This window comes from Buttiauxella cochleicola (genome assembly GCF_021283185.1).
In the GTDB taxonomy this organism is placed as follows: Bacteria; Pseudomonadota; Gammaproteobacteria; order Enterobacterales; family Enterobacteriaceae; genus Buttiauxella; species Buttiauxella massiliensis.
The window spans coordinates 114260-171071 of record NZ_JAJSOS010000007.1 but is presented as its reverse complement, the minus strand read 5'-3'; the positions used below and the strand labels follow the sequence as shown (position 1 = coordinate 171071).

The 56812-nt window shown below is 51.2% G+C and carries 55 protein-coding genes, 1 pseudogene and 1 riboswitch (1 of these 57 only partly in view); of the genes and pseudogenes, 24 read left to right on the top strand and 32 right to left on the bottom strand.

Translation table 11 applies throughout. The features are described from left to right. Nucleotides 1-53: 53 nt before the first annotated feature. The 3 genes from selB to LVQ76_RS12740 all read right to left on the bottom strand — a co-directional run bounded on the left by selB (nucleotide 54) and on the right by LVQ76_RS12740 (nucleotide 3965). Complete coding sequence (selB, locus tag LVQ76_RS12750) at nucleotides 54-1901, bottom strand: selenocysteine-specific translation elongation factor (protein WP_232921793.1); 1848 nt, start codon at nucleotides 1899-1901, stop codon at nucleotides 54-56. Beyond that, entirely contained in the window at nucleotides 1898-3286 is a 1389-nt protein-coding gene (gene selA, locus LVQ76_RS12745) for an L-seryl-tRNA(Sec) selenium transferase (protein ID WP_232921792.1), read from the bottom strand. Before selA ends, selB begins: the two co-directional genes overlap by 4 nt. 70 nt (nucleotides 3287-3356) lie before the next feature. Beyond that, nucleotides 3357-3965, bottom strand: coding sequence for a glutathione S-transferase (locus tag LVQ76_RS12740; protein ID WP_232863867.1), 609 nt, complete (start codon nucleotides 3963-3965; stop codon nucleotides 3357-3359). Nucleotides 3966-4454: 489 nt separating this feature from the next. On the opposite strand from LVQ76_RS12740, the gene LVQ76_RS12735 reads away from it, so the two are divergent. From LVQ76_RS12735 to LVQ76_RS12715, 5 genes and pseudogenes are all read left to right on the top strand, one after another. Continuing rightward, on the top strand, nucleotides 4455-6374 hold the full coding sequence (locus LVQ76_RS12735; RefSeq protein WP_232921791.1) for a PTS mannitol transporter subunit IICBA: 1920 nt from the start codon (nucleotides 4455-4457) through the stop codon (nucleotides 6372-6374). A gap of 111 nt (nucleotides 6375-6485) precedes the next feature. Further along, a complete protein-coding gene (mtlD, locus tag LVQ76_RS12730; protein WP_151993750.1) occupies nucleotides 6486-7631 on the top strand; it encodes a mannitol-1-phosphate 5-dehydrogenase in 1146 nt (381 codons plus the stop codon). A 13-nt stretch (nucleotides 7632-7644) separates the two neighbouring features. Next, nucleotides 7645-8224: pseudogene (gene mtlR, locus LVQ76_RS12725) on the top strand (mannitol operon repressor MtlR). Nucleotides 8225-8287: 63 nt separating this feature from the next. Beyond that, nucleotides 8288-8650, top strand: coding sequence for a YibL family ribosome-associated protein (locus LVQ76_RS12720; RefSeq protein WP_232863864.1), 363 nt, complete (start codon nucleotides 8288-8290; stop codon nucleotides 8648-8650). A gap of 193 nt (nucleotides 8651-8843) precedes the next feature. Further along, nucleotides 8844-9212 (top strand): HigA family addiction module antitoxin, encoded by a 369-nt coding sequence (locus LVQ76_RS12715; RefSeq protein WP_232863863.1) that lies wholly within the window; start codon nucleotides 8844-8846, stop codon nucleotides 9210-9212. A gap of 53 nt (nucleotides 9213-9265) precedes the next feature. On the opposite strand, the gene ghrB is transcribed toward LVQ76_RS12715, so the two are convergent. From ghrB to LVQ76_RS12690, 5 genes are all read right to left on the bottom strand, one after another. Then, entirely contained in the window at nucleotides 9266-10240 is a 975-nt protein-coding gene (gene ghrB, locus LVQ76_RS12710) for a glyoxylate/hydroxypyruvate reductase GhrB (RefSeq protein ID WP_151993746.1), read from the bottom strand. Nucleotides 10241-10301: 61 nt separating this feature from the next. After that, entirely contained in the window at nucleotides 10302-11600 is a 1299-nt protein-coding gene (locus LVQ76_RS12705) for an MFS transporter (RefSeq protein WP_232863861.1), read from the bottom strand. A gap of 68 nt (nucleotides 11601-11668) precedes the next feature. Beyond that, entirely contained in the window at nucleotides 11669-12607 is a 939-nt protein-coding gene (locus LVQ76_RS12700) for a sugar kinase (RefSeq protein WP_232921790.1), read from the bottom strand. 3 nt (nucleotides 12608-12610) lie between these two features. Then, on the bottom strand, nucleotides 12611-13360 hold the full coding sequence (locus LVQ76_RS12695) for a sugar phosphate isomerase/epimerase family protein (RefSeq protein ID WP_232921789.1): 750 nt from the start codon (nucleotides 13358-13360) through the stop codon (nucleotides 12611-12613). 110 nt (nucleotides 13361-13470) lie between these two features. Then, entirely contained in the window at nucleotides 13471-14490 is a 1020-nt protein-coding gene (locus LVQ76_RS12690; RefSeq protein WP_232921788.1) for a LacI family DNA-binding transcriptional regulator, read from the bottom strand. 246 nt (nucleotides 14491-14736) lie between these two features. Between LVQ76_RS12690 and LVQ76_RS12685 the strand changes: the two genes are divergently transcribed. Continuing rightward, the gene (locus tag LVQ76_RS12685) at nucleotides 14737-15276 is read left to right on the top strand and encodes an isochorismatase family protein (protein WP_232921787.1); all 540 of its coding nucleotides are present in this window, start codon (nucleotides 14737-14739) and stop codon (nucleotides 15274-15276) included. Then, entirely contained in the window at nucleotides 15276-16193 is a 918-nt protein-coding gene (locus LVQ76_RS12680) for a GlxA family transcriptional regulator (RefSeq protein ID WP_232921786.1), read from the top strand. The genes LVQ76_RS12685 and LVQ76_RS12680 overlap by 1 nt, the downstream gene beginning before the upstream one ends. On the opposite strand, the gene LVQ76_RS12675 is transcribed toward LVQ76_RS12680, so the two are convergent. After that, on the bottom strand, nucleotides 16190-17185 hold the full coding sequence (locus LVQ76_RS12675) for an acyltransferase (RefSeq protein WP_232921785.1): 996 nt from the start codon (nucleotides 17183-17185) through the stop codon (nucleotides 16190-16192). The genes LVQ76_RS12680 and LVQ76_RS12675 overlap by 4 nt on opposite strands. A 137-nt stretch (nucleotides 17186-17322) precedes the next feature. On the opposite strand from LVQ76_RS12675, the gene LVQ76_RS12670 reads away from it, so the two are divergent. From LVQ76_RS12670 to glyS, 3 genes are all read left to right on the top strand, one after another. Next, the gene (locus LVQ76_RS12670) at nucleotides 17323-17640 is read left to right on the top strand and encodes a YsaB family lipoprotein (RefSeq protein ID WP_226812018.1); all 318 of its coding nucleotides are present in this window, start codon (nucleotides 17323-17325) and stop codon (nucleotides 17638-17640) included. A gap of 243 nt (nucleotides 17641-17883) precedes the next feature. Next, nucleotides 17884-18795 carry a glycine--tRNA ligase subunit alpha gene (glyQ, locus tag LVQ76_RS12665; protein WP_034460421.1) on the top strand — a complete coding sequence of 304 codons (912 nt, stop codon included), beginning with the start codon at nucleotides 17884-17886 and terminating at the stop codon, nucleotides 18793-18795. A gap of 9 nt (nucleotides 18796-18804) precedes the next feature. After that, complete coding sequence (gene glyS / locus LVQ76_RS12660) at nucleotides 18805-20874, top strand: glycine--tRNA ligase subunit beta (RefSeq protein WP_232921784.1); 2070 nt, start codon at nucleotides 18805-18807, stop codon at nucleotides 20872-20874. Between the two features lie 171 nt (nucleotides 20875-21045). On the opposite strand, the gene uspF is transcribed toward glyS, so the two are convergent. The 9 genes from uspF to LVQ76_RS12615 form a co-directional block, all read right to left on the bottom strand. Beyond that, on the bottom strand, nucleotides 21046-21480 hold the full coding sequence (gene uspF, locus LVQ76_RS12655; RefSeq protein ID WP_151993735.1) for a universal stress protein UspF: 435 nt from the start codon (nucleotides 21478-21480) through the stop codon (nucleotides 21046-21048). Between the two features lie 204 nt (nucleotides 21481-21684). Then, nucleotides 21685-21975, bottom strand: coding sequence for an HTH-type transcriptional regulator (locus LVQ76_RS12650; RefSeq protein ID WP_151993734.1), 291 nt, complete (start codon nucleotides 21973-21975; stop codon nucleotides 21685-21687). 258 nt (nucleotides 21976-22233) lie between these two features. After that, entirely contained in the window at nucleotides 22234-23616 is a 1383-nt protein-coding gene (locus LVQ76_RS12645; RefSeq protein WP_232921783.1) for an MFS transporter, read from the bottom strand. 255 nt (nucleotides 23617-23871) lie between these two features. Beyond that, nucleotides 23872-27396, bottom strand: coding sequence for a 5-oxoprolinase/urea amidolyase family protein (locus LVQ76_RS12640; protein WP_232921782.1), 3525 nt, complete (start codon nucleotides 27394-27396; stop codon nucleotides 23872-23874). A 78-nt stretch (nucleotides 27397-27474) separates the two neighbouring features. Beyond that, nucleotides 27475-28110 (bottom strand): urea amidolyase associated protein UAAP2, encoded by a 636-nt coding sequence (locus LVQ76_RS12635; protein WP_232863851.1) that lies wholly within the window; start codon nucleotides 28108-28110, stop codon nucleotides 27475-27477. Then, nucleotides 28104-28817 carry an urea amidolyase associated protein UAAP1 gene (locus LVQ76_RS12630; RefSeq protein ID WP_232921781.1) on the bottom strand — a complete coding sequence of 238 codons (714 nt, stop codon included), beginning with the start codon at nucleotides 28815-28817 and terminating at the stop codon, nucleotides 28104-28106. Before LVQ76_RS12630 ends, LVQ76_RS12635 begins: the two co-directional genes overlap by 7 nt. A gap of 15 nt (nucleotides 28818-28832) precedes the next feature. Then, nucleotides 28833-29597 carry an ABC transporter ATP-binding protein gene (locus LVQ76_RS12625; protein ID WP_232921780.1) on the bottom strand — a complete coding sequence of 255 codons (765 nt, stop codon included), beginning with the start codon at nucleotides 29595-29597 and terminating at the stop codon, nucleotides 28833-28835. 9 nt (nucleotides 29598-29606) lie between these two features. Further along, complete coding sequence (locus LVQ76_RS12620; RefSeq protein WP_232921779.1) at nucleotides 29607-30419, bottom strand: ABC transporter permease; 813 nt, start codon at nucleotides 30417-30419, stop codon at nucleotides 29607-29609. 14 nt (nucleotides 30420-30433) lie between these two features. Beyond that, nucleotides 30434-31489, bottom strand: a complete 1056-nt coding sequence (locus tag LVQ76_RS12615) for a putative urea ABC transporter substrate-binding protein (RefSeq protein WP_232904862.1) — start codon at nucleotides 31487-31489, stop codon at nucleotides 30434-30436. Between the two features lie 60 nt (nucleotides 31490-31549). Next, nucleotides 31550-31644, bottom strand: a riboswitch (guanidine-I (ykkC/yxkD leader). A 315-nt stretch (nucleotides 31645-31959) separates the two neighbouring features. Here LVQ76_RS12615 and LVQ76_RS12610 point away from each other — a divergent pair. The 4 genes from LVQ76_RS12610 to cspE all read left to right on the top strand — a co-directional run bounded on the left by LVQ76_RS12610 (nucleotide 31960) and on the right by cspE (nucleotide 33932). Beyond that, nucleotides 31960-32670 carry a DUF3053 domain-containing protein gene (locus LVQ76_RS12610; protein WP_232904860.1) on the top strand — a complete coding sequence of 237 codons (711 nt, stop codon included), beginning with the start codon at nucleotides 31960-31962 and terminating at the stop codon, nucleotides 32668-32670. Between the two features lie 157 nt (nucleotides 32671-32827). Next, entirely contained in the window at nucleotides 32828-33097 is a 270-nt protein-coding gene (locus tag LVQ76_RS12605; protein WP_232921778.1) for a hypothetical protein, read from the top strand. Nucleotides 33098-33111: 14 nt separating this feature from the next. Then, the gene (locus LVQ76_RS12600) at nucleotides 33112-33450 is read left to right on the top strand and encodes a hypothetical protein (RefSeq protein WP_232863844.1); all 339 of its coding nucleotides are present in this window, start codon (nucleotides 33112-33114) and stop codon (nucleotides 33448-33450) included. Nucleotides 33451-33719: 269 nt separating this feature from the next. Next, nucleotides 33720-33932, top strand: a complete 213-nt coding sequence (gene cspE, locus LVQ76_RS12595) for a transcription antiterminator/RNA stability regulator CspE (protein ID WP_232904856.1) — start codon at nucleotides 33720-33722, stop codon at nucleotides 33930-33932. Nucleotides 33933-33996: 64 nt separating this feature from the next. Here cspE and yiiM read toward each other — a convergent pair whose 3' ends face one another. Both yiiM and sodA read right to left on the bottom strand, forming a co-directional pair. Further along, entirely contained in the window at nucleotides 33997-34671 is a 675-nt protein-coding gene (gene yiiM, locus LVQ76_RS12590) for a 6-hydroxyaminopurine reductase (protein ID WP_232921777.1), read from the bottom strand. A 70-nt stretch (nucleotides 34672-34741) separates the two neighbouring features. Next, nucleotides 34742-35362 (bottom strand): superoxide dismutase [Mn], encoded by a 621-nt coding sequence (gene sodA, locus LVQ76_RS12585; protein WP_120065883.1) that lies wholly within the window; start codon nucleotides 35360-35362, stop codon nucleotides 34742-34744. Nucleotides 35363-35760: 398 nt separating this feature from the next. On the opposite strand from sodA, the gene LVQ76_RS12580 reads away from it, so the two are divergent. After that, nucleotides 35761-37182, top strand: coding sequence for an L-fucose/L-arabinose isomerase family protein (locus LVQ76_RS12580; RefSeq protein ID WP_232904852.1), 1422 nt, complete (start codon nucleotides 35761-35763; stop codon nucleotides 37180-37182). 227 nt (nucleotides 37183-37409) lie between these two features. Next, nucleotides 37410-38444, top strand: coding sequence for an L-rhamnose/proton symporter RhaT (gene rhaT, locus LVQ76_RS12575; RefSeq protein WP_151993721.1), 1035 nt, complete (start codon nucleotides 37410-37412; stop codon nucleotides 38442-38444). A gap of 95 nt (nucleotides 38445-38539) precedes the next feature. On the opposite strand, the gene rhaR is transcribed toward rhaT, so the two are convergent. Together rhaR and rhaS are read right to left on the bottom strand one after the other, a co-directional pair. Further along, nucleotides 38540-39415 carry an HTH-type transcriptional activator RhaR gene (gene rhaR, locus LVQ76_RS12570; RefSeq protein ID WP_232863840.1) on the bottom strand — a complete coding sequence of 292 codons (876 nt, stop codon included), beginning with the start codon at nucleotides 39413-39415 and terminating at the stop codon, nucleotides 38540-38542. Nucleotides 39416-39489: 74 nt separating this feature from the next. After that, on the bottom strand, nucleotides 39490-40326 hold the full coding sequence (rhaS, locus tag LVQ76_RS12565) for an HTH-type transcriptional activator RhaS (protein WP_232864023.1): 837 nt from the start codon (nucleotides 40324-40326) through the stop codon (nucleotides 39490-39492). Nucleotides 40327-40626: 300 nt separating this feature from the next. Between rhaS and rhaB the strand changes: the two genes are divergently transcribed. From rhaB to rhaM, 5 genes are all read left to right on the top strand, one after another. Further along, complete coding sequence (rhaB, locus tag LVQ76_RS12560; protein WP_232921776.1) at nucleotides 40627-42099, top strand: rhamnulokinase; 1473 nt, start codon at nucleotides 40627-40629, stop codon at nucleotides 42097-42099. Continuing rightward, the gene (gene rhaA / locus LVQ76_RS12555; RefSeq protein WP_232921775.1) at nucleotides 42096-43355 is read left to right on the top strand and encodes an L-rhamnose isomerase; all 1260 of its coding nucleotides are present in this window, start codon (nucleotides 42096-42098) and stop codon (nucleotides 43353-43355) included. Before rhaB ends, rhaA begins: the two co-directional genes overlap by 4 nt. Before the next feature lie 99 nt (nucleotides 43356-43454). Continuing rightward, entirely contained in the window at nucleotides 43455-44279 is an 825-nt protein-coding gene (gene rhaD, locus LVQ76_RS12550) for a rhamnulose-1-phosphate aldolase (RefSeq protein ID WP_151993716.1), read from the top strand. Between the two features lie 11 nt (nucleotides 44280-44290). Then, nucleotides 44291-45439 (top strand): lactaldehyde reductase, encoded by a 1149-nt coding sequence (gene fucO / locus LVQ76_RS12545; RefSeq protein ID WP_232863837.1) that lies wholly within the window; start codon nucleotides 44291-44293, stop codon nucleotides 45437-45439. Next, a complete protein-coding gene (gene rhaM / locus LVQ76_RS12540) occupies nucleotides 45436-45750 on the top strand; it encodes an L-rhamnose mutarotase (RefSeq protein WP_232921774.1) in 315 nt (104 codons plus the stop codon). Before fucO ends, rhaM begins: the two co-directional genes overlap by 4 nt. Nucleotides 45751-45803: 53 nt before the next feature. Here rhaM and LVQ76_RS12535 read toward each other — a convergent pair whose 3' ends face one another. Next, nucleotides 45804-46769, bottom strand: coding sequence for a chemotaxis protein (locus LVQ76_RS12535; protein WP_232921773.1), 966 nt, complete (start codon nucleotides 46767-46769; stop codon nucleotides 45804-45806). Nucleotides 46770-46934: 165 nt separating this feature from the next. Here LVQ76_RS12535 and LVQ76_RS12530 point away from each other — a divergent pair, with 165 nt between their 5' ends. The 3 genes from LVQ76_RS12530 (at nucleotide 46935) to LVQ76_RS12520 (ending at nucleotide 50658) form a co-directional block, all read left to right on the top strand. Beyond that, nucleotides 46935-47981, top strand: a complete 1047-nt coding sequence (locus tag LVQ76_RS12530; protein ID WP_232921772.1) for a LacI family DNA-binding transcriptional regulator — start codon at nucleotides 46935-46937, stop codon at nucleotides 47979-47981. Nucleotides 47982-48142: 161 nt separating this feature from the next. After that, on the top strand, nucleotides 48143-49213 hold the full coding sequence (locus LVQ76_RS12525) for an SIS domain-containing protein (RefSeq protein ID WP_232921771.1): 1071 nt from the start codon (nucleotides 48143-48145) through the stop codon (nucleotides 49211-49213). 83 nt (nucleotides 49214-49296) lie between these two features. After that, on the top strand, nucleotides 49297-50658 hold the full coding sequence (locus LVQ76_RS12520; RefSeq protein ID WP_232921770.1) for a PTS transporter subunit EIIC: 1362 nt from the start codon (nucleotides 49297-49299) through the stop codon (nucleotides 50656-50658). Nucleotides 50659-50719: 61 nt separating this feature from the next. Here the strand turns inward: LVQ76_RS12520 and LVQ76_RS12515 are convergent, their stop codons facing one another. From LVQ76_RS12515 to fdhD, 9 genes are all read right to left on the bottom strand, one after another. Beyond that, nucleotides 50720-51277 (bottom strand): P-loop nucleotide/nucleoside kinase family protein, encoded by a 558-nt coding sequence (locus LVQ76_RS12515; protein WP_232921769.1) that lies wholly within the window; start codon nucleotides 51275-51277, stop codon nucleotides 50720-50722. After that, nucleotides 51274-51711, bottom strand: coding sequence for a PTS sugar transporter subunit IIA (locus LVQ76_RS12510; RefSeq protein WP_232863831.1), 438 nt, complete (start codon nucleotides 51709-51711; stop codon nucleotides 51274-51276). Before LVQ76_RS12510 ends, LVQ76_RS12515 begins: the two co-directional genes overlap by 4 nt. Before the next feature lie 9 nt (nucleotides 51712-51720). After that, complete coding sequence (locus LVQ76_RS12505; RefSeq protein ID WP_034499301.1) at nucleotides 51721-51990, bottom strand: hypothetical protein; 270 nt, start codon at nucleotides 51988-51990, stop codon at nucleotides 51721-51723. 68 nt (nucleotides 51991-52058) lie between these two features. Then, nucleotides 52059-52901, bottom strand: a complete 843-nt coding sequence (locus LVQ76_RS12500; RefSeq protein ID WP_232904828.1) for a class II fructose-bisphosphate aldolase — start codon at nucleotides 52899-52901, stop codon at nucleotides 52059-52061. Further along, nucleotides 52888-54255 carry a PTS sugar transporter subunit IIC gene (locus tag LVQ76_RS12495; protein ID WP_064561195.1) on the bottom strand — a complete coding sequence of 456 codons (1368 nt, stop codon included), beginning with the start codon at nucleotides 54253-54255 and terminating at the stop codon, nucleotides 52888-52890. The genes LVQ76_RS12500 and LVQ76_RS12495 overlap by 14 nt, the downstream gene beginning before the upstream one ends. Continuing rightward, a complete protein-coding gene (locus tag LVQ76_RS12490; protein ID WP_034499295.1) occupies nucleotides 54248-54562 on the bottom strand; it encodes a PTS sugar transporter subunit IIB in 315 nt (104 codons plus the stop codon). Before LVQ76_RS12490 ends, LVQ76_RS12495 begins: the two co-directional genes overlap by 8 nt. 11 nt (nucleotides 54563-54573) lie before the next feature. Continuing rightward, on the bottom strand, nucleotides 54574-55554 hold the full coding sequence (locus LVQ76_RS12485; RefSeq protein ID WP_232921768.1) for a 6-phosphofructokinase: 981 nt from the start codon (nucleotides 55552-55554) through the stop codon (nucleotides 54574-54576). Nucleotides 55555-56169: 615 nt separating this feature from the next. Then, entirely contained in the window at nucleotides 56170-56538 is a 369-nt protein-coding gene (gene asr, locus LVQ76_RS12480; RefSeq protein ID WP_064514407.1) for an acid resistance repetitive basic protein Asr, read from the bottom strand. 119 nt (nucleotides 56539-56657) lie between these two features. Next, nucleotides 56658-56812, bottom strand: partial view of a formate dehydrogenase accessory sulfurtransferase FdhD gene (gene fdhD, locus LVQ76_RS12475; protein WP_232921767.1) — the end only. It continues 670 nt past the right edge of the window; 155 of the gene's 825 nt are visible here — the last part of the coding sequence; the start codon falls outside the window, past its right edge; its stop codon occupies nucleotides 56658-56660.

The window sequence follows — 56812 nt, the reverse complement described above, 5'->3', positions numbered from 1 at the left end:
GAAAAAGACACGTCTCACTCTGGCATTGGGCCAGGTGAGATGTGTTTATTACGCTATTTCTCGGCCAGGAATAGCGCCTTATCACGCAGTAAATGGTCATTGCCACGGCGGCGGGTAAAACCAATTCGGTCAAAGTATTCGAGAATTTGCACCGCTAGTTTGCGACCCACGCCGAGGCTGTCTCGGAAATCCGCAGCGCTGGTGGCTCCTTGCGTTTGATCCAGCTCGCGGATCAAATTAGCAAAGGTTTGAATCCGATCGTTACGGTAATAACGATCTTTTAAGATCGCAGTCACTAACCCAAGTTGCGCGGCAAAACGCAGTAGCTGACGTACTACTTGTTCATCTTGTTGTGTTTCCCGAGCCAGATCGCGAACCCACCAAGGGTCATCACCAAATAGAGCGTCAATTTTCTCCCAAACTGCCAACTGCTCTGCGGAAAAGCCCGGTTTGTGATGGGGCAGATGTAGCCAGCCTTGTCGGCTCGCGAGTAATCCTTCCTGGCGCATTTTTTCAATCAATGCCAAAACCAGTGGCTCATCTTCGCTTGGTAAAGCCATGCGACGCAGACGCTCACGGCCAGGGCCGGGCTGGTCGTCATGCTGTTGGTGATAACGCTCCAGGGTATCGAGTAGTTTTTGCTTCCAGCGTGCGGCCATTTCCTCGCTAAGCAGGCTATTACCCGCGCGCAGAAAATCGGTTCTGTTTAGCAAATCTTGCAAGCCCTGAGAGATCAGCTGCCGCGCCCAGGCGAAATCAGTCAGCGTAACGGCGCTTCGTTGTAGATGGATATCGAGCGCCTGCGGGTCATTTTCTGCATGTTTAAGCTGTTGTAACCACGCGAGGAAGGCGGGCTGGCGTTTACCGCGGCGTGGGGCGTGCAGAAGAATGGCGCGCGCTCCTGCAAGTGTGACGCGAGCGGATATATCACGCAGAACCAGGCGGTCATTGTCTGCAAGCCATAACGGCGTATCCAGAACCAGTTCGGCGAGGTCATCTTCTAGCAGAGAAATGCGCCCGGTGACATGACTTGCTGCATGGTGGATATGCAGCGGCTGCCATTGTTGCAGCTGTGCATGGCTTTGCAGTTGAACGATCACTCGCTCAACTGGCTGAAGGGGTTGTTCCGCCAGCAGCCAGTCGCCACGTTTGATATCCAGTTTTTCCGCATCGCCGCTAATGTTGACTGCTATGCGTTGCCCGGCAAAAGCGGTGTCGGTTTTACTATTTTGGGCATGCAAACCGCGGACACGCATCGGTTTATCAGCACCGGTTAACCATAGTGTGTCACCAATTTTTACCTCGCCACTTAATGCGGTTCCGGTCACGACCAGACCGGCACCTTTGACGGTAAAAGCACGATCAATAGCGAGACGGAAACGATGCTGGCGAGGGTGTGCACGTTCCGGTAGAGCGAGTAGATGTGTGCGTAGCTCGTCAATTCCTGTGCCGCTGGTGGCTGCTGTGACAAACAAAGCCGCCTCTTGCCAGCCAAATTCACTGAGTGTTTCCAGCACCGCTTCGCGGACTTCATCGATTCGCGCATCACTCACCCGATCGGCTTTGGTCAAGGCCACGGTTAGTGACGGTTTGCCGGTTAATTGCAAGATAGCGAGATGTTCGCGAGTTTGCGCCATCACGCCATCATCGCAGGCGACAACTAACAGCGCGTGGTCGATACCCCCCACGCCTGCCAGCATATTGGCGAGGAATTTTTCATGGCCTGGCACATCAATAAAACCAGGGATGCGGCCATCGGGTTGTGGCCAGTATGCATAGCCCAGGTCGATAGTCATGCCGCGCTTTTTCTCTTCGGGCAGACGGTCAGCATTCACGCCAGTTAAGGCTTGCAGCAGGGTGGTTTTGCCGTGGTCAACATGCCCGGCGGTAGCAATAATCATGGGTTCAGGTTCTCCATGAAACCAGCTTCATCTTCAAGGCAGCGTAAATCCAGCCATAAACGCCCATCGCTGATGCGGCCAATAATCGGTTTTGGTCGTTCCCGTAGGGCTTGTGTGAGCGCGGCAAGTGTTGCGCCACGCCCATCTTTTGGTGTGAAAGTCACAGCTGCACTGGGTAGCCTATCCACCGGCAACGAGCCGCTGCCAATTTGCGATAAACATGGTTCTACGCAAACGGTAAATTGCTCGCCATATTTGCCTTCAAGGGATGGCAACAGGCGTTGTGCAAGCTGTGTGATTTCACTGGCGTTACGGGTTAGCAAACGCAGCGTCGGCAATCGTTCGACCAATGTTTCCGGGTGTTGATACAGGCGCAACGTCGCTTCGAGTGCAGCCAGCGTCATTTTATCGGCGCGTAATGCGCGTTTAAGCGGGTGGCTTTGAATGCGGGCGATAAGATCTTTTTTGCCGACGATAATGCCCGCTTGCGGGCCGCCGAGCAGTTTATCACCAGAGAAACTCACAAGGCTTACGCCTGCAGCGATCAACTGTTGCGGCATAGGCTCTTCTGGCAATCCCCACTGAGTTAAGTCGACCAGCGAACCGCTGCCTAAATCAGTCACAACAGGGATATTTAGCTCATTACCGAGTGCTACCAGTTCTGCTTCATCGACCGCTTTAGTAAAGCCCGCAACCTGGTAATTGCTGGTGTGGACTTTCATCAATAGCGCCGTATTTTCATTCGCCGCCTGGCGGTAATCTTTCAAATGCGTGCGGTTTGTCGTGCCAACTTCCACAAGTTGGCAACCCGCCTGGCGCATCACATCAGGAATACGGAATGCACCACCAATTTCGACCAGCTCGCCACGTGAAACTACAACCTCTTCGCCGCTGGCACATGCCGCCAGCATCAGCAATACGGCTGCCGCATTGTTATTAACGATACAGGCGTCTTCCGCACCGGTCAGTTCGCAAAGCAGGCCCGCCAATGCTCTGTCACGGTGCCCGCGCTCTGCACCATGTAAATCATATTCCAGTGTTACGGGGTAGCGCATTGCCTGAGTCACAGCCTCAATTGCGGCTTCTGCCTGCAATGCGCGACCCAGGTTGGTATGCAGTACCGTGCCGGTCAGGTTAAATACTGGTAATAGGGCGCTGCGCTGGCCTGACTCAAGCTGAAGCTGCGCATGAGCTGCCCAATCGCTGTTCCAGGGCGGCAGGATCTCCTGAGTACGAATGTGTTCCCGTGCCACCTCCAGCATCTCTCGTAAGGTGTTCACCACCTGAGTGTGGCCGAAATGGTGCAGCAAAGTACTGAATGAGGCGTCACGTAACAGTTTATCGATTGCTGGAAGTTGGCTGTACAAGGTGCGATGGGTAGTCATAGCAAGCCGCAGAATGGTGAAATATTGCGATAGTTTACAGGGGGAGTTGCCCCCCTGTCATGGCGGGAGATCATGCTGTTGGCGGTTCAGTACGTGCAAAACTTTCACGTTCGAAAAGTTTCTCCACCAGTTTGACTAAATGTGGGCGATCGACACACCAGCCTGGCGAAACGCGACGGAAATTGAGGTAGCCCACAGCGCATGCCACCGCAATGGTCGCGACGCTTAGGTTTTCCGCATCCAGTTTTTTATCTGCGACGTACTGTTCGAGCAGTGTCAGGCTGCGGCTTATTTTTTCACGTTGGCGTAGTAGTTCCGTTTCAGATTGCTGCTCCGGCGGGCGCTGGCGTTCGCGTACTGAAACCAGAGCCGCGTCCATAATGCCATCGGCCAGCGCTTCTATCTGGCGCATCTGCAGTGCAGCTAATGGATCGCGTGGGATGAGGGCTGGGGCGATATCCAACAGCTCAAGATATTCGGCAATTACCGGTGAATCGAACCAGTATTGCCCATCGCCGGTGACCAGCGCCGGGACTTTGCCCAGCGGGTTGTATTGCGGCGTGGTGCTTTCTGAAGTCCAGGGGTTATCGTTTACAAACTCAAACGTGATGCCCTTTTCCAGCAGGATCACTGAGATTTTGCGCACATACGGGCTGGTGTAATTACCGATAAGTTTCATTACATCGTCCATTTTAATCGACAAAGGGTAAGTATGGATCAGGAAGACTTAAGACGCCTGGGATCCCACGATGTTGTTTGCCGCTGCGCTGTAATTTTCTGACAAAATCCATTCTCTCCCTATGCCCGATTTGCCCTGGATCACACTCGCAAAAATCCACGTAAAATATTTTGTGAATCTCATCACATTTAAATAACAAAGTACCTCTCGTGAAATGTGATGTTAATCACACAAAGGCGTCAATGGTGAGCAAAATTTAGCCGCTGTGTTTTTTTTACACACCAATTATGTGATCTGGATCGCCTGATCATGCCTCACCACACCCTGCAATGAGTGATCTTAGTCACACAAAATCTAGCCTGCTGGACACCTTAACGATTCAGTGCCAGATTTGCGTCACTTAGAGCATCTGGCAGCGTTGCTTGCCACCACATTAACAATAAACCTCGGGCTGCTTTTCAGCGCGTAAACACAATAAGGGGTGTGCGTATGTCATCCGATATCAAGATCAGAGTGCAAAGCTTTGGTCGTTTCCTGAGTAACATGGTAATGCCAAATATCGGCGCGTTTATCGCCTGGGGTATTATCACCGCCTTATTTATCCCGACCGGTTGGTTGCCAAGTGAAACACTGGCGAAACTGGTAGGCCCAATGATTACCTATCTGCTGCCATTGCTCATCGGTTATACCGGTGGTCGTTTGATTGGTGGTGACCGTGGTGGTGTGGTGGGTGCAATCACCACCATGGGTGTTATCGTCGGTGCGGATATGCCGATGTTCCTCGGTGCGATGATTGCCGGTCCTCTGGGTGGCTGGGCGATTAAACATTTTGACGCGTGGGTAGACGGCAAAATCAAATCCGGCTTTGAAATGCTAGTGAACAACTTCTCCGCTGGCATCATCGGTATGATTCTGGCGATTCTGGCGTTCATGGGTATCGGCCCTGCGGTTGAAGTCCTGTCCAAAGTTCTGGCGGCGGGCGTTAACTTCATGGTTGTCCATGACATGCTGCCACTGGCTTCTATCTTCGTAGAACCAGCGAAAATCCTGTTCCTGAACAACGCAATCAACCACGGTATCTTCTCGCCGCTGGGTATTCAGCAGTCCCACGAACTGGGCAAATCAATCTTCTTCCTGATTGAAGCAAACCCAGGTCCAGGTATGGGCGTATTGCTGGCGTACATGTTCTTTGGTCGTGGTAATGCTAAGCAGTCTGCGGGCGGCGCGGCAATCATCCACTTCCTGGGCGGTATCCACGAAATTTACTTCCCATATGTGCTGATGAACCCACGTCTGATTCTGGCCGTTATCCTCGGCGGTATGACTGGCGTGTTCACTCTGACTATCCTGAACGGCGGTCTGGTTTCACCGGCATCTCCGGGTTCTATCCTGGCGGTTCTGGCGATGACTCCAAAAGGTGCGTACTTCGCGAACATCGCAGCAATCGTGGCAGCAACAGTGGTGTCCTTCGTGGTTTCAGCCATCTTGCTGAAAACCAGCAAAGTTAAAGAAGAAGACGATATCGAAGCAGCCGCTCGCCGCATGGCAGAGATGAAAGCTGAATCCAAAGGTGCAACTGCGCCACTGGCGGTAGGTGCTGGTCTGTCTAACGACCTGAGCCACGTACGTAAAATCATCGTAGCGTGTGATGCAGGTATGGGTTCAAGTGCTATGGGTGCCGGCGTGCTGCGTAAGAAAGTCAGCGATGCAGGCCTGAAAAATATCTCCGTGACTAACTGTGCAATCAACAGCCTGCCGGATGATGTTGACCTGGTGATTACCCACCGTGACCTGACCGAGCGTGCGATGCGCCAGGTTCCACAGGCACAGCATATTTCCCTGACCAACTTCCTCGACAGCAGCTTGTACTCCAACCTGACCGAGCGTCTGGTGGCCTCCCATAACCTGAGCGAGAAAGAAGTGAAGGTGATGACCAGCCTGGAAGACAGCTTTGTACCAAGCGAAGAAGGGCTGTTCCGCCTGGGTGCGGGCAACGTGTTCCTCGGCCTGACGGCCACCAACAAAGAAGAAGCCATTCGCTTTGCGGGTGAGCAACTGGTGAACGGTGGTTACGTCCAGCCTGAATATGTTGATGCGATGTTTGAGCGTGAAAAACTGACCCCAACTTATCTGGGTGAAGGTATCGCCGTTCCACACGGTACAGTTGAAGCGAAAGACCGCGTACTGAAAACCGGCGTTGTGTTCTGCCAGTATCCACACGGTGTTCACTTCGGTGAAGAAACTGATGATATTGCCCGCCTGGTTATCGGTATTGCCGCTCGCAATAACGAACACATCCAGGTTATCACCAGCCTGACCAACGCGCTGGATGATGATTCAGTAATTGATCGCCTGGCGAATACCACCAGTGTTCAGGAAGTTCTCGACCTGCTGGCAGGTAAGAAGTAAGTCTCCATTTCCCTCTCCCCAATGGGAGAGGGTTCTGGTGAGGGTGGTCAATACCACAAACCTCCTCACCCGAACCCTCTCGGGTAATTCAAATTTAAGAAGGTGAACGACATGAAAGCATTACATTTTGGTGCAGGTAATATCGGACGTGGCTTTATCGGAAAACTGCTGGCAGACGCTGGTATTCAACTGACCTTTGCCGATGTGAACCAGACTGTGCTGGACGCGCTGAATGCGCGCCATAGCTACCAGGTTCACGTTGTTGGCGAGCAAAAGCAAATCGATACCGTTTCCAATGTTAATGCTGTTAGCAGCATTGGCGATGAAGTTATTACCCTGATTGCCGATGTGGACCTGGTGACCACGGCAGTCGGCCCGGTCGTGCTTGAACGCATTGCACCAGCCGTGGCGAAAGGTCTGGTTCTGCGTCGTACCAACGGTAATGAGAAACCGCTGAACATCATCGCTTGCGAGAATATGGTGCGCGGCACCAGCCAGCTTAAAGCTCATGTCATGAAGGCGCTTTCAGAAGATGATCAAGCGTGGGTTGAGCAGCACGTTGGCTTTGTTGATTCTGCCGTTGACCGTATCGTTCCACCGTCAGAATCTGCCACTAATGACCCGCTTGAAGTCACGGTTGAAACATTCAGCGAATGGATTGTTGATAAAACCCAGTTCAAAGGTGATCTCCCGAACATTCCTGGCATGGAACTTACTGATAATCTGATGGCGTTTGTTGAGCGCAAACTCTTCACGCTGAATACCGGGCATGCTATAACCGCATACCTTGGCCAACTGGCCGGTCATCAGACCATTCGCGATGCGATTCTGGATGAAAAAGTCCGTAGCGTCGTGAAAGGTGCAATGGACGAAAGTGGTGCGGTGCTGATCAAGCGCTACGGTTTTGATGCAGACAAGCACGCAGCCTACATCCAGAAAATCCTTGGTCGTTTCGAGAACCCTTATCTGAAAGATGATGTGGAGCGCGTTGGCCGCCAGCCGCTGCGTAAATTGAGTGCGGGCGACCGTCTGATTAAACCGCTGCTGGGCACTATCGAATACGGTTTACCACGCCAATACCTGATCAAAGGTATTGCTGCGGCGATGCATTACCGCAGCGCGGAAGATCCGCAAGCGCAAGAACTTGAGAAATTACTGGCAGAAAAAGGCCCGCAGGCGACGCTTGCTGAAATCTCCGGCCTCGATGCCAATAGCGATGTTGTGGCAGAAGCGGTGAGCGCATACAACGGCAAATAGTGATGGAAAGCGGGTGCGGCAAGAAGTGGCTGCACCCAATAATACTTTTAGTGATGTAGGCAAAGATGGAAGAAACCCAGGCCTTTGAAAACCGTGTGCTTGAGCGTCTTAATGCCGGTAAAACCGTACGCAGCCTGCTGATCACCGCGGTTGAGCTTCTTACCGAAGCGGTGAATATCCTGGTGTTGCAGGTCTTCCGTAAAGACGATTATGCGGTAAAATACGCGGTTGAACCGTTATTGGATGGCGATGGCCCGTTAGGGGATCTTTCCGTGCGTCTCAAACTTATCTACGGTCTCGGCGTGCTTAATCGCCCAGAGTACGAAGATTGCGAGCTGCTTATGGCGCTGCGCGAAGAGTTGAATCACGACGGTAGCGAATATAATTTTACCGACGATGAAATGCTCGGCCCGTTCGGTGAACTGCACTGTGTTTCTGCTCTACCGCCGACGCCAAAGTTTGTTGATGGCAGCGATCCCGAGCTGTTTGCCATGCAAAAACAGCGCTATCAACAAATTGTTCGATCGACGATGGTGCTCTCTTTGACCGAGCTGATCTCCCGGATCAGCTTAAAAAAAGCCTTCCAGAAGTAAGTCCCTCTCACGCCGAATGGTGTATCCTTGCCAGCAATGAACTTTATTCACGGTTAATCAAAAATGAAAGAAATCGAAAAAGCAGAAATCAAACGCCTGAGCGATCGCCTCGATCTTATCCGTCACGAGATGCCAGAACTGCATCTGATCAACGATGCTGAAAAGTACGCTGAGATGGAAAAAGAGAAAGCGAAACTGGAAATTGAGATCGTTCGCCTGCAAGCGGTGCGTAACCAGAAGCTGAGCAAAGAAGCACAAAAACTGATGGCGTTGCCGTACAAGCGTCCCATCACTAAGAAAGAACAAGCCAACATGGGCGCTCTGAAGAAAGCAGTGCGCGGCCTGGTTATCGTGCATCCAATGACGGCGTTAGGCCGTGAGATGGACCTCGAAGAAATGACCGGTTTTTCTAAGACTGATTTCTAATAAAGTCCGAATTTAAAAAGGGATGATCCTTTAAGGTTCATCCCTTTTATTTTGCTTAAAATTCAGGTTTTGCGAAGCTTCTAAGCAAATGCTGTTGCGCGATGCGGAACAGTAATGGTAGTGTTCCCTACAAGGGAACAGAATCCAGGGTATCATCAGATGCCTGGATCTTAAATTACGAGGACTACCACTAATGAAAATGAAAAATCCCCCACATCCAGGAGCGATTATTCAGGAAGCGCTTGATGAACTTAACGTGAGCCTGCGTGAGTTTGCCAAAGCGATGGATATCGCACCTTCAACAGCAAGCCGATTGTTAACTGAAAAAGCAGCGCTTACGCCTGAAATGGCGGTTAAGCTGGCAGTCGTGATCGGAAGTTCTGCTGATGTGTGGTTGAAATTACAAAATGCTCATAGTCTTGCTGCGGCGGAAAGAGCCGTTGATATGTCTAAATTGCAGGCTTTGCGCGATAAACTTATTCGTTCCTCCGTCCAGGCTGAAACAGGTAAGTTATCTGACGGAGATGAGGTTTTTGATAAGTTAATGCAAGATCTTAATTAAACGCCGATAAATCCGTAGGGCGGACAAGCGCAAGCGTCATCCGCCGCAATACATTACTTCAATACCTGCGGGTTCACGCAGTTCTCTTTCACATTTCCACTCAGCGCCGCAATCAAATTATCCACCGCGCAAGCCGCCATGTTGTATCGAGTTTCATGCGTTGCGGAACCGATATGCGGTAGCGCCACAACGTTCGGCAGGCTGAGAAGTGGCGAGTCCACTGGCAGCGGTTCTTGCTCGAACACATCCAGACCGGCGGCGTGAATTTTGCCGTCTTTCAGTGCCTGAATTAATGCTTTTTCATCGACCACTGGCCCGCGCCCGGCGTTAATCAAAATCGCTGAAGACTTCATTTTCGCCAGTTGCTCCGCACCAATCAGATGATACGTTTCATCGGTCAGCGGCAGGGAAATACAGACGAAATCGGATTCGGCCAGCAGGGTGTCGAGGTCGCAATAACGGGCGTTAAAGCGCTCTTCCGCTTCCTGATGATGGCGACGTGCGTTATACAAAATCGGCATGTTGAAGCCGAAATGCGCCCGTTGTGCCAGCGCCAGGCCAATGCGGCCCATGCCGAGAATCCCCAGCGTTTTATGGTGCACGTCGATGCCAAACCAGTCCGCGCCAATACCGCCTTTCCACTCACCGGCTTTCACGCGTTCAGCCACTTCCACCGCGCGGCGAGCCGTCGCCAGCACCAGCGTCATCATGGTGTCCGCAACGGTTTCGGTGAGCACCGTTGGCGTGTGCATCAGTACAATTCCACGCGCATTCAGGGCATCGACATCAAAATTGTCATAGCCCACGGACACCGTCGAAGCCGCACGCAGCTTAGGAGTGTGGGACAGAAACTCTTTTCCGACCGTTTCACTGGAACCCAAAATCCCTTCCGCATTAGCGAAAACATCCGCGTTTTTTTGGAGATTTTCAGCACTCAGTGAACTGACTTGAGTGACGGTAAAGTGACTTTCAAGACGGGCAAGCAGGTCGTCAGGTAACTTTTTGTAGAGGATGACGGACGGCTTCATGGCGTTCTCCGTTGAACAGTTTAAAAATCGCCGGGCGGTATAACGACCGCCCGACTTGAAATTAGGCGTGGTGTGCTCTCACCGGAACTTGTTGGTTTATCGCCGGTTTCACTATCAGAGTTAGCCACACCGAGGCAAGCAATGCTACCCCCATAAATACATAGGATGCGGCCGGGCTGCCGGTTGCGCCATTAAGGTAACCAACAAACCAGGAGCCAACAAACGAACCGAGAGCGCCCATGCTATTAATTAATGCCATCGCGCCACCGGCAACGTTGCGCGGCAGCATTTCCGGAATAATCGCGAAGAATGGGCCATAAGGTGCATACATTGCAGCACCAGCAATCACCAGCAGAGTGTAGGAAACCCAGAAGTGATCGGCACCTACCAACCAGGAGCCGAGGAATGCAAACGCGCCAATAAGCAGTAATGGCCAGACAAAAAGCTTACGGTTTTGCATTTTGTCCGAGGCCCAGGAGACAACAATCATGGCAATTGTCGCTGCCAGATACGGCACCGATGACAACCAACCAACTTCAACCATTCCCATGCCCGCGGCACCTGCGTTACGGATGATTGATGGCAGCCATAGCACGAATCCATATACGCCAATGCTCCAGCAGAAATACTGCATGCAAAGCAGCACAACATTACGCGAGCGGAAGGCTTCGCTGTAATTACGTACCGCTTTAATCCCTTCTTGTTCTTTCTCAAGTTGCGCCTGCAACGCCGCTTTTTCAGCATCAGATAACCAGCCAACCTGGGTCGGTTTATCTTTTACCAGCACCCACCAGGCGAATGCCCAGATGACCGCCGGAATACCTTCAAAGATAAACATTTCGCGCCAGCCGAATGCCTGAATCAGGTAGCCGGAAACGACAGACATCCACAGCACCGTCACCGGATTACCAAGAATTAAGAAGGTGTTAGCCCGCGAACGTTCAGATTTAGTAAACCAGTTGCTGATGTAAATCAGCATTGCTGGCATCACGGCGGCTTCAACTACGCCGAGGATAAAACGAATCGCCGCCAGCGCTGGAATGTTGCTGACCATGCCGGTTAATGAGGCACAAGCACCCCATAAAATCAGGCAGACAAAGATCAGTTTGCGTACGCTGCGGCGCTCGGCGTACATCGCCCCTGGGATCTGGAAGAAGAAATAACCGAGGAAGAATAGTGCTCCCAGCAGCGACGAAATACCTTTAGTGATGCCGAGGTCTTCGTTAATGCCTGCGGCGGAAGCGAAACTAAAGTTGGCACGATCAAGGTACGCCAGGCTGTAGGTGATAAACACGATTGGCATGATGTACCACCAACGTTTTGGCGCGATTATCTTTGATGAAAGGGACTGGGTTTTCATAGGCAAGCCTCTATGTTGAGGAGAGACGCATCATGCCGAGTGTAGGGCACAGCTGACGCAATCTTAGTTTATTCGCCAAGCGCCGCTCGGGTGGGTAACCCTTCGCTATCGCCGATGACTTGTATCGCCAGTGAGCCGATTTTATTACCGCGGCTAACTGCTTGTGGTAAGGATTTTCCTTCGAGCAGGGCGCTTATCACCCCTACGGCAAAGCCGTCGCCAGCGCCAACGGTGTCGACAACATTCTCGACCTTCACCGCATTTACTGCGCCTTTCTCGCCAGTGGCAGTTTTAAACCACGCTCCGTCAGCACCGGTTTTCAGCACCACGGTTTTCACGCCGTGGTCGAGATAGAAATCGGCAATCGCTTCCGGGGTTTTGTGGCCTGTCAGGATTGCGCCTTCGCTCAGGCCCGGCAGAACCCAGTCGGCCTGGAAAGCGAGTTTATTCAACTGCTTCACCATTTCCGCTTCGCTTTTCCACAATACCGGACGCAGATTCGGGTCGAACGAAATCGTTTTGCCTTTTTCTTTCATCACTTTCGCTGCGTGATTGAGCAGTTCTAATGAGCTGGCAGAAAGCGCTGCCGCCACGCCGCTCAAATGCAGATGGCGTGCCGAACAAAAGTACTCTTCGTTGAAATCAGCAACAGAAAGATGGCTGGCGGCGGACCCCTTACGGAAGTATTCCACAATGGGATCGGTTCCATTTTCTGCTTTAGATTTAAGCTGGAAGCCTGTTGCGTAGCGCTCATCGGTAGTCACGCCGTGGCTATTGATCCCCTCTTTTGCCAGTTGTTGTAGTACGTAGCGGCCAAAAGAGTCATTGCCCACACGGCTAACCCAGCCCACGTTCAGCCCAAGGCGCGCAAGCCCGGTGGCGACGTTCAGTTCTGCGCCCGCGACCCGTTTAACAAAAGACTCTGCGGCGGCTAAATCGCCGGTTTCCTTTGCGACAAACATCGCCATCGCTTCACCAATGGTAATGACATCAAGTTGTGTCGACATCGCTTACTCCTCGCGTAATAAATTGACGTAATGACGGGTTACAGCCGTCAAATCGCGGCCTTCAAGCGGGAACTCAATCCCACGTGGTGCATCTGCTGGCAGACTATTAAGCAGTTCCAGCCAGCGAGGTTCGGCATCATCGAGCGCAATCGCCCGGTAGTGATAATGGTGCGCTACGGCGGCTTTCACGTGGATATAACTGACCGACGGTGCAAGTACGCGTGCCGCAGCTTCTGGCGATTCTTCAACCCATAGCCAATTGGCCATATCAAAAGTGAGCGTCACAGGAAGGTTTAGCACATTGCAGGCGGCCTGGAAGCGTTGCATTGGAGCAAGTTTGCCGCTGCTGGTCTGGTCATTTTCCACTACCAAAGCCACGTCGCTTTGTGCCAGCCACTGCTGCAAAACAGAGAACTGCTGGCTGCCGCGAAAATGGCCGAGTGAAAGTTTCAGCCAGCTTGCGTTGAGTTGGTGAGCTTCAAGCAGCAAAGAAGGGATCAGCGGATTGAGTTTGCCGTCTTCCACAAACAGCGGTTCCGGCGCGGAATAACAGGATTCTAGTTGATGGTCGGCGATTTGCTGCGCCAGTTCTGGCAATGCATCAAGCTGAGTGCGGCTAAACAATTCGCGACGGATTTCCACGCCGTCAGCTCCGGCATTGGCGATAATTGGCAGCAGGGCGTGTTGCCCGCCTAGTGCTGCGATGCGGTCATGCCCGTAAGCGGCAGTGACGACAATAATTTTTCTCGGCATAAAATTCTCCGGCCTGGCTCATCTAACTAATATAACTATTACGCTAGATGGAACCGGTTCCAAAGAAAAGCCAGCAGTGTCTAATTTATGATCGCTATCACGAACATTGATTAACGGGTGGTGGAGCCGCGAACGATTAATTCGCCAGAAAAGACCTGCTCATAAACGGTGTCACTACCGCCTTCGATACGCTTTACGACTTGCTCGAGAGCAGCGTAACCAATCTGCCAGGTCGGTTGTTTTAGCGTGGTGATGCCAACACCCGCAAGCTCGGCCCATTCGAGTTCATCAAACCCCAGTAGGCCAATATCGGAGCCCCAGTGCAGGCCGATACGCCGCAGGGAGCGGGCCACCTGAAGTGTGAGTGCGCCGTTTGCGGAAATCACCGCTTTACGCATTCCCCGATGGCCGGAATGGAACTGGCGCAGCGTGTTATCCATCAAATCGGCTTCATGCAAAGGCACTTCGGCGTTTTCGGCGACAATACCAGGATAGCGTTTGAGCGTTGTGCGGAATGCTTGCAGACGTTCGCGGCGAGTGTTCACCGTGCCAAGTGGTTCGCTCAGAAATAGAATGGCTTCAAAACCCTGTTCTACAAGGTGTTCGGTTGCCGTGGTTGCAGCCTGAGTGTTATCCAGCCCGACCACATCACAGGCAAAATCCGGGATTTTCCGATCGATAAGCACCATCGGTAGGGCGGATTGTTGCAGGCGATTTAACCCTTCTTCGCGCATACCTACGGCGTTCACTACGATGCCTTCCACCTGATAGCTATGCAGCAAATCCAGGTAATGTAGCTCCTGATCCACTTCGTTATTGGTGTTACAGACCAGCGGCGTAAAGCCTTTTTCACGGCAGGCCGCTTCTATGCCGCTTAGAACATCGACAGAGTAGGGGTTGGTGATATCGGCGATGATCAGGCCAATTAAGCGTGTGCGCCCACGTTTCAGGCCGCGAGCCATCTGGCTTGGACGGTAATCGAGTTCAGCAATGGCGGTTTCGATGCGCAAACGTAAGTCGTCAGACAGGACATTTTGCTCGCCGTTAAGATAGCGGGAAACACTGGTTTTACCGGTCTTTGCCGCTCTTGCGACGTCGCTTATCGTTGGGCGCGCTGCCTTGCTGATCATGGTTTTCTCCGAAAGGTTTCAGGCTGGAGAGTAACACAGTTTATAAGGGCTGGTGGATGACGCTGGCGCTTATCCACTCTACAAAGGCTTGGTGTTTCGTAGGTCGGATAAGCGTTAGCGCCATCCGACACAATCTCAAAGATTTCATCTGGTCCTATTTCACCCTCACTCTGTCCGTTTTTGGTATTAGCAACTACGCTAACCCTTGTCACAATGGGTTCATACCCAGTGATTAGGAGTCCGAAAATGTCCCGTTCCGCTCTGATTAATATCGACACGCAGCAATCTTTTTTCCATCGTGAATACTGGCAAGAAGATGACTTTCCGGCATTCCAGCAAGCCATTTCGCAGCTGATTTCCGGCTGCCAGGATTTGAAAATACCGGTGGTGGATATCTTCCATGTTGATGATGAAGGCCCGTTCTCGCTGGCTTCCGGCTACGTTAAAGCGATACCTTTCTTGCAGCACCACGCTGATGTCGCGTTCCAGAAACACGTACACAACGCGTTTACCGATACCGGCCTCGATCTGTGGCTGCGCCAGCGTGACATTAACCACCTGATTATCTGCGGTATTCGTACCGAACAATGTTGCGAAACCACCACGCGAGTGGCGTCCGATTTGGGTTATCGTGTTTCATTTGTTAGCGAAGCGATGCTCACCTTCCCGATGAGCTGGAAAGGGGTTACGCTGGATACGCAAACTCTGCGTCATCGCACGGAAACCGTGCTGGCAGGGCGTTTTGCGCAAATTCAAACCGTTGCCGAGTGCCTGGAGTCTTTATAATGAGTATTGGGGTCTGGTTCGTTGTGTTGCCTGGTGTTCTGTCTCTTGACCTGAGCGGCCCTGCGGAAACGCTGGTGTTGGCAGGTGATGCATTTCATCTGCATTTCATCGGCCCGGACCCACAAGTTACTACTTCCATTGGGCTCGATTTTTCCGGTATCGAACCGCTGCCGGAAAGTTTCCCGGCAGGTAGTTTGCTAGTGTTGCCGGGCGTTTGCGATTCGAATCGCTATTTTGATACGCCACAGGCTGAAGCGGTGCGCCGTTGGCTGACGCGCCTGCAACCGCAAATTCACAGCCAGCAACTCAACTTAATGTGCGTCTGTTCCGGTTCGCTGCTGGCGGCGAAAGCGGGGCTGATGAATGGCGTGCAATGCACCACTCACCACGATGTGCTGGCAAGATTGCGCGCAGCAGCGCCCACCGCGCAGGTAAAAGAAAACCGCATTTTTGTCGAAGACCGGGGCATCTGGACCAGCGCCGGAATCACGTCCGGGATTGATCTCTCGCTGCATCTGATTAACCGCTACTGCGGCCCGAAAGCCGCACTCGACGTGGCGCGTGAAATGGTGGTGTGGTTTCGCCGTTCGGGTGATGACCCGCAATTATCGCCCTGGCTGCGCTATCGCAACCACATCCACCCGGCCGTGCATCGTGCGCAGGATTTGTTGTCAGCCGCACCGGAATCGGCGTGGGATGTGCAGGAAATTGCCGACAAAGTTCACGTTAGCTCACGCCATTTATCACGGCTTTTTCAACAGCATTTGGGGATTTCAGTGCGGGATTATCTCGAGCAGTTGCGCCTGGCAGTCGCCGAACAGCGCTTATTGCAGGGGCAACGCATGGAGCAGGCGGCCATAGCTGCTGGTTTTTCTTCGCCCCGCCAGTTGCACCGTGCCCGCGCCAGGAATGCTTAGCTCACCCATTTTCGCGTATCCAGCCGCTGTAATCCCATGGACAGCAGTAAACTTCCTGTGAGTGTTGCGCCGAAAATCCACAAAATGTCGAGGACCGGCGAGCTGGTTAGCTGATAACCGTGAGTGCGCAAGAAGTGAATAATTAACGCATGGAAGCCGTAAATCCCTAGCGAATGCTGAGAAATTAAAGCCAAACCCGGCAATGGCCTGTTATTAAGGCAGTTTTTTACCACGACCAATAAACTAATCGCCGCGATAAACACCAGCGGCCCGCAATAAACATAGAAAGTATCGGCAAAATTACCGTTCACTTCTAACTGGTGGCGCGTGCCGGTCGAAATCGAAAAAATACACAGCGCAAAAATTCCCGCCGCCAGCCCGCTAATCCAGCGTTTATCCGTCTCATACATGCCAATCGCGCGGCCCAGCAGGCCATACAACACGTAATAAAACGTATCGCCGCGAATATATAAATTAATCGGCAGCCATTTCACCCCGCCCAGCGTCTGCGGCACGGTATTCGGGTTGGCGATAACACCGAGTAAAACCATCAGCCCCAGAATCACCATCGCATTAACCTTTTTCACCTGAATCAACGGTGAAAGCAGGTATATCACCATGATCGCAAAGAAGAACCACAGGTGATAGAACATTGGTTTTTGCAGGATATACCGCAGCGAAAGCCCAGCGTTGATAGGGGTGAGCAACTTGATATAGATAAGCGCAACTATGCTGTAAAACAGCAAGCATGTGACGATACGCAAAAAGTGGCGTTGTTGTGCGCTGCGCTCACCAAAAAACAGATAACCTGAAATCATGAAAAACAGTGGAACGCTGACGCGAGAAGCAGAATTGAGTACGTTCGACAAATCCCAACTAAATGGCGTGACAATATTGGCGTTAGTGATGTACCAGGTTGTGGTGTGGATCATGACCACCATAAGGCACGCAATCCCGCGTAAATTATCAATCCAGTTAATTTTCTGCTGCATTCGTTCCTCTGGTGTTTTAAGCGGGTATTAATCTGAGTTTGCGTAAGCACCCTTGTAAGGTGTCATGCGGGTTTGCAGAATGCTCAATACCTGTTAATTATTGAATAACAGAAAAGATTTTAACTTACAGATAACTAATGATGATGCCAAAAATAAAAAATAGCCGCTGGGCTCTCGTTTTTTGCGTTCTGTTATTGAGCGCTTGCAGTACACCAGAGCAACAACCGCAATACGCGCAAGTCGCACAACACCCTATTGTTGAAGGTGATGCGATGATTGAAACCTGTCGGCAGGAAGCTGCATATCGTTATAACACCCGCGAGCAACAGATTAGCGTTGTCGATTTTAAGCAGTATCAGGGTAGTTATGAGATTCAAGGCAGCACTGTTCGCCGGGAAGGGTTTACCTGCTCATTCGACGAAAGTGGTCAATTCTTACACCTTTCGACGACATAAAGCCGCAACACAAGGCAAACAGCCGGATATTACGCGTGTATTCAGGCTGTATACATGCCCTCAACAGGTACACTCGTCACCCTTCAAGTTGCCTCTGCGTTGGCTGCCTTCACTCACCCCAGCCGCTTAGTCTACTAAGCTCCAGGGGATTCATTCAGTTGCCGTCTTGATGCAACTCGAATGGTTTTGAGTGTATACTGACCGCTTCCCTTTTTAACCCTCTCGAACGCGTGCGAAATCAACATGCAAAAGTTTGATACCAAGACCTTTCAAGGCCTGATCCTGACTTTACAGGACTACTGGGCGCGCCAGGGCTGCACCATTGTTCAACCTTTGGACATGGAAGTCGGCGCCGGCACCTCTCACCCAATGACCTGCCTACGGGCTTTAGGGCCAGAGCCGATGGCGACTGCATATGTGCAGCCATCTCGCCGTCCTACCGATGGCCGTTACGGTGAAAACCCGAACCGCTTACAGCACTACTATCAGTTCCAGGTGGTGATCAAGCCTTCTCCTGACAACATTCAGGAGCTGTACCTTGGGTCGCTTAAAGAGCTGGGTATGGACCCAACTATTCATGACATTCGCTTCGTAGAAGACAACTGGGAAAACCCAACGCTGGGTGCCTGGGGTCTGGGCTGGGAAGTGTGGCTCAACGGTATGGAAGTGACTCAGTTCACCTACTTCCAGCAAGTTGGCGGCCTGGAATGTAAACCTGTTACCGGTGAAATCACTTACGGTTTAGAGCGTCTGGCGATGTACATCCAGGGCGTCGACAGCGTTTACGATCTGGTCTGGAGCGACGGCCCGCTGGGTAAAACCACTTATGGCGACGTGTTCCATCAGAACGAAGTTGAGCAATCAACTTATAACTTCGAACACGCCGATGTGGATTTCCTGTTCTCCTGCTTCGAGCAGTATGAGAAAGAAGCGCAGCACCTGCTGGCGTTGGAAAACCCACTGCCACTGCCTGCTTACGAACGCATTCTGAAAGCTGCGCACAGCTTTAACCTGCTTGATGCCCGTAAGGCCATCTCGGTTACCGAACGCCAGCGCTACATTCTGCGTATTCGTACTCTGACTAAAGCCGTGGCCGAAGCCTATTACGCTTCTCGTGAAGCGCTTGGCTTCCCGATGTGCAATAAGAACAAATAAGAGGCTGCCATGTCTGAAAAAACTTTCCTGGTGGAGATTGGCACTGAAGAGCTGCCACCAAAAGCCCTGCGCAGCCTGGCTGAATCCTTTGCTGCAAACGTTACTGCGGAACTGGATGCGGCTAACCTCGCTTACGGCGAAGTAAAATGGTTTGCAGCCCCACGCCGTCTGGCCCTGAAAATTTCTAATCTGGCGGAGTCTCAGCCTGACCGTGAAGTTGAAAAACGTGGCCCGGCTATCTCTGCGGCATTTGACGCAGAAGGCAAACCAAGCAAAGCCGCTGAAGGCTGGGCTCGCGGTTGCGGGATCACCGTTGACCAGGCTGAACGTCTGGCGACGGATAAAGGCGAATGGTTGATGTACCGCGCCCACGTTAAAGGCGAAAGCGCACAAGCCCTTCTGCCTGCGATGATTGCCACCGCGCTGACCAAATTGCCGATTCCAAAACTGATGCGTTGGGGCGATAACAACACCCAATTCGTGCGTCCGGTTCACACTGTGACCCTGCTGTTGGGTGACGAAGTGATTCCAGCGAACATTCTGGGTATCGCATCTGACCGTGTGATTCGTGGCCACCGCTTTATGGGCGAGCCAGAATTCACCATCGACAATGCCGATCAATACCCTGAAATTCTGTTCACCCGCGGCAAAGTCATTGCCGACTACGAGCAGCGTAAAGCGGTTATCAAAGAAGGCGCTGAAGAAGCGGCTCGCAAGATTGGCGGCAACGCTGACCTGAGCGAAAGCCTGCTGGAAGAAGTGACATCTCTGGTGGAATGGCCGGTGGTTCTGACCGCGAAATTCGAAGAGAAGTTCCTCGCCGTTCCTGCGGAAGCGCTGGTTCACACCATGAAAGGTGACCAGAAGTATTTCCCGGTTTACGCCAACGACGGCAAATTGCTGCCGAACTTTATCTTTGTTGCCAACATCGAGTCGAAAGACCCGATTCAGATTATCTCTGGTAACGAGAAGGTTGTGCGTCCGCGCCTGGCAGATGCCGAGTTCTTCTTCAACAGCGACCGTAAAAAGCGCCTCGAAGACAACTTACCGCGTCTGGAAACCGTTCTGTTCCAGCAACAGCTCGGTACGCTGCGCGACAAAACTAACCGCATCGAAGCCCTTTCAGGCTGGATTGCTGGCCAGATTGGCGCAGACGTGAACCACGCAACGCGCGCCGGTTTACTGTCTAAATGCGACCTGATGACCAACATGGTGTTCGAGTTTACCGACACCCAGGGCGTGATGGGCATGCACTATGCGCGTCATGATGGCGAAGCAGAAGATGTTGCTGTTGCGCTCAACGAGCAGTATCAGCCGCGCTTTGCGGGTGATGCACTGCCGTCTAACCTGGTGGCCTGTGCTGTGGCAATCGCCGATAAAATGGATACCCTCGCGGGCATCTTCGGCATTGGCCAGCATCCGAAAGGCGACAAAGACCCGTTTGCTCTGCGTCGTGCAGCCCTTGGTGTTCTGCGTATCATCGTTGAGAAAAACCTGCCGCTTGATCTGCAAACTCTGACCGAAGAGGCCGTGCGTCTTTACGGTGATAAGCTGACCAACCAGAAGGTTACCGACGAAGTCATCGACTTTATGCTGGGCCGTTTCCGCGCCTGGTATCAGGAAGAAGGCCACAGCGTGGATACCATCCAGGCCGTGCTGGCTCGCCGTCCAACTAAACCTGCAGATTTCGATGCGCGCATGAAAGCGGTTTCGCACTTCCGTACCCTGGAAGCAGCGTCAGCTTTGGCCGCTGCGAACAAGCGTGTTTCCAACATTCTGGCGAAGTCAGACGAAACGCTGCAAGACCACGTGCGTGCTTCGGTCCTGAAAGAAGCGGAAGAAATGGATCTCGCCCGTCAGTTGGTTATCTTGCGCGATAAACTGGAGCCATTCTTCGCTGAAGGCCGCTACCAGGAAGCGTTAGTAGAACTGGCTGCGCTGCGTGAACCGGTCGATAAATTCTTCGACAAAGTGATGGTTAACGCAGAAGACAAAGAGCTGCGTATTAACCGTCTGACGCTGCTTTCCAAACTGCGTGAGCTGTTCTTGCAGGTTGCGGATATTTCTCTGCTGCAATAAGTTCTCTGCTGTTTTAACGAACCCGCTCCGGCGGGTTTTTTTTCGCCTGAATGTTTACGCTTGTTTATCAATGGGCTAGCTATTTATTAGACAGGTTGTCGCGATGCTAATCCGGCCAGGGAAAAAATATGCCATTAACCTCAAACCCCGCAGCGCGGGGTTTTTTATGATTCAGCGAACCACGAGTACTGAGCATTTTGCATGGCGAACTACGGCGGCAGCGTTTGAGCCAAGAAGATAGGTAGACATGCTTGGGCGGTGGGAGGCCAGAATAATCACATCGGCGTCAATGTCATCGGCCAGTTGGAGAATATGATCTTTCGGCGAACCGCTCAGAACATGCTTTTCAATCCGATCTTCAGGCAGGTTAAATTTAGCCACTATTTCGCTCAGCGATTCCATGGCGGCAGCTTCCCTTTCCCTGGCATCTGGTGCAATCGAGGTATAGCCCAGGCCGTAAGCGGCAAAATAGGTATAGTCAGGGATGACGGCCAGGAAGTGGATCGTGGCATCGTCCTGCTTTGCATACCCTTCTACATGGGGGATAACCTGCTGTGTCAGCTCTGTTTCGGAAATATCGATAGGAACCAGGATTTTCTTAGACATACAACCTCCTTTTGCTTTACGTGTTAATAACCCTCATTAAGTTATGGATTAGATTTGTGATTACGGGAGTGACACAGGTCAGATTTTCGAGCATTGCCGTTTCGTTTCATACTATTTACGTAGCTTTCAAAACGACAAACCCCGCTCAGGCGGGGTTTTGGTTAACAATTTTGGGACAAGGCAATCAGAGTACAAAGTACAAAATCATTCCATCAACTGCTTACTGATCGTTGGATTCGCTTGCATTAAGCGCATCAACTTCAGCTCGGTATTGGAGGGTCTGAGTCGTTTTGATTCCCACTCCTGTACCATTGAAACACTCACACCCATTGCGCGGGCGAAATCATCAATCTTAAGCCCGGTACTTTTTCTAAGTTGTTCAAATTCAGAAAATGCATTGGGCTTATCATTAAGTGCCATCGTTTGATGCTTATCTTTAAAAACAATCTGCTCAAGGTTACTTAGCAGCTCAAACATTGGATCTTTGTATTCCATCGAGAACTCCTCATAAATCACACATCGACCTCGTGAACGGTAAGAAGCCTATTAAGAGTAGTTGGAAAAAAAGCGTGCCGATGGTTTTCAGGCTAACTATTTTCTTGCAGCGTCAGGCTTATGCGTTTCAGCAAAAAAACTAAGCGGTATAACGAATTGAAAAGCCTGTGATGAGCGGGCTTGAGTATAAATTTGTAAATGGTTATGCATTTTACGCAAAACGGCGGGACTGGCCCGCCGTGCTTACAGATTTTTCCATCATGCTTTTTGCGTAACTTTATCCAGCTCGTGGTTATTGGCGCGGTTCTCTGCCAATGCGCGCTGGCCCGCCCAGGATTTCACCATCAACGCGGTGGCGGAAAGTAGTGCCGGAATTGCCAGTAGCATGAAAATAGTTTTGAACGACAGCTCGGCCTGCATCAGGAATGCGCCGCTAAACGCGCCCAAAATCCCGCCGAAACGCCCCAGCCCTAACATCCACGCCACGCCAGTTGCACGCCCTTGGGTTGGATAAAAACCAGCCGCCAGCGCAGGCATCGACGATTGTGCGCCGTTCATAATGGTGCCCGCGATAAACACCATCACGCCCATTAATACCAGGCTTGAGGTGGAGAAACCGACCAGGCAGACGAACAGGCCCGTCAGTAAATAACCCACCGCGACGACTTTATTCGGGTTCAGCTTGTCCATCAGTGCACCAATAATCAGCACGCCAATGCCGCCGCCGAGCGGGAACAGCGCGGTGATAATCGACGCCTGACTGAGCGTTGCGCCGGTGTCACGAATCAGCAGCGGCAGCCAGCTGGTCAGGAGATAGAAAATCAGCAGACCCATAAAATAGGTCAGGCACAGCATTAAGGTTCCCACCAGATATCGTGGCGAGAAAATCACGCCCAGCGCGGTTTTATCTTTGATATGGCCGCCGACTTCGTTAAGCACGAAGCGCAGGTTTTCGCCTGATGGCAGCGGGGCAATGCGTTTTAAAATCGTGGCGATATCTTTCTGCGGTTTGTTCTTCACCACCAGATAACGTGCGGATTCCGGCAGCCAAATCATCAGCACCACAGAAAGAATGAGTGGCATCACGCCGCCCAGCACCAGTACGCTCTGCCAGCCGTAATGCGGGATCATCCATGCGGAGACAAAGCCACCCATTGAAGAACCAATCGGGAAGCCGACAAACATCAGGTTCACCAGCAGTGCGCGTTTACGTTCCGGTGCATATTCTGACATCAGTGTTGCTGCGTTTGGCATTGCCGCACCCAGACCAAGCCCGGTGAGGAAACGCAGGAGAGCGAGTGATGTCAGACTGGTAGCAAATGCTGTCAGCAGGCTAAAACCACCGAATACCAGAATCGACAACACCAACACTTTTTTGCGCCCGATGCGGTCAGCCATTGGCCCAGCGGTTAACGCACCCACCGCCAATCCGACCAATGCCGCACTCATCACCGGGCCAAGGTCAGATTTCTGCACGCCCCATTCCTGCACCAGGTCAGAGGCGATAAAACCAATAATCGCGGTATCGAAGCCGTCCAACGCCACCGTTATGAAACAGAGGATAAGGATCATCCACTGATATCTGGAAAACTTATTATTGTTAATAAATGCCTGAATATCTGTCGTTGTTGTCTTTGTCATAAGGCACGTCCTGAAGGATGCTGAGGTGTTCGATTATCGAACAATAATTCGTTAATCGTTCGTTAAATCAAACCACTCAGCAAGCTATTGGGCAATCATCCGGCAGGTGTTTGTGTGCGATTATCGTACTGATTACGTAGGTGTCAGCAGAGCGAGTCAAATTAAGCTTTAAATATTAATAGGTTGAAATGAGATTTCCGGCGACAGGATGTCACCGGATTTGTGAGGGGCTTAACAATCAAGCAACATTTACTTTTATGCTGCGGTTTCAATCACCATTAACAATTGCCCGGCATGAACCTGGTGGCCCTGCTGGCGCTGGAAGGTGCGAATAACGCCATCAACCGGCGAGGTAATCGGGATTTCCATCTTCATCGACTCCAGAATGCCAATGGTTTGCCCGGCTTTCACCTGCTCGCCTGGCTCAACCAGCCATTGCCACACGCTCCCGGCGACCTGGCTTTCCACACCGCAACAGGAGTCGGGAATGAACTCGTCGTTGGTCGGCGTTTCATCAAGTGCGCTGTCAAATGTGAATTGCCCCTCCGCCCGCCAGCGCGCCAGTTCTTCATCAAACGCGTGTTGGCGTTGCTGCTGGAAGGTGTCGATAGTTTCGGCTTCTTGCTCAAGCATTTGCTGATACGCGTCGAGGCTAAACTCGCCTTCTTCAATGCGCAGCGGATAGTCGCCCCACGGGAAACGCTCGCGGATTTCCAGCAGCTCTTCGGCGCTGACTTCGTAAAAGCGAATCTGGTCGAAAAAGCGCAGCAGCCACGGTTTGGTGAAAACTTCAGTCTGGCGGTCGCGGTTCCACATTTGCAGGGTTCGCCCGATAAACTGATATCCGCCAGGACCTTCCATGCCATACACGCACATATATGCGCCGCCAATGCCGACCGAGTTTTCCGCAGTCCAGGTGCGCGCCGGGTTGTATTTGGTGGTGACCAGGCGGTGGCGCGGGTCAAGCGGCGTGGCGACGGGTGCGCCCAGGTAAACATCCCCCAAACCCATCACTAAATAGCTGGCGTCAAAGACGATTTTTTTCACGTCTTCAATGGAATCCAGCCCGTTAATTCGGCGAATAAACTCGATATTGCTCGGGCACCACGGTGCTCCGGGGCGAACCGACTGGGTGTAGCGAGTTATCGCTTCGCGGCAGGCGGCATCGTCCCAGCTCAGTGGTAGCCAGACGGTGCGCGACGGCACTTTGGCGTTCTGCAAATCTCCCAGCGCGTGATCGGCGGCAATAATCGTTTCCAGCAGTTGCTGGCGCGGGCAAAGAAGGTTGTCGAAATGAATTTGTAGCGAACGAATGCCTGGCGTCATCTCCAGGCGGCCTTCCTGCGGATGTGCTTCCAGCCGCTGCATCAGTGCGTGGACGCGAAAACGCAGCGCGATATCCAGCACTTGTTCGCCGTATTCCACCAGTAAAAAGCGATCCCCTGCCGCGCGGATGGTGACAGACGGCATGCCGTTGTTGGCGGGATCGTGGTAGAGGATTGGCGATTGAGCAGTGCGGTCATCCAGACTCACCGCCACAAACTCAATTGTATCCCCGGCCTTAAGCTGCCCCAACTTCCACAAATCGTCACTAATCACCGTCGCCGGGCAGACAAATCCGCCGAGCGACGGGCCGTCCGGGCCGAGGATCACCGGCATGTCGCCGGTAAAATCCACGGTGCCAAAAGCATAGGCATTGTCGTGAATATTCGACGGGTGCATTCCAGCTTCGCCGCCATCGCTACGCGCCCAGGTCGGTTTTGGGCCAATCAGGCGAATACCGGTGCGGCTTGAGTTGTAATGCACCTGCCAGCGGGCGTCGAAAAACGCCTGAATATCCTGTTCGGTGAAAAACTCCGGTGCGCCGTGCGGCCCGTAAACCACGCGCAGTTGCCAGCTATTGCTGAGCTGCGGATAATCTTCTGCGGCTAACGACGCGGCGGTGCGGTGCTCGGCGGCGGCAAGATGCAGCACATCTCCTGCACGCAGCGCGCGCCCGGCGTGACCACCAAATTTACCCAGCGTAAAGGTGCTGCGGCTGCCGAGATATTGCGGGCAATTCAGCCCACCCGCCAGCAGCAAATAGCTGCGGCAACCCGCGCCGATAATATCGCCGAGCGTTAAAACTTGCCCTGCGTTGGCGTTGACGACCACACCTGTTGAAACCGCCTTATCATCTAGTTTTGCGGCGATTTCAGCCCCGGTTAGCACGAACGCACACGGTTGATTAAAGCGCAGCGTCGGGCCGCGTAAGGTGATTTCCAGGCCAGCGGCTTGTGCGTCGTTCCCCAACAATTTATTGCCGACGGTAAAGGCGCGGTTGTCGAACGGGCCGGAAGGCGGCACGCCGACATGCCAGTAACCGCTGCGCCCCGGCGCATCCTGAATGGTGGTCATGGTGCCGCCGGTCAACACATCCAGCGTCGCAGGTTGCCAGTTCACCTTGCCGAGCGTGGCGGTAATCACTCGCCCTTGCTGCACTTCTGGCAAAGTCAGCAAATATCGCAGCCATTTGAGATTGGTTTCGATGCCATACAGCGACGTTTGCTGCAAAGCGTTTGCAAGCGAAGAAAGCGCCTGTTCGCGAGAATCCGCATGAACAATGACTTTTGCCAGCATCGGGTCGTAAAACGGTGACACTTCACAGCCCGTCGCCAGCCAGTGATCGACGCGAAGCGTTGCGCCGTCGACTTCTTGCGGGAATATCACCTCGCTTAACAGCCCAGCCACCGGCTGGAAGTTTTTCGCCGGATCTTCGGCATACACGCGCACCTGAATCGCATGGCCGTGCGGCGTGGTGCGCAAAGTTTCGAGTGCGGGCAGCTCATTTGCACCCAACACCACCATCCAGCTCACAATATCCACGCCGTAAACCATCTCGGTCACGCCATGTTCCACCTGCAAACGCGTGTTCACTTCGAGGAACCAGAATTGCTCGCTGATGTCGTCGTAAACGTATTCCACCGTTCCGGCGCTGCGATAATTCACCGCGCTGCAAAGCTCGACCGCCGTGCGGTGTAAAGCGCTGCGGGTTGCGTCAGACAAGCGTGGTGCGGGAGTTTCTTCAATGACTTTTTGGTTGCGGCGCTGTGCTGAACAATCGCGTTCGCCCAGTGCGATAACGTTGCCCGCTCCGTCACCAAAAACCTGCACTTCGATATGGCGAGCGTGGGCGATAAATTTCTCTAAAAAGACGCCATCGTCGGAGAAGTTGTTGCCTGCGAGGCGTTTTACGCGGGTAAATGCTTCGTTCAATGCCGATGCGTTATCGCAACACTGCATGCCAATTCCGCCGCCGCCCGCCGTGCTTTTCAGCATCACCGGATAGCCGATGCGGTTTGCTTCTTCCAGTGCGACATCCAGCGAAGTCAACAGGCCGCTACCGGAAAGCAGCGGAACATGGTTCAACTCTGCCAGTTCACGGGCGCGATGTTTAAGGCCGAAAGCTGCCATCTGTTCAACGGTGGGGCCAAGGAACACGATATTTTCACTGTCGCAGCGCTCGACAAAACTGGCGTTTTCACTCAAAAAACCGTAACCCGGATGCACTGCTTCTGCGCCACATTCTTTGAGGATCGCAAACAGTTTGTCCTGGTTGAGGTACGTTTCGCGCACGTTGCCGTCGCCTAAAGAGAAGGCGAGATCGGCCTGGCGCACGTGTTGGGAGTGTTTGTCGGCTTCGGCATAAACCGCAATCGCGGTGATGCCCATTTGCTTGAGGGTGCGGATGATACGCACCGCAATCGCGCCACGGTTGGCAATCAAGACTCGTTTAAACATAGCGGTTTCTCAGGCTCGCAGGTCGTCCTGCTGTCAATTCGGGCGCTGGAGTGCGGGCCGTCCCGCAGCGCTAAATGATTACCAGACGGCGACTTCAATCGGCGTTGGGTTGTAACCGTTGCAAGGGTTGTTGAGCTGCGGGCAGTTGGAGATCAGCACCAGAACATTCATTTTCGCCACCAGTTCGACGTATTTCCCCGGTGCTGAAATGCCATCGGCAAACTGCAATCCGCCTTCTTGAGTGACCGGCACGTTCATAAAGAAATTGATGTTGTGGGTGATGTCGCGGCGCGTCAGGCCATATTCCGGGTGCTGCGCCACGGCGAGCAGCCAGCTGTCGCGGCAGGCGTGCATATGGCGTTTTTCAAGTGAATAGCGAACGGTGTTGCTCTCGGTGGCACAGGCACCGCCGAGAGTGTCGTGGCGGCCACAGGTATCGGCCACAATTTCCAGCATAGGGCGGTCTTCGTTCGAGCGCAAAACGCTGCCACTGGTGAGGAAAACGTTGCGCTGGCCGCGCAGTGTATCGGTTACGCTATAGCGTTCGGCGGTGTCGTCGGCGTTATAAAACAGCGTATCTGCCGCCTGGTTGCCTTCCAGATCGGTGATGCGCAGTGTCTGGCCTTCTTGCAGGCGATAAACCCAGTAATCACCGGCGTTTACCGTGGCTTTGAGCTGGGCAGTTTCTGTATGGCGTGGGCTTTCAGTCAGCATCCGCAGGCTCCTTCAGTCAGGATATAAAGTTCGTTGTTATGCAGGCCACGGCAGTTTTCTTCACGTTGCAGGCAGATTTCCGGCAGTGGCTGGCGGGTGGCGTCCAGTTGAATGCCGAGCGCCTGGCGCGGGTAAGTCATTGCCTCGTTCAGCGGATGCGGGCAGGTGTGCAGAATCACTAAGGTGTCCATCGCAAAACGCAGCGTGACAGTTGCACCCGCCAGCCCCTGCCGTTCGAGTTTTAAATCGCCTTCATCGCTTGCGGTGACTTTGGCAAAAAAGTTGATATTTGCCGCCATGTCGCGTTTGCCAAGGCCGTATTTCGCCAGTTCAATCAGGAAGCTGTCGTAGCCGTTTTGGTGGCGTTCGTTGCGGGCTTGCTGGTAATCCAGCGCACCAAATTGCAGCGCGATTTGTGCGGCGTTACTGCTGCCGCAGACGGTTTCATGCCAGCCAAAGCTGTCTTGTTCGATGCCACAGAAGATGCGGCCCATATCGGAATACAGGCAATGCCCGGCGGTTAAGCGGAAAGTGTGCTGGCATTTCAGGGTGTCCGGCGCGTTATAGCGCTCCAGCAGGTTTTCCGGGTTGTAAAACAGTGCGGCGGCGTTCACTCCTCCGTCAATGTCGGTAAGCGTCAACGCGGTGCCACGGCGCATGATCAGCGACCAGTGGCTGCCCGCGGGGAGTTCGGTTTGGTAGGCCATATTTGGCTCCTTATTTCAGGCGACTTTACGTTCGGGTTCGGCATCCACCGCGCTGGCGGGTTTTTTATCAAGTGGGATATCGTAGGTAATGCTCGCACCCCAGCGGTCCGGTGCTTGCGGGTCGTGGCGCACTTTGTCGAACACCCACAGACGTGAACCAAGCGAAAAACCTTCTTTCAGATCGTGTGTAATCATGAAAATGGTCAGGCGGTGACGCTCCCACAAATCGCTGATCAGCAAATGCATTTCGTTGCGAATGCCGGGGTCGAGTGCGCCAAAAGGCTCATCAAGCAGCAGAATGCGTGGCTGTTTCATCAATGCCTGAGCCAGCGCCAGGCGCTGCTGCATACCGCCAGAAAGTTGGTGCGGGTATTTGTTTTGTGCGGGTAGTAAGCCGACTTGATCGAGCATGGCGCGGGCGCGTTCACGAATTCCCCGGCGTTTCTTGCCCCATACACGGCCCAACCAGCGAGCGGTGCTGAACTCCTCCGCCAGCATCACATTGCCAATTACGGTGAGGTGCGGAAACACCGAGTAGCGCTGGAAAACCACGCCACGCTGCGCATCCGGTTCTTGTGAGATAGGTTTTCCATCCAGCAAAAATTCGCCTTTGGTGGCTGATTCCGTGCCGAGAAGCATCTTCAGAAAGGTGGTTTTCCCGCAGCCTGAAGCGCCGACAATCGAGATAAACTCGCCTTCTTCCACTCTGACATTCAGCCGTTCCAGCACCACCTGGTCACCGTAGTGCTTTTCGATATTTTTCAGTTCGAGCAACGCCATAGCGCCTCCTTATTTTGCGTAATACCACGGGAAGCAGCGGCGGTTAACCACGCGCAGCAGCAGGTCGAGGGTGAAAGCCAGCAGCGTAATCCACGCCACGTACGGCAAAATTACGTCCATCGCCATATAACGGCGCATCAGGAAGATGCGGTAACCCAGCCCTTCGGTGGCGGCTATGGCTTCGGCGGCAATCAGGAACAGCCAGGCGGAACACAGCGACAAACGCACCGCATCAATCAGGCGTGGCAACAGTTGTGGCAGAACGACGCGCCAGAGAATTTGTGCACTGTGGCCGCCCAGCGTCTGGGCTTTCACCATTTGTTCGTGGGGAATCGCCTGCACCTGGAGCTGTAAATCGCGCACGATAAACGGCGTAATGCCGATGACAATCAGCACCACTTTTGACACTTCCCCCAGCCCAAAGGTGATGAAAAGAATCGGTAAAATCGCCAGCGGCGGGATTAATGCAATCAAGGTGATTAGCGGTGAAAGCACTGAACGCACCACTGGAAGCGCGCCGCAGAACAGGCCAAAAACCAGCGCCAGAAAGGCACTCAGTCCAACGCCTGTCAGCAAACGCAGCAGGCTTGCGGCGCTGTCTGTCCAGAACAGATATTCGCCAGTCCGCGGGCTTGGCGTGAACGCCATGCGGTCGATAGCCGCCCACATTGCATCAAACCCCGGCAGCAGTTTGTCGTAACTGTTGGCGGCGAGGCGGGCATCAGACGACACCAGATAGAAGAAAATCAGCGCGACTAATGGCAAGGCGCCCATCAGCACTCGGGTCATTGGCTGAGGGTGATAGTTAATGATTTTGCGCATCGGGCACCTCCGGTTTACAGCGCGTTGCTCACGACGAGGTGAAGAAACTCATCGGTGAAACGCAGTTTGGTGTTGTTGGTATCGCCCCAGTTTCCGGCCGGTGTCGCCACACCGACGACGTCGGCAGACGGCGCGGCATCGCCCAATAAGCCGTGTTTAAAGGAGAACTCGGCAACCATCTGCATGGTGGTTTTCAGTTGTGGGCTGTCGGTGAAATCGAGCGCCAGTTTCGGGTCGCTGAATAAATGCGTGGCGGCGAGCTGGGCGTCGAACCCGGCTAAATCGGTGCCTGCGGCCTGGCCCATTTGCGTGCGAGCGGTTTTGGCAGTTTCCGATTCTCCCTGCATGACTTTCAGCGTTTCAAACCAGGCTCCGGTCAGCGCTTTGCCGAGTTCCGGGTGGGCTCTCAGGGTTTCGGTGTTCACCACCAACAGGTCGAGAATTTCGCCGGGGATTTGGGCGGAGGAGAACAGGAGTTTGGCGTTGGGCTGTTTTTGCGCTTCGGCTAACAGCGGGTTCCAGGTGACGATAGATTTCACGTCCGGCGTGGTAAATGCCGCGACCAGATCCGCATCGGCGGTGTTCACCACCTTCACATCACGCTCGCTCAGGCCTGATTTTTCCAGCGCGCGAGCCAGTAAATAGTGTGAAACAGAAAGCTCGACCAGGTTAACGGGCTGGCCTTTTAATTCGGCAATAGATTTTGCGGATTTAGAGAGGATGCCGTCATTACCGTTGGAGTAGTCGCCAATAATCAGTGCGGTGCTGTCGACGCCGCCAGCGGCCGGAATGGTCAGCGCGTCCATGTTGGTCATGGTGCAGCCGTCAAACCCTCCGGCGGTGTATTGGTTCACCGATTCGATATAGTCGTTAACCTGCACAAATTTAATATCGATGCCGTATTTGTCGGCCCATTTTTTGACGATGCCGCTTTGTTGGGCGTAATCCCACGGCATCCAGCCTGCGTAGATAGACCAGCAGAGTTTAAACGAGGGTTTTGCGGCAAAGCTGCTGACACTAAACAGCGCGATTGCGGCAAACAAGATTCCACGGTGGCAAGCTTTAAGCATGGTGGTTCCTCTGACGGTTGCGGAAAAAGGTGCAGGAGGGCGGCGCTCAATGGTCGCTTATCCTCCCGGGCTTTTGTCCCGCCGTGTAACCGCCAGAGGGCGGTCGATCACTCTCGGACCAGCATCTTTCGACCGGAACCCTAGTGATCCATTACCAAATTGTATGGCGACATCGGTTGCCCGTATCACCCCTGCATCCAGATATCAGCAAGATGAATGCCAGGTGTGAAAAATAGATAATTTATCTATTTATTACAGAGGATTAACCTACATTTAGGGGTGTGCACAATTGAAGGGAAATGTGCCAATAAGGTGCAGAGTAGCGTATGAAAATGCACCATTTCAGCGCAAATCTGCCTGAAAGAGATTGTTGTGAAAGGGTATCTTGCAAAGTCAGGTTGGACTATCCTTAGCAGCATTATTGGGTGCGCATTTGCGTATTTGCATTGAATGGTGAAGGAGTAGAAAAGATGGCGACAGGTAAGTCCTGGTCACGCTGGTTTGCGCCGCTTGCGGCAATTTTAATGGTGGTGAGTCTGAGTGGCTGTTTTGATAAAGAAGGCGATCAACGTAAAGCGTTTATCGATTTCTTACAAAACACAGCGATGCGCAGCGGTGAACGCCTGCCAACGCTGACAACCGATCAGAAAAAGCAATTTGGTCCACTGGTTTCTGATTACGCGATTTTGTATGGCTTTGCCCAACAGGTAAACCAGGCAATGGATGACGGCATGAAGCCAGTCGCTGACAGCGTAAACAGCATTCGTGTACCACAAGATTATATGACTCAGCGCGAACCTCTGAGCCAGGCTAACGGTTCACTGAACGTGTTAGGCCAACAAGTGCAAAATGCCAAAATGCAGGCAGACAGCGCTCGTTCCACCTTAAAGCAGCCTGACGATTTGAAAGTTGTTTACGACAAGGTTTATCAGAAAGTGGTTACTGCTCCGGCAGACGCTATGGCTCCACTGATCCCTGCGGCACAAACTTTCACAGCACAACTGGTGCAAGTGGGTAACTTCATCCAGCAGCAGGGCACTCAAGTTGGCTTTACTGCAGGTGGCATTCAGTTCCCAACCTCACAGCAGGCAAGCCAGTACAACTCGCTGATTGCTCCGCTGACTTCACAGCATCAGGCGTTTATGCAGGCTTATTCAGCCGCTCAAACTTCAATGCAGTAATTGCAGTTTTCCCCGTCGAAAGACGGGGAATAATCTCCCGCTTTAGCATTCCACATCCGCGCTTAATTCCTACCCAGGGTACAAATTTGTCATAAATTTGACACCACCTGATGCTGTTCATAAACTCGTCATTAACTGTCCGTTATGAGGAGTTCTCATGCCAAATACAATGTCCCAAAAGACTGCCCGAGAAGGGTTAAGCAACCCTGAGCTTTTTGAAGGCGGCGTTTACGTCACGAAAAACGGTGTCGCGGAACTCTTTGTTCAGACAGCAGCAGAGCGCCAGTTGGAAGAGGCTGAACGCCTACGTGAGCGCCAGAGCAACGCGCTATTAAAACTGGTGATGAAGGCTAAGCTCGATGTGACTGAAGGGAAAACGGTTTCGCCTGAAGCGGCCCTCCAACGACTCCGTTCCGCAAGGAAATAAACAGGGAGTATAAAGTGAAGGAACACAGCATTGTACTTACCGAAACTGCGGTGAAAAGCCTCCAGGATATTGAATTCTTTAAGTCACAATTTATCGGTGTGGAAGCTGCGGGAACGTTCATTGAATCGCTGTTGTTACGTTCGGTTGCGGCTATTTCAGAGGACCCAAGCCGATATCGTATAAACGGTACTCTCGCGGACAAAGGTGTCAGGATTCGTGAGTGGCTGGATGTGGAAAATGAGTATCGTTGTTTTTATGATGACAGCAACCATTCTGAAATCGGCATTTTACTCTATGCAAGCATGAAGGAAGATTTCGAATCGGCGCTCTATCGCCACAATGTTATTTACTGAGTTTACCCCTACTCTGAGCGTCCAGACCGCAGATGGCCTGAGCTCCAGCCCTTCGGACGGCTAAAATAAACCTTGTTATTCACTGCTGTTATATGAGTTAATGCATTCATCGGTTTGAAGCACAGACCCTTAAGCAGTTTAGTAGCGCAGTCCTCAAAGAGTTATCATAGATACCCTTCGACGTGATCTACCTTCCTTTATCGCTTTAAAAAATCTGTAAAACATTCCAATTGCGCCGGAAGGCAAATTTAATTTAAAAGGTAATATCTATGTCTAGCAAAATGACTGGTCTCGTAAAATGGTTCAACTCTGACAAAGGCTTCGGCTTCATCACTCCTGACGATGGCTCAAAAGACGTGTTCGTTCACTTCTCTGCTATCCAGATTGATGGCTACAAGTCTCTGGACGAAGGCCAGAAAGTGTCTTTCACCATCGAAAGTGGTGCTAAAGGCCCAGCTGCTGGTAACGTAACTAACCTGTAAGGTTAACGTTAGCAAAGCTAAGAATTTAAAAACCCGCCTCGGCGGGTTTTTTCGTATCTGGGGTTTATTTCCCAAAAAGTCTTCGGGAATTATCTTCGATCTTCCCCAGCAGTCGCCGTTTCTGCATGGTCCGTGTCCAGCTCACGGATAGCCCCGCAGCCGAAAGTAACCGGTGATACTGCTCATCATCAAATGGCATATGCCATGCTGTCGCAATTGCTTCTGCAACCGTCACATCACTAACGCGAGAAACCAGCTCAAGCGGTGATTCCGTCGATACATTTCCTGCCATTACGACCCGATAAAGCCAGCCGCAATAACCTGTTTCCTGCATCAAAGAAGACATATCACTAATGCCAAAATGGTAATTCAGCTTGAAGCAGGGTGAGCGCGGTTGCGTGACCTGAATCAGTGCTTCTCCCCAACGGAAAATATCGCCGATATAGACATCTTTTTCTGTCAGACCTTCGGTCGATAAGTTTTCACCGTAGGCAGGAGCGGTAAAAAGCTCAGCTTGTTCGGGGAATTCACGCGCCCAGTGAAGATAATGTTCACGTGGGTAGTGGCATAACGCGCGATCCGGCCCGCCATGAATAACTTTTTCAGCCTGCTGATCGCCTTCAAGGCCCAGTTCAGTGAGTTTAAGTTCACCATCGACCTGATATTTGGCGATAGCACTCGGCCTACTGCCCTGATATTCACGAATTTTGCCGATATAAACGTTTAGCGAATAGTGCATCTGAACCTCCCTGCAACAGACATAAAAAAAGCGAGCCATCAGGCTCGCCTCTCGTCAGCTGCAATGCAACTTATTTTTTAGCGGCAAAACGTGCTGCTGCTTCGTCCCAGTTCACCACATCCCAGAATGCTTTGATGTAGTCAGGGCGACGGTTTTGGAATTTCAGGTAGTAAGCGTGTTCCCAAACGTCCAGACCCACGATTGGGAAGCCAGAAACGCCAGCGACCGCTTCGCCCATCAGAGGGCTGTCCTGGTTTGCAGTAGAAACCACAGCCAGTTTGTCGCCTTTCAGAACCAGCCACGCCCAGCCGGAGCCGAAACGTGTTGCTGCTGCTTTTTCAAATTCAGCTTTGAAGTTATCAACGCTACCGAAATCACGCTCGATGGCTGCCTTCAGATCACCTTGCAAAGTGGTGCCAGTTTTCAGGCCTTTCCAGAAGAAGCTGTGGTTAGCGTGGCCGCCTGCGTTGTTACGCAGAACGGTTTTTTTGTCTGCCGGCAGTTGATCCAGTTTAGCGATCAACTCTTCAACAGGCAGGCTTGCGAACTCTGGCAGAGACTCCAGCGCTGCATTCGCGTTGTTTACGTACGCCTGGTGGTGTTTGCTGTGATGGATTTCCATCGTTTGTTTGTCGAAATGTGGTTCCAGGGCGTCGTATGCGTAAGGCAGGGATGGCAGGGTGTAGCTCATATTCTCATCTCCATTTATACCCGTCACCTTTCAAGCCGCAGATGCGTTGGCTGCGGTCACTCACCTGAATCACTTAGTTCACTAAGCTCATCAGGACTCATTCACTTGCCGCCTTCCTGCGACTCGAAATGTTTAGGGTATGCAGTTGAACGGCGAATAACCTGTTAACGCCGCGTAATCAGTTGGTTCATTATAGTTAATTAAATGATATTGAAAATGATTATCAATGCCGTAGTTTTTATAAGGTTATAGCTTTTTGGCATGATGGCGAAAATGTGAGCGTTGTCAGGTGGATAAATCGTTTTTTGCCACGCTGTTCAGAAACTGGCATTGCGGCAAAGGCAGTACGGAAAAATTAGGGTGATAGTCAGCGTTTCTTCATACGCAGGAGCATCCTTATGTCGCTTAATATCGCCCTTTTCGGTATTGGCCTTGATACTTACTGGCCACAGTTTTCGGGCCTCGAACAACGCCTGACGGACTATTTGCAGCACATTGACCAACGCCTCACAACGCTTAACGCCACTGTCATTAACGGTGGGCTGATTGATAGCGTCGCCAATGCAGATACGTTTGCTACGCAACTCCAAAGCCAGCCGGTCGATGCCATTGTGCTTTACATCAGCACTTACGCGCTTAGCTCAACCGTGCTGCCGCTGGTGCAAAAAATAAATAAGCCGGTGATTATCCTGGCGCTGCAACCGGAGCCAGGTTTGCCCTACGCCAAAATCCGTGACATGACCGATCGCGGTCAACGTACCGGTGAGTGGCTTGCTCATTGCCAGGCGTGCAGCGCACCAGAGTTGGCGAACGTATTTAATCGCGCAGGTATTCGTTATCAACTTATCGTTGGTGCATTACAAGGTGATGACTATGTCTGGGAGCAAACCTCGCAATGGCTACAGGCGCTGGAAGTACAAAAAGGGTTGTCTGCTTGCCAGGTGGGCGTTCTGGGTCACTATTACGATGGCATGGTAGATGTTTACAGCAACATGACCAATCTGAGTGCCAGACTCGGCGTGCGTTTCAAACCGCTTGAAATGTGCGAACTGGCGGAATATCGCGAGCAAGTCACGCCTGAGACCTGCGCACAAAAATGGCAGGAAGTTGAATCCTCGCTGCAAATCGATCCGTCTTGTGAAAAGGTCGAACTGGAACGCGCGGTGCAAACCGCCTGTGCAATGGACAAACTCATCGAAAACAACCGCCTCGGCGCGCTGGCCTATTACTACGAAGGACGCAACTGCAACGCTTACGAGAACATAATTACTTCAATTATTCTCGGCAACACGCTGCTGACTCAGCGCGGCGTTCCGGTCGCCGGGGAGTATGAGATCAAAAACGTACTGGCAATGAAAATCCAGCAACTTCTGGGGGCGGGTGGCTCGTTTTCGGAACCTTATGGCATTGAGTTTAAAGATGATGTAGTGCTCTGGGGACATGATGGCCCGGCGCATCCGCTAATGGCCGAAGGAGATGTGTGCCTTGTTCCTCTGCCGGTTTATCACGGCAAACCGGGCAAAGGCGTGTCGATTCAGATGACGGTGAAACCCGGCCCGGTAACTTTCCTTTCTATTGTTGAGGATGCACAAAACGGTGTGCGTTTGCAGTACGCCGAAGGTGAAGCCGTGCCGGGCGAAGTGCTGGATATCGGCAACACCAACAGCCGCTACCGTTTCCCGTTAAATGCTCGTGATTTCACCACCCAATGGTGCCTCGGCGGGCCAGCTCATCATTGTGCAATTGGTCTTGGGCATCAGGGTGAGGTTCTGGAAAAACTCGCCTGGCTGCTTGGCGTACAGAGCGTGAAAATCTGTTAATCCGAGAAATGGTGGATGACGCGTACCGCTTATCCACCCTACAAAAACAGGTTGAAGGGATATAAAGAACTGTGACTCCCATCAATCCTACCCCCTGAATTTTGCCAGCTTTACCCCTGCGGCGGCAGTACATGGAAGGTTCGCCCATTGTTCACTCTTTAGACTCAATGGCATTGGGGTTGCCAGTTGTCACCCCTGCGTTTTTGGCTAAAACAGAGGGATAGAAAATGAGTAACGCAATAACAATGGGGATAATCTGGCATCTGGTGGGTGCTGCAAGCGCCGCCTGCTTTTACGCCCCTTTTAAGAAAGTACAGCATTGGTCATGGGAAACCATGTGGGCCGTTGGCGGTTTCGTCTCGTGGATAATCCTGCCATGGCTGGTCAGCTACATTTTGCTTCCTGATTTTTGGGCTTACTACGGTTCGTTTAACGCTTCAACCCTGCTGCCAGTCTTCCTGTTCGGTGCGATGTGGGGCATTGGTAACATTAACTACGGCCTGACGATGCGCTATCTCGGCATGTCGATGGGCATTGGCATCGCAATTGGTATCACGCTGATTGTCGGTACGTTAATGACGCCAATTATTGCCGGAAAATTTGATGTTTTAATCGGCACACCTGGCGGGCGCATGACACTGCTGGGCGTTTTGGTGGCACTGGTGGGCGTGGCGATTGTCACCCGCGCAGGGCAACTTAAAGAACGCAAAATGGGCATTAAAGCCGAAGAGTTCAACCTGAAAAAAGGGCTGATACTAGCGGTAATGTGCGGCATTTTCTCGGCGGGTATGTCTTTTGCGATGGACGCCGCAAAACCGATGCATGAAGCCGCAGCAGCATTGGGCGTTGACCCACTGTATGTCGCGTTGCCGAGTTACGTCATCATTATGGGTGGCGGCGCGGTAATTAACCTCGGCTACTGCTTCATTCGTCTGGCAAAAATGCAGAGCTTGTCGATAAAAGCCGACTTCTCACTGGCAAAACCGCTGATCATCAGCAACGTGCTTTTCGCAGCTCTTGCCGGTTTGATGTGGTATCTGCAATTCTTCTTCTACGCCTGGGGCCACGCCAAAATTCCTGCGCAATACGACTACATGAGCTGGATGTTGCACATGAGTTTCTACGTGCTGTGCGGCGGTTTGGTCGGCTTGATCATGAAAGAGTGGAAGTCAGCAGGTAGAAAGCCTGTTGGTGTACTGAGCATCGGTTGTGTGGTGATTATTATTGCGGCAAACATCGTCGGCCTTGGTATGGCTGCGTAATACCCGTCATACTTCAAGTCGCTGGGTTGTTGGCTGCACTCACTTACCCCAGTCACTTACTTTAGTAAGCTCCTGGGGATAAGTTCCTTTGCCGCCTACCTGCAACTTGAATTATTTAGGGTATCCAATTGAAGCGTGTATCGTTGACGCCACATCCGTGGCGTCATCCCCGTCTCCTTAGTAAACACTACTGAAAAGTAGTTACTGTCCTCAAAGCCGCACCGTGTGGCGATATCCCCAATCAACAGCTCGCTATGGCGCAATAAATCCTGCGCCTGGCAAATCTTTAGCTGGCGTAAATACTGACTGATGGACATGCCGGTTTGTTGGCGGAAAAACTGCCGCAAATAGCGCTCTGCCAGCTGATGCTGCTGGCAAAATTGCGATAATTCAAAAGGCGTGTTGAGGCTTTTCCCAAGCGCAGCCATCAATAAATCGAGGGTTTCGTTGCTGTCTGGCCCGGCGGCATCCTGAGATTTGTAACGGTGGCGACGCAGCAGAATACACAGCTGCAGAAACAGGCTTTCCGTCAAACACAACGACAGCGCATCGGGCTTCACGCTTTCGTGTTCCAGTTGGCCAATTAACTGGCGTGCCTGCGCCATGCCATGGCTGCTCAAACGCCAGCGCGGGTCTTTTCCAGAAGCTGCCGCGTTATCCAGCAGTTCGCTCCAGTCGACGTTGAGCTTCAGCCGTTCCGGGCAATAGATAATGTTATGCAACACCAGGCCGTTAACCGATTCGTAGCTGTGGCGATCTTCGGCGCGAATATAAAACAGGTCGCCGCAGGTGATGCGATAGGGGCGGTCGTTCAGTACGTGCAGGCCGTTGCCGCGCCACACCAGCACCAGCTCGCAGAAATCATGGGTATGTTCGGCAAAGACGTTTTGCGGATAGCGGTCGGCCACCGCTACGGGTTGTACGGTGGAGGCGAAAAAATCTGCTTTTTTGAGAACTAAATGACCCGCCACAGCAATACCTCAAAACCAGAACAATCAGAAAGTATTGGCTTTTTTGGCTAAAAAAACGGTGATTGCCTTCGCGATTACTGAAGTTGTGTGTCGCGCCCCTGGCGAATCTCACGCGGGGACCAGGAAAACTCGCGCTTAAAAAGCGTCGAAAAATGGTTACTGTCGCCAAACCCGCACTGGAAGGCGATATCCGTTACGCTCTCCTCGCCGTGGCGCAGCAGGTGCCGGGCTTTCATCAGGCGTAAACGGTTGAGATAACGCTGCGGTGTCATGCCGGTTTGCTGTTTTAACTGGCGATGCAGCGTGCGCAGGGAAAGGGTGAATTGCGAGGCCAGTTGCTCCCAACATATATCTTCGGCGAAATGGTCTTCAAGCCACGCCATTAGTTGGTTTAAGCGGCCTTCCGAGTTGGTAGCACCTTCCATCATGCTGCCTCTGCGTAGCAACACCAGCAGTTGCATAAACAGAATTTCACGGTTAGCGACGGCGTGGGTATCCGCTGCTTCACCAATCTGTTCAAACTTTTCAATCAAACCGCGAACCTGTTGCAACACCGGCTGGTTCACGCGCCAGTGGGATGGATAATTGCCGTCCTGCTCCTGTGGCAGCAGCTTATCGAGCCCGGACAAAAAGCAAAACGCATCGGGTGCACGATACAGAATATTGGTCAGGCAGAGGTTTTCGGTCTGTTCGTACAAATGGCGGTCGTGGTCACGCACAAAACAGACGGAGCCCCCGCTCAACGTATACGGTTGACCATTAAAAACATGCGTTCCAGTACCGTGTTCTACGATAACAATCTCATAAAAATCATGATGGTGTTCCGGGAATGCGGGCTGGGGTAAACGCGGCTCAATCGCCACGGATGAATGTCCAGATGGGAAAAAATCAAAACCATGCAATATCGTCATCATTACCCCCAGGCTCATTTAAAGTAGCTCGATAGTAGATAACGCTTCTCATCAGCACCTTAAAGTTTCGACACGAAACTAGCTAAAAACTGTTCGTTTTTTAAGAAAGGCCGGGAATTATCAGGAAATGCGGAGGGCGTCACAGGGCGGTTTTAGGGGTGATAAACACGAATATGTGACATCACTCACGTTCACCTTTGCCTTTTTGCCAACGGCTGATTGGCGCTGTCAGTGTCGAGAAGGTGCACGACAGCGTAACTTTTTAGAGTGGGGGCAATTCATTTAGCAAGGACCCCCAAAATGACTCTACGCCATAGTGTTGCGGTAGACCTGGGCGCATCAAGCGGCCGTGTCATGCTGGCACGCTTTGAACGTGAAACCCGCAGCATCTGTCTGCGTGAAATTCATCGTTTTACCAACTGCTTAAAACAGATCGATGGTTCAACCGTCTGGGACGTCGATGCGCTTGAAGGTGAAATCCGTACCGGCCTGCAAAAAGCCTGCGACGAAGGCATCGCCATCGACAGCATCGGCATCGACACCTGGGGTGTGGATTACGTGCTGGTTGGTTGCGACGGTAATCGCGTTGGGCAGCCAGTTTCTTACCGCGACAGCCGCACCGATGGGGTGATGGACACCGCGCTAAATCAACTTGGCCGTGACGAGATTTACCGTCGTACGGGCATCCAGTTCATGCCATTCAACACGCTTTATCAATTGCGTGCGCTGGTGGAGCAGCAGCCAGAACTTATCGATAACGTCGAACATGCGCTGCTGATCCCGGACTATTTCTGCTTCCGGCTGACCGGTGCGCTCAACTGGGAATACACCAACGCTACCACCACACAACTGGTGAATATCAACAGCGACAATTGGGATGAAACGCTGCTCGACTGGGCGGGCGTGCCGCATAAATGGTTCGGCAAGCCGACGCATCCTGGCAATGTTATCGGCCAATGGGTTTGCCGCGAAGGCAACAAAATCCCGGTGGTTTCCGTTGCCACGCATGACACCGCCAGCGCGGTCATTGGTGCGCCGCTCAAAGACAAAGACGCGGCATATCTCTCATCCGGCACCTGGTCGTTAATGGGCTTTGAGAGCAAAACCCCCTACGCCAACAGTGCTGCGTTAGCCGCAAACATCACTAATGAAGGCGGTGCAGAAGGGCGCTACCGGGTACTGAAAAATATTATGGGGCTGTGGCTTTTGCAGCGCGTCACCAAAGAATTGGGGATCACCGATCTGGGTGATCTTATCGATCGCACTCAAAAAACCGCTGCCTGCCGTTTTGTGATCAACCCGAACGACGATCGTTTTATTAACCCGGAAAGCATGAGCCGCGAAATTCAGGCTGCGTGCCGCGAAAGCAACCAGCCGGTGCCGTTCACCGACAACGAACTGGCGCGCTGTATTTTCGACAGCCTGGCGCTGCTGTATGCCAAAACTCTGCAAGAACTGGCCGCCGTCCGTGGCCGCCCGTTTAGCTGCCTGCACATTGTTGGCGGCGGTAGCCAGAACGCCTTGCTTAACCAACTTTGTGCCGATGCCTGCGGTATTCCTGTTTTCGCCGGACCGATTGAAGCTTCAACGCTTGGCAATATTGGCTGCCAGTTAATGGCGCTGGACGAAATTACTGATGTCGACGACTTCCGCAAAATTGTCGCCGCCAGCTACGAACTGAAATCTTTTACCCCTCAATTAGATAGCGAAATTGCTCGCCACATCGCGCAGTTTCAGCTCAACATTCAAACAAGTAAGGAGTTTTGCGCATGACCACACCTCTTGATCAAGCCTGGGAACTGGCAAAACAGCGCTTTGCTGCTGTCGGTGTTGATGTTGAAACCGCACTGCAACAGCTCGATCGTTTACCGGTTTCTATGCACTGCTGGCAGGGCGATGACGTTGCCGGATTTGAAAACCCGGAAGGTGCGCTGAGCGGTGGGATTCAGGCCACGGGGAACTACCCAGGTAAAGCACGCAGTGCCACCGAATTACGCTCGGATTTGGAACGTGCATTAAGCCTGATTCCTGGGCCAAAACGCCTGAACCTGCACGCGATTTATCTGGAGTCTGAACAACCGGTTTCCCGCGACAAAATCAAACCAGAGCATTTTAAAAACTGGGTGGAATGGGCGAAAGCCAACAAACTGGGTCTGGATTTTAACCCGTCTTGCTTCTCGCACCCGCTCAGTGCCGACGGTTTTACGCTGTCCCATGCTAACGATGAAATCCGCCAGTTCTGGATTGACCACGTGAAAGCCAGCCGCAAAATTTCTGCGTATTTCGGCGAACAACTCGGCACGCCGTCGGTGATGAACATCTGGATCCCGGACGGCATGAAAGATATCACGGTTGATCGCCTGGCTCCGCGCCAGCGTTTAGTCGCCGCCCTTGATGAAGCAATGAGCGAAAAACTCAACCCGGCACACCATATCGATGCGGTAGAAAGCAAGCTGTTTGGCATTGGAGCGGAAAGCTACACCGTCGGCTCTAACGAGTTTTATTTTGGTTACGCCACCAGCCGCCAGACCGCACTGTGTCTCGATGCCGGCCATTTCCACCCAACCGAAGTCATCTCCGACAAAATCTCCAGCGCCATGTTGTATGTGCCGCGCCTGCTGCTACACGTAAGCCGTCCGGTGCGTTGGGACAGCGACCACGTGGTGCTGCTGGATGATGAAACCCAGGCGATCGCCAGCGAGATTATCCGCAATGACCTGTTCGACCGCGTTCATATTGGCCTGGATTTCTTCGATGCCTCAATCAACCGTATCGCCGCCTGGGTTATCGGTACGCGCAACATGAAGAAAGCCATGCTACGCGCGCTGCTCGAGCCAACCGAGACGCTGCGCCAGCTGGAACTTGAAGGTGATTACACCGCGCGCCTGGCGTTACTCGAAGAGCAAAAATCGCTGCCGTGGGCGGCGGTGTGGGAAATGTACTGCCAGCGCAACGACACGCCGGTTGATGCCCAGTGGCTGAAAACGGTACGCAGCTATGAAAAAGACGTGTTGAGCAAACGCGCTTAACGACTCAACGGTGGATGACACTTCGCTTATCCACCCTACTACTTATTATCGAACGTAGGGCAGAGCCATCTGCCAGACGAATAACAGGAACACAAGACTATGCAGAACATCCTCAACGCCTGGTTTGTAGAAGGCATGATCAAAGCAACCAGCGATGCCTGGCTGAAAGGTTGGGACGAGCGCAATGGCGGCAACATTACCATGCGCCTGGATGAAGCCGATATCGCGCCATTCCAGGCTGATTTCCACGCCGCACCGCGTTACATCTCATTAAGCCAGCCAATGCCTGAACTGGCTAACACGCCATTTATCGTCACTGGTTCAGGAAAATTCTTCCGCAATGTGCAACTTGATCCGGCGGCAAATATCGGCGTGGTGAAAGTCGACAACCGGGGTACCGGCTACCACATCTTATGGGGCTTGGAAAACGAAGCTGTGCCAACATCTGAGCTGGCGGCGCATTTCCAGTCACACAGTGTGCGTATCAAAACTACCGGCGGGAAAGACCGCGTGATCATGCACTGCCACGCCACCAACCTGATTGCCTTGACCTACGTGCTGGAAAATAGAACCGACGTCATCACACGCAAACTGTGGGAAGGCAGCACTGAGTGCTTAGTCGTATTCCCGGACGGCGTCGGCATTCTGCCGTGGATGGTGCCGGGTACCGATGAAATTGGCAACGCGACCGCAGGTGAAATGGCAAAACACTCGCTGGTGCTGTGGCCGTTCCACGGGGTATTCGGTAGTGGCCCAACGCTTGATGAGGCATTCGGTCTTATCGACACAGCCGAGAAGTCTGCCGAAGTGTTGGTAAAAGTCATTTCGATGGGCGGCATGAAACAAACCATCAGTCGTGACGAGCTTATCGCTCTTGGTAAACGTTTTGGCGTCACCCCGTTAGCAAGCGCTTTAGAACTATAAGGAACATGACGATGAGCTTTATGTTGGCCTTACCAAAAATCAGCCTTCACGGCGCAGGTGCCATCGGCGATATGGTGAAATTGATTGCCGCCAAACCGTGGGGAAAAGCGTTAATCATTACTGACGGGCAACTGGTGAAAATGGGCTTGTTAGACAGCCTGTTTAGCGCGCTTGATGAGCATCAGCTTTCTTATGAACTGTTTGATGAAGTGTTCCCGAACCCGACCGAAGAACTGGTGCAAAAAGGCTTTGCCGCTTATCAGGCTGCCAACTGTAACTACCTGATTGCCTTCGGTGGCGGCAGTCCAATCGATACTGCCAAAGCGGTGAAGATCCTGACTGCAAACCCAGGTCCATCAACCGCTTATTCGGGCGTTGGCAAAGTCACTAACCCGGGTGTTCCGCTGGTGGCGATTAACACCACTGCGGGAACGGCGGCAGAGATGACCAGTAACGCCGTCATCACCGATTCTGTGCGCCATGTAAAAGAAGTGATTATCGACACTAACCTCATCCCGGATATTGCTGTGGATGATGCAAGCGTAATGCTCGATATTCCGGCAAGTGTCACTGCTGCAACGGGTATGGATGCGTTAACTCACGCCATTGAAGCTTATGTTTCCGTTGCCGCGCATCCGTTAACTGATGCTAACGCATTGGAATCTATCCGCCTGATTAGTCAGTGGTTGCCGAAAGCAGTCGACGATGGTCATAACCTTGAAGCGCGTGAAATGATGGCTTACGGGCAATACCTGGCAGGTATGGCGTTTAACAGCGCAGGCCTTGGATTGGTACATGCGCTGGCCCACCAACCGGGTGCCACGCACAACCTGCCACACGGTGTTTGCAACGCGATTTTACTGCCAGTTATTGAAGCTTTTAACCGCCCGAAAGCCGTTGCACGTTTTGCAAAAGTTGCCGCAGCGATGGGAGTCAATACTCAGGATATGAACGAAGAAGAAGCCAGCTTTGAGGCAATTCTGGCGATTCGTGCGCTTTCTACTCGCGTCGGTATTCCATCTGGCTTTAGCCAGCTTGGAATTCAAACCACAGATATCGAAGATTGGCTGGATAACGCTTTGGCTGACCCATGTGCGCCATGTAATCCACGCGTGGCAACCCGCGAGGAAGTGCGCGAGCTGTATCTGGAGGCGTTATGATCCGCAAAGCTTTTGTGATGCAGGTAAACCCGGATGCTCATGAAGAATATCAACGTCGCCATACGCCGATTTGGCCAGAGCTGGAAGCGGTACTTAAACAGCACGGTGCTCATCACTACGCTATTTATCTTGATGCACAACGCCACCTACTTTTTGCCACGGTAGAGATTGAGTCTGAAACTCGCTGGAATGCTGTCGCACAAACGGAAGTTTGCCAACGCTGGTGGAAGCATATGAGCGAGATTATGCCGAGCAACCCGGATAACAGCCCGGTGAGTGCGGAGCTGAAAGAAGTGTTTTATTTAGAGTAAAACGGAGGGCGGGTGCATTGCGCAGCTCGCCCTTTTTCAGTCTAATCGAACTACTAAACCACTGCACCTTCCAGCGCTTTATTAATCACCTGCGAGAGCTCTTTCACATCGAACTTCGCTACATAGCCGTTCGCGCCCACCTTGCGGACGTGATCTTCGTTGGCGCTACCTGATAGAGACGAGTGAATCACCACCGGAATGTGTTTTAACGTGATATCTGTTTTGATATTGCGCGTCAGCGTAAATCCGTCCATTTCCGGCATTTCAATGTCTGTTAATACCATACCAATACGATCGGTGATCGGCTGGCCTGCGGCTTTGGCTTCTGCCGCAATCAGCTTTATTTTTTCCCACGCTTCTAAACCCGTGGAATGCATCATCACCGGAATACCCATGCCTTTCAGGCCTTGTTCAAGCATCTGGCGGGCGACTTTTGAATCTTCGGCAACAATCGCGACAGCACCCGGTTTCAGAGGGTTTGTGTTCCCTTCGATTGCCGCCATATCGACTTTGCGGCCTGAAGGAATAATGTCGTAAAGAATCTGTTCAACATCGAGTACCAGTGCCAGTTCGCCTTTGTATTCGTCGCTATTGAGTGAAGCGATACTGGTGATATTGCGGCTACTCACACCGGATTCGGCAGCGTGAACCTGGCTCCAGTCGAGGCGGATAATATTTTCTACCGACTCCACTGCAAATGCCTGCGTGCTGCGTGCGTATTCGGTAATCAAAAGAAGATTCAGGCCCGTTTTTGGCGTGCAGCCGGTAACGGCGGGCAGGTCGATAACCGGGATAAATTGGTCACGAATATTTGCCATACCCAGCAGCGGTGACATCATCCCAGCAGCGCGATTGATCTTCTGCATTGGCACAATTTCGCGCAGCTTAAATACGTTGATGCCATACAGCTCTGATTTGCCGCCGTGCTGGCCTTCCCCTAAGCGGAACAACAACAGCTCAAATTTGTTGGATAACGCCAGGTTAGCCCTTTCATCAATATCTTTTTGAAAACTATCCATTTTAACCTCTGGTTGTAACCCGGCGGGTCATCGTTGCCCCGTTTCCTGTTTAAGTTATCGGCAGATGGAATAAAAAGTGCAGTCTGTTTGGATGAAGAAAATCCCCCTTTGCTTCACCCGGCGCGTTGCCCTACTATTAACGCCTTGTAGGGTCGGGACAAAAAAATGAAAAAGCCGCTAACAATCAAGGATATTGCTGAACTGGCCAATGTATCTATTGCGACAGTTTCCCGTGTTCTGAATAACAACAGCTGGGTGGCGGATAAAACTCGCGCCAGGGTTGAAAAAGTTATTCAGGAGCAGCAATTCAGCCCCAATTTGTTGGCGCGCGGTATGATTTCCAAAAAGACACAGACGCTGGCGATTGTCGTTTCCGATATCAGTAACCCCTATTTTGTGATGCTGGTTGCTCAAATCGAAAATGAGAGTTTGCGGGCGGGATATAAAGTCACACTCTACGATACACAATCTGCAAATAAATCCTCTTCGCAGGGTGAAATTATTCCTGAAGAAAATATTTTCAACTCGATTACTGATAGTCAGATTGATGGAGTTATTATTCTTGGTGGGAATATTGATTATAATAATGTACCAGACTCTTATTTTCATGAGTTGAAGAAACTTTGTGCGGCCATTCCGGTAATCGTGGTTGGACGACAATTAGTTGGTGTAGATTATTCTTGTGTAGAGCGCGATCAGTCTGGGTGTGTTGCACTTGCAACTAATCATCTGATAAGTAAGGGCTATAAAAAAATCGGATTTATTGGTGGCTCGAAAAGTGTTTATATTACCCAGCAACGTATAGATTCGTTTAAAAATACGCTTCAGCAAGCTAATATAATGGTTGACGATAATCACATTGTATTAAATAACTTCTACTTACAACATGGCTATGAAGCGGTAGATAAGTTGCTCTCGCAGAGTGAGAAATTGCCCGAAGCTATTGTGGCGATTAATGATCATGTCGCAAAAGGAGCAATTAGGGCATTAAAAGATAGAAATATTTCTGTGCCTGAAGATATTGCTATTGTCAGCTGTGAATATTTCCCTGGTAGCGAATATTTCATTCCACGAATTACTACTGTGAACCATCACAATGAACTCATCGGTAAAACAGTGATGCAAGTTTTACTGACATCGCTGAAAGATACGACTGAATCTGTAGTGCCTGAAAAAATCCAACTGAGCCTGATACCAGGTGAGTCCTGCTAGCTCCCTTTTAGCATTTCAGTATTTCTGAAGGCTCCAAAACCTCCGCATACGATATTTTTTGATCCCCACCACAATTGCTGAAAAGTGGATTGACAACCCCACTCAAGCTCCTCTAGCCTAAAACCTGAAAACGTTTTCAGGTTTTGATTTCAGGAGGGCCAATGAAGCCGACAATGATGACTTACATTCACGAAGAGCAAGCGACACTTTCAGCAATGCTTGATCGTTATCCACAAGATCTGCCAGAGATTAAGGGAAAGAGCACGTGGTTGGTTTTAGCTACTGGTTCAAGTATTAACGCCATCAAAAGCGCGAAATACTATGTTGAAAACCTGGCGAACGTGCGCGTTACCGTGGAGGAGCCGTTCCACTTCCAGCACTACGAAAAAATGGATGTCGCGACCGATCTGGTGCTTGGTGTATCGCAAAGCGGTGAAAGCACATCCACCATCAATGCGATAAAACACATCCGCAAAAGTTTCCCGTTAGTGACCTATGGTTTAACCAGCAAACTGTCCAGCGAACTGGCGAAAACCGTTGATCACGCCATCGATATTGAAATTGGTGAAGAGCGCGTGGGTTACGTCACTAAAGGTTATGTGGCGACGATTTTTAAATTCATGTTGCTCGGTCTTTATACTGCGCGTTGCAATGGTTTAATCACTGAAACGCAGGAAGCCGAAGAGTTAGCGAAATTAGCTGTAGCAGTAAAATCTATCCCACAGATTATTGATACAACTGAAGTCTTTTTCGAAAAATGGAAAGACGAGCTAACTGCCTCTCCAAGATTTACGGCAATTGGCTATGGCCCGAGCGTGGGTGTGATTAAAGAAATGGAAACCAAGTTTGCAGAAACTATTCGCGTGCCATCGCAAGGGGTAGAATTGGAAGCCTTTATGCATGGCCCTTATTTTGAAGTGAATGGCAATCACCGGATGTTTTTCCTCGACACACCTGGAGAAGCGCGTGAGCGTTTGTTACTGCTGAAAGACTATGAGAAAAAATATACCGATTATATTTACACCGTTAAATTAGGTGTAAGCAGTGATGAGCGAACTCTCGCCATTAATGCTGATATAGATATATTTATCGCCCCGTTACTGATGGTGATTCCTTTCCAGATTCTGGCGCACCATATCGCTGAAGCGAAAGGTAATAACTTGCCACAACGTATTTTTACCGATTTTGGTATTTCCGTTAAGAGTAAAACAAAGCCTGGCGATTACGCCTAATATCCCCGTCTGACCCTACAACGTTGTCCGATATTTTTATCGGGCAATAAATACAGCGCAAACCTTGAAACTAAGGAAATACCATGACGACATATAGTCAGCTTGCCCAACAAATAATTAAACATGTTGGTGAGCCCGAGAATATTGAGCATATTACTCATTGCGCAACACGTTTACGTTTTACATTAAAAGATAAAAATAAAGTGAATCCGGAAGCGCTCTATGGTCTTCCTGAAGTTGTGAAATTAGTGGATAGCCCGAGTCAATTCCAGATAGTGATTGGCCCGAAAGTCGATCAGGTATGTTCAGCGATTAAAGAGCTGCTCGGTGAACAAACGCCTGTAGCTGAAGAAACAACTGCGCAAGGCTCATGGGTAAGCCGCTTGCTGGCTACACTTTCCGCTATTTTCACGCCTTACATCGGTGTGCTGGCGGGTGTCGGTGTTGTAAAAGGGATTGTGGTATTGCTGCAAACAATGAACCTGGTGGATACGCATTCTTATGTGTTCACCGTGTTTAATGCGCTGTCGAGCGGCGTGTTTGTGATGTTGCCATTGTTTATCGCAGTTACGGCATCAGAACGTTTTAAAACTAATAAATTTACTGCGCTGGCACTGACTGCGGCGATGATTTTCCCGTTAACCGATCCAAGTGTTCCCGGTGCATTCCATATTATGGGACTTGCTCTGAACGTTAAGATTTATGGTGGTGCGGTTATCCCTGCTGTATTTGCCGTGTTGTTCCTGAGTTATGTGGAACGCTGGCTGAAAAAAATAATCCCGGAGCTGGCTGCGTTTGTATTTGTGCCTTGTTTATCGCTCATCATCTGCGGGTTTGTAGTGTTCACCTTAATTGGCCCGATTGCGGATTACGTCGGGGTCGGTATTGCTAACGGATATGCATGGCTTTATAACCTCAGCCCGGTCATTTCTGGTGCGCTGCTTGCCGGTATTGGCCAGCTGTTTGTAGTGTTCGGTGTGCACTGGGGCATCATCCCACTCGCGCTGATAAATATTCAGGTCAACGGCTACGACACCATTATGGCGATGTTTATGTCGGCGGTGATGGGGCAGTTTGGCGCGGCATTCGGCGCAATCTTTATTGCCCGCAACCTCAAGGACAAACAGATTGCGATTTCTGCCTCAATTTCTGCCTTCTTCGGTATTACTGAACCGGCGCTGTATGGCGTGAATCTGAAATACAGAATGTTGTTTGTCTTCGGTTGTATTGGTGCCGCGTTGGGCGGTGGTATTACCGGTTTGCTGGGCGTCAAAACTTACAGCTTCCTGCCGGTGCTCAATGTGTTCGAATTAGGTCTATTCAGCGGCCCAGATTCAAAAATGATTTATGAAGTGTTTGCGATAATCGTCGCATTTACTGTCCCTGCGGTTCTGACCATTATTTATGGTAAGACACGCAAACTCGTGGCTTCACCTGCTTCTTGATTTCTCCCTAAGCCCTCTGGAACGCAGAGGGCTTAACCGACTAACGGAAGCAACATTCGGGTTAGTCTCCAAATTCTTCACTCAGCCATGCAAGGAGACCAGCGGTGTCGATCGGCTCTCGGTGGTCCACAGTGAAAACCGGCCCAAGAGACATAGGCTCAGCGCTATCCGCAAGTTTTACCAACTCCGGCAGATATTCTTCCCCTGGGTGGCCGGGGCGTCTTACGCCAAGCCGCTGCGCATAGCGTTCGGCGGCAAGGGCGCCGGGAATGTGGTTCCATACCTCCAGAACTCTGGTGACGCCCGCCTGCTCTATATAACGTTCAAGCATCTCTTTCGGCTGGAAGCCAAACCATGCATCGACAATAAAGACACACTGCGTTGGGCTATCCGCCACTATCGACCAAATTACCTCATAAGCGGCACTTCCGAGGCGGCGATTAAACGGCCTGTCTATCTCCTCGAACTGCGCCATAAAAGGTTCCTTGATACCGTCGATAGTCAGTAGCGGTAACGTAAAATGTTCGGACAACAAACGGGCGATAGTGCTTTTTCCTGAGGCGGGTACGCCGTTCACAAGTACTACCGTTTTGCCCTGTGTTCGCGTGGTCTGGCTCATAATATTGCGATCACCTCTTCCTTGCCTTTTGCCCGACGCAGTTTTGCCATCACATCGTCATCGCCCAACAAATTTACAATCGCGCGGATACCTTCTTCGATATGCCCATTGCTGTCGCAGGCGGCAAACATAATCACGATATCGGCCTTTTCGCTGTCGGCAAAGGTGATGGGTTCATCAAGTAAAACCAGACTGAAGCCATTTTTTATCACCCCGCATTCCGGGCGAGCGTGGGGCATGGCGACGCCCTCTTCAAAAACGTAATACGCACCATGCTCAAGGGTATTATTAATTACTGCCTGGTAGTAGGAGGGCAGGATATAACCATTATCAACCAGCGGTTGAGCCGCAAGTCTAATCACCTTTTTCCAGTCTGTTTCGCGTACGCCAACTTGTATCGCCTGGGCTTCAATTAATAACTCTTTAATAGCCATGCGAACTCCCTAAATATTCTTACGAATAATATTTCTCAGCTCATCAATTTTGACAAATAAAGCATCGATATGCTGACGGTGTGTTTTACTCTTCGCAAAAACTTGTAACGCCTGGTTATAGCGCAACATTAATGCTTTTTGTGTTTCGCCATTATTTGGGTTTTCCGTTAATGTGTTTTCCAAAGCAGTTAATTCAGTTTCAAGTTGTACGGCTTGAATATCATATTGCGCCGTATCCGAATTATCACTGTGAAAAAGTTTTTTCAAAGATCCAAACATAGCTAGCTCCCGCCCGACGGTTGCCACGCAACCAGGGTTACAATGAAGAGTAGAGGATAACGCCTGCTTTATTTAAATAATGCGATCTTTTCGATTAATACAGCAGCGACTGCATCATTTGCCGGTATTAAAAATTTGCGCACGCTGTCATTCACTTTTCCTTTTTCAAAGGTTTCTTTGCAGTGCCCAACCCACTGCACGTTCATTTCAGTACCGACGTTGACTTTATCAATGCCTCCGGCGACAGCGCGTCGCATATCTTCATCGCTAACACCTGTGCCACCGTGCAGTACCAGCGGGGTTTTGGTCACTTCGCTGATATCTGCCAGGCGTTGATGCTGAATTTTCGCTTTGCCAGTATACAGACCGTGTACTGTACCGACGGACACCGCCAGCATATCCACCCCGGTTTCATCAACGAAACGTTTAGCGTCTTCGGTGGTGGTAAAGCAGATATCTTCCATGGCGACCGCTTTGCCATCTTCTGAGCCGCCAATCGCTCCCAGTTCTGCTTCTACGGAGATATTACGCGGGCGGGCAATATCAATAACCTTACGTGTATTAGCAATATTATCCGCCATGTCCAGATGAGAACCGTCATACATTACTGAACTAAACCCAGCTTCGATGGCCGTTTTGATGGATTCAATATCTGAGCAGTGATCCAGATGCAAGCAGGTTGGTATTTGCTGGCTTTCGGATAAAGAACGAATTGAATCGACTAATAAACGATAACCTAAATATTCCGCAGTCCCGGTAGAAATTTGAATCATTAACGGGCTATTGGTTGCTTTGGCAGCTTTAAAATAAGCGGGCAGCATTTCAAGGCAATGCAAATTAAAGGAGCCTACCGCTTTAAATTTACGCTCTTTGGCTACCTGTAATAAATCCGGGAAGTTATACAGACTCATGTGCTTTTTCCTCTTGAGGTTTGGTTGATTTGCCATTCACGAACCAGGCGATAAGCGCTACGAACAGGATGAATAAGCCGACAAACGTCCAGTTATTCTGGAAGACATGCCCCAAAATCAGGCCGCTACTGATCACATCTGAATCGCTGAAAGTCACACCGGTAAAGCCGTAGCTTTCAAGCATTGGCACCAGGATGGCAGGAAGGAAGGTAATAAACAGGCCGTGTACCACGCCGCCGATAATCGCGCCGCGTCTGCCGCCCATTGCGTTACCGAAAATCCCTGCGGTGCCACCAGCAAAGAAGTTGGTCAACAAGCCAGGCAGAATCATCGCCAGGCCAAACATTGGGAAGACAATCATGCCGATGATGGAGCCGACAGTTGTGGCAAGGAAACCAACAATCACGGCATTGGGGGCGTAAGGGAACAGAACCGGGCAGTCCAGCGCAGGTTTGGCATCAGGCACGATACGCATCGCAATACCACGGAACGCAGGCACCAACTCGTTAAGCAGTAGACGCACACCGCTGTAGAGTACGAATACCCCGGCAACAAATTGAATCGCCTGCATAAAGGCAAACATCAGGTAATTCACGCCGTGAGAGTATTGGCCGATATATTCCGGGCCAGCCGCCAGAGCCGGGATGAGGTACATAGGGATCATCACCACGGCCATCGAAAGGTAAGTGTCTTGCAAGAATTTGAAGTTATCCGGCAACACCAGATCTTCTGTAGATTTCGAACCCTTGCCGACAACCTTTGCCACCGCAGCCTGCACCAGATAACCAATAGTGCAGAAGTGACCCAGAGCTACATCGTCAGAACCGGTAATGCGGCGCACTACGGGTTGAGCGAGAGCAGGCATCAGCACCGCCATAATTCCCCCGAAAATCCCACCGGTGAGAATCAACGGCAGCCCGGTCAGCCCGGCTTTATAGCCGATAACTGCACCAATCGTTGCCATCCAAAGTAGTGCTTGCCCGGTGAGAAAGATGTACTTAAACGGCGTGATGCGGGCAATGATGATGTTGACGATAAATATCACCATCAGCGTGAGTGCCACTTCGGAACCCAGTTCGCGGTTTGCCAACCCGGCAATGGCCGCCACATCAGTGATGTAGCCTTTCATGCCGAAACCGTGGGTGAAGATATCGTTCAAGAAAGTCAGGGTATCCACAATAATGTTGATACCCGCCATCATGATTAAAAAACCAAGCAGCGTTTTAAACGTCCCTTCCGCGACTTTACCCTTCGATTTTTTTTGCAGCAAAAGACCGAGCATGGCAATAAAGGCAATCAATATTGATGCCTGTCCTAGCAGGTCTTTAACGATAAAGTTAATGATGCTATTCATGGTCGAATACCTTCACATTGCGTTCTTTTAAAAAGGCGACAATCTTTTGTTCGATTTCGTCTTTATCCGTGAGGCGGTGCAGCACAATGACGCGTTTTATTTCCTCTTCGCTGGCATCGGCGGTTAAAATATCGGCGAACGTTTTTTGCGTTAAAATAATGTCAGATTTAAATGCCCCCGCTTCTGAAACGGTGGTGTGATCAATTTCTGCCGGAATCTGAAGTTTTTTAAGCACCGCAGTTGCTGCCATTTCAATGGCGAAACTGGAACCTAAACCACAGCCGCATACACAAAGAATTTTAAGCATTGAAAGTCTCCTCAAATAATATTGAGCTGCTTCGCTAATTTATAATGATGCCCTTCGGTGTCGACGAGGCGTTTTTGCATACTGATTAAATCTATAGGGATCGGTTTGTTACTCGAATTAATAATAATGGCTTTATTTCTCATACCGGACTGGATACAACGAACGACTTCACCTGCCATAATAGTGCCCTGATAGATTTCCTCGCAGGTAGGGTCACCATTACGCAGGCTATAACCAATAATTGACTTACGAATACGTACGCCAATTTTCGGTTCAAGCTGTTTAATCATGGTGTCAATTGCCCCTTGAAAGCCGGGGGAATACTCTTTGGTATAACCTTCAGAGCACAGGATCACGACGCTATTTTGTGTCTCAAGTCGTGCGCTAATCTTATGTGCCAGTTCGCTCAACGATTGTTGGCACTCGGGGATTAGCGCAAAATCAGCATTGCTTTTAATCGCCGATTGCAGCGTCAATTCACCGCAGTAACCGCCGAGCAGTTCAACCATAAAGACACGCCCTGGCAAAGCGCGGCCTGTATTACGCAGCTTGGCGACTTCTTTAATCACTTGTTCACATGCAGTTGAAAAACCGATGGTGTAATCACTGCCGTAAACATCGTTGTCGATGGTCATACCGACACCGAAACAATTCACACCGTATTCACTGAGGTTATTCAGAAATTGTAGTGAGCCATCACCGCCGGCCATAATAAGCACATCGATATGCAGGGTTTTTAACTGTTTTGCGATGGTTTCATATTCGCTACCCATTAATTTATGGTTGGTTCTACCCGAAGACATAATCGGAATGGATGCTACGGAAAAATCCACTAAATCGCGGATGGAAATATCCTGGTGTTTATTCTGCAATAGACCCGGAATACCACCGTTAAACAAAACGATTTCTGCTTGAGCCAGTCGGGAAACCTGAAAAACAAAGTTATTTATCCCCGTGACATCACCGCCGCTAATTACCATGCCGATTCTCATGACACTTGCCTCGTTTATTTTCCTTGCAGACATTTTTCCCTTTAAACAAGCCTTGAATTTGCAAGCGATATCACAAAATTGGGATTCATTTATTAAGGGGAGTGGTTGACAGATGCTTCTTAGTGGTGATATTTGTGATTTGAGTCACGAATTTTTGATATAAGATCTATGACTGAAGAATAAAGAAAAACTCTATATTTCAATGGATTATTCTTATCGGTTGGGGAATAGAATTCACCGATATTATTTGAGTCGTAAATGAAGAATATCAGCTTTCAAAAATGTGACTGCTCACGCATTTTTCTGCGGATGAAAGGGAGTGAAATTAATTAAGAGGCGTGAAAGAAAGAGGAAGAACTGTTTACAAGACAGTCAGGCGGAATTTAGTTTTTCAGGAGTGTGATGCGCGGACGATTGGTGGAATAAGAAACCAGTGGGATTTTAAGTCGTGGACGGCGTGAAAAACAAAAAGTAGCAGCAGACCGCAGCCATTCCATAAAGAATGACCATCATCAGGATGATTTCAAACCGAAAGCGTTTTAGCAGTTGCTCAGGCTTGATAAAAAAACACCCGGCAAGCCGGGTGTTTCTAGTAATGAGGGATTTCATTGCAACTTATGCAGCTGGTTTAACCGCTGGTTTTGCTGCTGGCGCTACTGGTGCAGCTGCTTTTTTGTGGTGCTTTTTAGCAGCCTGAGCTTTCTGTGGCGCTACTGGAGTTGCAGTAGTAGCGGCTTTTTTGTGGTGCTTTTTAGCAGCCTGGGCTTTCTGTGGTGCTGCTGGAGTTGCGGTTGTAGTTGCTTTTTTGTGGTGCTTTTTAGCTGCTTGTGCTTTCTGAGCTACAGGAGCTGCTTTATGGTGTTTCTTGTGGTGCACAGTAGTGGTGTGTTTTGCTGGAGCAGGTGCTGCAGTAGTTTCAGCAGCGAAAGCAACAGAGGACATACCCATTACAGCAACAGCAATCAGAGTTAATACTTTTTTCATTTTGATAGTCTCGTATTTGTTTATGTGTGGGTTGTTGGCCCGTTGAAATAACTCTATGCCAACAAACAAATACGTTCAGTGAGTGATTGGTGTCGGTACGTAACGGAATGTACAGCCTGTTAACACAATCGCTGCGGATGGGTGTAAACCGTTGCTCGACCTGGTTTACTAAAGCCAACCAGCGTGAGGTTACAGCGGCTTGCCACTTCTACGGCAAGCGTGGTGGCGGCAGAGACGGCAAACAGAATTTCTACGCCACATTGGGCTGACTTTT

Excerpts from the sequence above, each read along its gene's own strand:
- LVQ76_RS12510 (WP_232863831.1), bottom strand. The coding sequence starts at position 51,711 with ATGGCTATTAAAGAGTTATTAATTGAAGCCCAGGCGATACAAGTTGGC.
- sodA (WP_120065883.1), bottom strand. The coding sequence starts at position 35,362 with ATGAGCTACACCCTGCCATCCCTGCCTTACGCATACGACGCCCTGGAA.
- LVQ76_RS12705 (WP_232863861.1), bottom strand. The coding sequence starts at position 11,600 with ATGAAAACCCAGTCCCTTTCATCAAAGATAATCGCGCCAAAACGTTGG.
- LVQ76_RS12630 (WP_232921781.1), bottom strand. The coding sequence starts at position 28,817 with ATGGCCTACCAAACCGAACTCCCCGCGGGCAGCCACTGGTCGCTGATC.
- mtlD (WP_151993750.1), top strand. The coding sequence starts at position 6,486 with ATGAAAGCATTACATTTTGGTGCAGGTAATATCGGACGTGGCTTTATC.
- rhaB (WP_232921776.1), top strand. The coding sequence starts at position 40,627 with ATGACTCTACGCCATAGTGTTGCGGTAGACCTGGGCGCATCAAGCGGC.
- LVQ76_RS12515 (WP_232921769.1), bottom strand. The coding sequence starts at position 51,277 with ATGAGCCAGACCACGCGAACACAGGGCAAAACGGTAGTACTTGTGAAC.
- LVQ76_RS12695 (WP_232921789.1), bottom strand. The coding sequence starts at position 13,360 with ATGCCGAGAAAAATTATTGTCGTCACTGCCGCTTACGGGCATGACCGC.
- LVQ76_RS12675 (WP_232921785.1), bottom strand. The coding sequence starts at position 17,185 with ATGCAGCAGAAAATTAACTGGATTGATAATTTACGCGGGATTGCGTGC.
- LVQ76_RS12525 (WP_232921771.1), top strand. The coding sequence starts at position 48,143 with ATGAAGCCGACAATGATGACTTACATTCACGAAGAGCAAGCGACACTT.
- LVQ76_RS12715 (WP_232863863.1), top strand. The coding sequence starts at position 8,844 with ATGAAAATGAAAAATCCCCCACATCCAGGAGCGATTATTCAGGAAGCG.
- yiiM (WP_232921777.1), bottom strand. The coding sequence starts at position 34,671 with ATGCACTATTCGCTAAACGTTTATATCGGCAAAATTCGTGAATATCAG.
- LVQ76_RS12485 (WP_232921768.1), bottom strand. The coding sequence starts at position 55,554 with ATGAGAATCGGCATGGTAATTAGCGGCGGTGATGTCACGGGGATAAAT.
- LVQ76_RS12735 (WP_232921791.1), top strand. The coding sequence starts at position 4,455 with ATGTCATCCGATATCAAGATCAGAGTGCAAAGCTTTGGTCGTTTCCTG.
- LVQ76_RS12700 (WP_232921790.1), bottom strand. The coding sequence starts at position 12,607 with ATGTCGACACAACTTGATGTCATTACCATTGGTGAAGCGATGGCGATG.
- LVQ76_RS12505 (WP_034499301.1), bottom strand. The coding sequence starts at position 51,990 with ATGTTTGGATCTTTGAAAAAACTTTTTCACAGTGATAATTCGGATACG.
- cspE (WP_232904856.1), top strand. The coding sequence starts at position 33,720 with ATGTCTAGCAAAATGACTGGTCTCGTAAAATGGTTCAACTCTGACAAA.
- LVQ76_RS12625 (WP_232921780.1), bottom strand. The coding sequence starts at position 29,597 with ATGGCGTTGCTCGAACTGAAAAATATCGAAAAGCACTACGGTGACCAG.
- LVQ76_RS12635 (WP_232863851.1), bottom strand. The coding sequence starts at position 28,110 with ATGCTGACTGAAAGCCCACGCCATACAGAAACTGCCCAGCTCAAAGCC.
- LVQ76_RS12580 (WP_232904852.1), top strand. The coding sequence starts at position 35,761 with ATGTCGCTTAATATCGCCCTTTTCGGTATTGGCCTTGATACTTACTGG.
- LVQ76_RS12690 (WP_232921788.1), bottom strand. The coding sequence starts at position 14,490 with ATGATCAGCAAGGCAGCGCGCCCAACGATAAGCGACGTCGCAAGAGCG.
- LVQ76_RS12605 (WP_232921778.1), top strand. The coding sequence starts at position 32,828 with ATGCCAAATACAATGTCCCAAAAGACTGCCCGAGAAGGGTTAAGCAAC.
- LVQ76_RS12495 (WP_064561195.1), bottom strand. The coding sequence starts at position 54,255 with ATGAATAGCATCATTAACTTTATCGTTAAAGACCTGCTAGGACAGGCA.
- rhaM (WP_232921774.1), top strand. The coding sequence starts at position 45,436 with ATGATCCGCAAAGCTTTTGTGATGCAGGTAAACCCGGATGCTCATGAA.
- LVQ76_RS12535 (WP_232921773.1), bottom strand. The coding sequence starts at position 46,769 with ATGGATAGTTTTCAAAAAGATATTGATGAAAGGGCTAACCTGGCGTTA.
- selA (WP_232921792.1), bottom strand. The coding sequence starts at position 3,286 with ATGACTACCCATCGCACCTTGTACAGCCAACTTCCAGCAATCGATAAA.
- rhaS (WP_232864023.1), bottom strand. The coding sequence starts at position 40,326 with ATGACGATATTGCATGGTTTTGATTTTTTCCCATCTGGACATTCATCC.
- LVQ76_RS12670 (WP_226812018.1), top strand. The coding sequence starts at position 17,323 with ATGATGATGCCAAAAATAAAAAATAGCCGCTGGGCTCTCGTTTTTTGC.
- LVQ76_RS12490 (WP_034499295.1), bottom strand. The coding sequence starts at position 54,562 with ATGCTTAAAATTCTTTGTGTATGCGGCTGTGGTTTAGGTTCCAGTTTC.
- rhaT (WP_151993721.1), top strand. The coding sequence starts at position 37,410 with ATGAGTAACGCAATAACAATGGGGATAATCTGGCATCTGGTGGGTGCT.
- LVQ76_RS12740 (WP_232863867.1), bottom strand. The coding sequence starts at position 3,965 with ATGAAACTTATCGGTAATTACACCAGCCCGTATGTGCGCAAAATCTCA.
- LVQ76_RS12530 (WP_232921772.1), top strand. The coding sequence starts at position 46,935 with ATGAAAAAGCCGCTAACAATCAAGGATATTGCTGAACTGGCCAATGTA.
- selB (WP_232921793.1), bottom strand. The coding sequence starts at position 1,901 with ATGATTATTGCTACCGCCGGGCATGTTGACCACGGCAAAACCACCCTG.
- ghrB (WP_151993746.1), bottom strand. The coding sequence starts at position 10,240 with ATGAAGCCGTCCGTCATCCTCTACAAAAAGTTACCTGACGACCTGCTT.
- uspF (WP_151993735.1), bottom strand. The coding sequence starts at position 21,480 with ATGTCTAAGAAAATCCTGGTTCCTATCGATATTTCCGAAACAGAGCTG.
- LVQ76_RS12520 (WP_232921770.1), top strand. The coding sequence starts at position 49,297 with ATGACGACATATAGTCAGCTTGCCCAACAAATAATTAAACATGTTGGT.
- LVQ76_RS12645 (WP_232921783.1), bottom strand. The coding sequence starts at position 23,616 with ATGACAAAGACAACAACGACAGATATTCAGGCATTTATTAACAATAAT.
- LVQ76_RS12615 (WP_232904862.1), bottom strand. The coding sequence starts at position 31,489 with ATGCTTAAAGCTTGCCACCGTGGAATCTTGTTTGCCGCAATCGCGCTG.
- LVQ76_RS12500 (WP_232904828.1), bottom strand. The coding sequence starts at position 52,901 with ATGAGTCTGTATAACTTCCCGGATTTATTACAGGTAGCCAAAGAGCGT.
- LVQ76_RS12650 (WP_151993734.1), bottom strand. The coding sequence starts at position 21,975 with ATGGAATACAAAGATCCAATGTTTGAGCTGCTAAGTAACCTTGAGCAG.
- LVQ76_RS12620 (WP_232921779.1), bottom strand. The coding sequence starts at position 30,419 with ATGCGCAAAATCATTAACTATCACCCTCAGCCAATGACCCGAGTGCTG.
- LVQ76_RS12640 (WP_232921782.1), bottom strand. The coding sequence starts at position 27,396 with ATGTTTAAACGAGTCTTGATTGCCAACCGTGGCGCGATTGCGGTGCGT.
- LVQ76_RS12610 (WP_232904860.1), top strand. The coding sequence starts at position 31,960 with ATGGCGACAGGTAAGTCCTGGTCACGCTGGTTTGCGCCGCTTGCGGCA.
- glyS (WP_232921784.1), top strand. The coding sequence starts at position 18,805 with ATGTCTGAAAAAACTTTCCTGGTGGAGATTGGCACTGAAGAGCTGCCA.
- rhaA (WP_232921775.1), top strand. The coding sequence starts at position 42,096 with ATGACCACACCTCTTGATCAAGCCTGGGAACTGGCAAAACAGCGCTTT.
- fucO (WP_232863837.1), top strand. The coding sequence starts at position 44,291 with ATGAGCTTTATGTTGGCCTTACCAAAAATCAGCCTTCACGGCGCAGGT.
- LVQ76_RS12680 (WP_232921786.1), top strand. The coding sequence starts at position 15,276 with ATGAGTATTGGGGTCTGGTTCGTTGTGTTGCCTGGTGTTCTGTCTCTT.
- asr (WP_064514407.1), bottom strand. The coding sequence starts at position 56,538 with ATGAAAAAAGTATTAACTCTGATTGCTGTTGCTGTAATGGGTATGTCC.
- LVQ76_RS12720 (WP_232863864.1), top strand. The coding sequence starts at position 8,288 with ATGAAAGAAATCGAAAAAGCAGAAATCAAACGCCTGAGCGATCGCCTC.
- LVQ76_RS12685 (WP_232921787.1), top strand. The coding sequence starts at position 14,737 with ATGTCCCGTTCCGCTCTGATTAATATCGACACGCAGCAATCTTTTTTC.
- rhaD (WP_151993716.1), top strand. The coding sequence starts at position 43,455 with ATGCAGAACATCCTCAACGCCTGGTTTGTAGAAGGCATGATCAAAGCA.
- glyQ (WP_034460421.1), top strand. The coding sequence starts at position 17,884 with ATGCAAAAGTTTGATACCAAGACCTTTCAAGGCCTGATCCTGACTTTA.